Source organism: Enterobacteriaceae endosymbiont of Donacia sparganii (genome assembly GCF_012569045.1).
Classification (GTDB): domain Bacteria; phylum Pseudomonadota; class Gammaproteobacteria; order Enterobacterales; family Enterobacteriaceae.
Genome location: NZ_CP046196.1, coordinates 415,151 through 466,482 on the forward strand (window position 1 = coordinate 415,151; position 51,332 = coordinate 466,482).

The following is a 51,332-nucleotide window of genomic DNA, read 5'->3' on the forward strand; positions in this document are numbered from 1 at the left end:
TCCAAATAGGAATATTTAAATAAGATTCTGTTAAATTTATATTAAATTTTTTAAAATTAAAAGCAACAAAAGATAAAAATATAAAAATAATTAAAGGAATTAATTTACATAATGTAGTAATTATATTGATAATAGAAGCAGTTTGTGTTCCATTAATTAATAGAATATGAATTAACCATAATAAAATAGAAGCTCCTAATATAGCTTGCCATGTATTTCCATTACCTAAAATAATATTATTTGGAGTATCAATAAAAAAACTAATTGCAGAAAATACAATAACTAAATAAGTAATATTTGCAATAATAGCGCATAACCAATACCCCCAGGCAGAATAAAATCCAATTAAATTACCAAATCCATCTTTAGCATATGAAAAAATACCTCCTTTAAAATTAGGTTTTAATTGATTAAGTAATAATAATGTTGTAGCTAAAAAAATAATTCCAATTCCAGTAATACTCCATCCTATAATTAAAGCAAAAGGACTAGCAATCATAGCTATATTTTGAGGTAAGCTAAATACTCCTGCCCCTAACATAGAACTAAGTACTAATGAAGTAAGTGATATTAAATTTAATTTTTTATTCAAAATAATTCCTTTATTATATAAATTATTAATTTTAATTATTTATTTAAATATTTATTATTTAATATTTTAAAAAAAATTTACTAAAATTAATAAATAAATATTTTTTTAACAGTTTTTTTAAACTGGATTATTTATATTTATAAAATTAGTTTTTAATTTAAATTTTTTTTTTAACCAGTTTCCTAACATAATTACTCCTCCTTTTTCAGTAGCATGATGTCCTGCACTAATGAAATGAATACCATTTTCACTAGCAATATGAAGATTCATTTCTGATACTTCTCCTGTTATAAAAACATCTATATTAAAATTTATTACTTCTTCAAAAAATTTTTGTCCAGCTCCACTACACCAAGCAATTTTATAAATTTTTTTTGGAGCATTTTTACTAAAATGTAATGGTGTACGATGTAATTTATTTTTAATTTTTAAAATAAATTTTTTTATATCAATTTTTTTTTTTAAATATCCATAAAAAACAAAAGGGTTAATTTTACCTTTAATATTTATATTTAATATTTTAGCTAAATAAATGTTATTTCCTATTTCTTTATTTAGATCTAATGGAAGATGCCAACTATATAAATTAATATTATTTATTAAAATTGTAGATATTCTTTTTTTTTTATATCCTTTAATAACTAAAGATTCATTTTTCCAAAAATATCCGTGATGTACAATAATAGCATCTGTTTTGAGTTTTACAGCAATATCTAATAATTTTTGACAAGCACTTACTCCCATTATAATATTTTTTATATATTTTTTACCTTCTATTTGTAATCCATTAGGTATATAATCCTGTATATTTCTTTTATAATTTAATTTATTATTAATAATAATTTCTAATTCTTTATTTTTTATCATATTAATTTATTGAAATTTATTTTTTTATAAAAAAAATTTATATTTTTTTTAAATTTTAGGAAATTAATAATTTATTTTTTAATATAAATATATTAATTTATTAATTATTTAAAAAAATATTATTAATTAAATTAAATATAATATTTTTCTTTTTTAAAAGAAATAAAATTAATGTGAGGAATTTAAATGTTTGAAAATTTAAGTAATAAATTGTCTAAGACATTATCAAAAATTAGAAATTATGGACGTTTAACAGAACAAAATATAAAAGATACTTTAAATGAAATTTATATTAATTTATTAGAAGCTGATGTTGTTTTAGAAGTAATTAAAGATTTTATTAGTAAAATTAAAAAAGAAGTTATTGGTAAAAAAATTAATAATAATTTTACTCCAGGACAAGAATTTATAAAATTAGTACATAAAAATTTAATTAAAATAATGAATTCTTCTAATAAAAATATTAATATAGCAACTCAACCCCCAGCTGTAATATTATTTACTGGATTACAAGGAGCAGGAAAAACAACTAGTGTCGTAAAATTAGCATATTTTTTAAAAAAAAAATATAAAAAAAAAATTATTGTTGTATCAACAGATATATATCGACCAGCTGCTATAAAACAATTAAAAATTTTATCAGAAAGTGTAAAAATTAACTACTTAAATATAAGTTCAGATTTTTCTCCAATAGAAATATCTAAAAAAGCACTTCATTATGCTAAAATTAATTTTTATGATATATTAATTGTAGATACAGCAGGTAGATTACATATAGATAGTAAAATGATGAAAGAAATTAAAGATATTCATCATTTATTATGTCCTATTGAAACTTTATTTGTTATTGATGCAATGACTGGACAAGATGCTATCAATAGTGCTAAAAAATTCAATAAAATATTACCTATAACAGGAATTTTTTTAACTAAAACTGATAGTGATACTAGAGGTGGAGTATTTTTATCAGTTAAATATATAATAAAAAAACCAATAAAATTTATAGGTACTGGAGAAAAAATAAATAATATAGCAATATTTAATCCAGAAATAATTGCATCTAAAATTTTAGGTATGTCTACTGAATTAACTATTATTGAAAATATTAAAAAAAAAATTAATTTTAAAAAAAATCAAAAATTATTTAAAAAATTAAAAAATAAAAACAAATTAAGTTTACAAGATTTTTTAGAACAATTAGAACAAATTAAAAAAATAGGTAATGAAAATATTAATCATCTATTAAAAAAAATGCAAATAAATAATATTCAATCTTCTAAGCATTCTATTATGAATATAGTAAATATAGATACCTCAACTATAAATAATATTAAAACAATAATGAAATCTATGACTGATTTAGAAAAAAAAGATGTTGATATAATTAATTTTTCTAGAAAAAAAAGAATATCATTAGGATCTGGAGTTTCTATTTTAAAAATTAATGCTATACTAAAACAGTATAATCAAATGAAATTAGTTACTAAAAAAATGAAAAAAAATAATAATATGAATAAAATTATTAAATATGTAAAAAATTTTTTTAATTTAAAAAATTAGGAATAAAATATGGTTAAAATTAGATTATCTAGAAAAGGAATTAGAAAAAAACCTTTTTATCAAATAGTTGTTACAGATAGTAGAAATTCTAGAGATGGACGTTTTATAGAAAAATTAGGTTACTTTAATCCTTTTAATTTAAATAAAGATAATAAAAAATTAAAAATTAAATTTAATAGAGATAGAATAGATTTTTGGTTGTCTAAAGGAGCTATTCTTTCAAAAAGAGTACATAATTTAATAAAATAATTTTACTCATGAATATTTTAAAAGAAAAAATAATTTTAGGAAAATTTGGTAAAATTTATGGTATAAAAGGATGGATCAGATTATTTTCTTATACTCAAAATAAAAATAATATTTTTTTATATAAAAAATTATTTATCTTAAATAATATAAGAAATATTGTTTTTATAAAATTTAATCAATTTAAAGTTAAAAAAAATTATTTTATTGTTAAAATTAATAATTTAAATAAAAATGAAGATACAATTAAATTTATTAATCATCAAATTTATATATTTAAATATGAATTAATAAAATATAAAAATAAAAAAGAATATTATTGGATTGATATAATTGGATGTCATATACTAAATAAACACAAAATTTATTTAGGTAAAGTTATAAATATAATAGAAACAAAAATATATGATATTCTTATAATTAAATCTAATAATTTGTTTAAAAAAAAAATAATATTTATTCCTTTTATAGAACCTAATATAATTAGGAAAATAGATTTAATTCATAATATTATTAAAGTAAATTGGAATCTATAATTTTTTTATAAATAAAATAAAAAATCATTATGTGGATTAGTATCATTAGTTTATTTCCAGAAATGTTTAAAACAGTTATTAAATATGGAATTATTAATAAAAGTATAAAAAAAAAATTATTAAAAATAAGTTTTTGGAATCCTAGAGATTTTACTAAAAATAAAAATCGTAAAGTGGATTCAAAAATTTACGGAGGGGGGGGAGGAGTTATATTAAAAGCAGAACCATTAATAAAATCTATTTTTAAAGTAAAATTAGAGATGAAAGATAATGTTAAAGTAATTTATTTATCTCCACAAGGTAAAAAAATTAATATTTCTTATATTAAGAAATTATTATTATATGATAAAATAATATTACTTTGTGGTAGATACAAAGGTATAGATGAACGTGTTATTAATAATTATATAGATGAAGAAGTCTCAATAGGAGATTATATTCTTAGTGGTGGAGAGTTACCTGCTATGATATTAATAGATATATTAATAAGACATATTCCTGGTGTATTAAATACAATATCATCAAATAATACTGATTCTTTTTTTAATAATGGATTATTAGGTTCTCCTAATTATACCCGTCCTAGAGTATTGAAAGAATTAGGAAAAAAAAATGTTCCTTCCATCTTATTATCAGGAAATCATAAAAAAATAAAAGAATGGAGATTACAACAATCTTTAGGAATAACTTGGTTAAAAAGACCTGATTTATTTAAAAAAAAAAAATTAACAGAAAAAGAAAAAATTTTATTTAATAAATTTAAAAATTCTTATTTTAAAAATAAATAATATAATGGAGTAAAGTAATGAATAATATCATTAATTATATAGAACAAGAACAAATAAAAAATTATAAAAAATTTCCTTTATTTAGATCTGGAGATACATTAGAAATAAAAGTATGGGTAGTTGAAGGTTTAAAAAAAAGACTTCAAACTTTTGAAGGAATTGTTATTTCAATATCTAAGAAAAAAAGTTTTAATTGTTCTTTTACTATTAGAAAATTATCTAATGGAATTGGAGTAGAACGTGTTTTTCCTTTATATTCTAAAATAATTAATTCTATTATAGTAAAAAAAATAGGTCATGTAAGAAAATCAAAATTATATTATTTACGTCAATTAACTGGTAAAGCAGCACGTATTAAAGAAAGATTAGTTAATTAAGTTAAAATTTTATTAATAAATTAATTTTTTATATAATTAATAATCTTATTTTTTATATTAGAATATCTTTTAATTTTAAATTGTATTGCTTTATAAAAAATTAATTCATTACTATAAATATTTACTTTTTTTCTAGCTCTTGTAATAGCAGTATAAATTAATTCTCTAGTTAAAATAGAATAAAATTTATTTGGTAATACTAAAGAAATATTTTTAAATTCTGATCCCTGAGATTTATGTGTAGTTATTGCATAAGCTATATCATAAGACGGTAAATTTTCAATAGATATAATTTGATATTCTCCATTAGCTAATAAAAATTTAATTTTTAATTTTTTATCTTTTTTATCAAAAATAGTAATCCCAATATCTCCATTAAATAAATTTAGAAAACTATTATTTTGATTAATAATAATAGGTTTTCCTATATACCAATTATTATTTTTAATATTATTTTTTATAATTTTTTTATTAAATAATTCTTTTTCTATAATAGAATTAATTGTTTTTGTACCAAACAATCCATGTTTTATAGCACATATAATTTGGTAGTTATTAAATTTATATAAAATATTTTTGTGGTTATAATCATATTTATTTAAAAAAATAAAATATTTTTTATATTCATTAATAAATGAATTAATCATTAATTGATAATTTTTTTCATTAATAATATTAATATATGTAATATCAGAATATTTTTTTAATAAAAATAATTTTTTAATTTTTTTTATATTTCCCTGTTTAATCATTATAGCTAGTTTATTAATACCAGAATTAATTGGATATCTATAATTATGTTTTAAAACAGTAATAAAATTACGAAAAAAAAATCTTTTTTTATTATAAAAATTTTTTATTTTATTATTAGTTATAATATTTAACCATGAAAAATATTTTTCTGTAAAAAAAAATTTTTTAAAATAACACAAATCTTTAAATATATTTCCATATTCTATTGGAGGTAATTGATATTCATCACCTAATAAAATTAATTTTGTTTTTTTAGATAAAATTTTTAAAATAATAACCATTAAATTAAAATCAATCATTGATGCTTCATCTATTATTAATAAATCTATATCTAATGAATTTATGTTATTATATAAAGTCTCTTTGGTATAAATGTTCATTTTCAATAAATGATGTATAGTAGTTACTTTATTAGGAATATTTTTTTTTTCTTTTTCATTTATTAATGTTAAAGATATATTTTTAAAAAATTTATTTATAGATTGAGTTAATCTAACAGATGCTTTACCAGTAGTTGCTACTACCTTTATTTTTAAAGGTTTATTAAAAATTTTTATAAATGTAAAAATTATTTTTGATATTATATTTGTTTTACCAGTACCTGGAGATCCAGTAATAATACTAATTCTATGTGTTAATGCTGCACAAATAGCTTCTTTTTGTAAATAATTATTTTTATTAAATAAAATTTTTAATATATTTTTAATTTTATCTTGTTTTATAAAAACAAAATTATTGTTAATAAAATTTTTAATTATTATATTTTCTTCATACCATATTTTATGTAAATATAAGCAATGGTTTTCTAAAATAATTGGAGTAATTTTTTTACCATTACTAACAATATTATTATCTAAAAATAATATTTGTTCCCAATTTGTAATTTGATTTATTTCTTTTATTTTCTTAATTAAAAAAATATTTTTTTTATTTTTAATTTTTATTTTTAAAAATAACTTAGATATCGGTAAACAGGTATTACCTTTACTAATAGTATTACTAAGTAAAGTAATTGCAAATTTTAAAAAATCTTGTTTTTTAGAAGTTAAAACAGATGCGAAATATAAATCTATTAATCGAATAATACCTGTTTTACATAATTTTTTTAAAAAATAATACATATAATTTAATTTTTATATTTAAAAAAAAAATTTATTTAGTTTATTAATTAATTGAAAGGTTGGTTTTATTTCCCAAATACCATTTTCGTTTTGTTTATTATCAATACCTCTAATATATAAATATATTACTCCTCCAAAATTTTTTTCATAATTATAATTTTTTATACGATATTTTAAATATTTATGTAAAGCTAAAGAATAAATTTGATATTGTATATCATAACGATTTAAATAAATATCATTTTCAATATATTTTTTTTTATAATTTTTAAAATTACTACCTAACCAATTTGATTTATAATCTATTATATAATATTTTTTATTCCATAAAAATATTAAATCTATAATTCCTGATAAAAATCCTTGAATTGTTTTAAAATTTAATTTAGGTAATTTATTAGAAATAAAATCATATTTATTTATAATATTATTATATTTTATAGCAGAAAAAGATTTTTTTATTGATAAATAAAATTTAAATTCTGTTTTTTTATTTTTATTATTTATTTTACTTAAAATAATTTTATTATCACCTATTGGTAATTTAAGAATATTATTAAACCAATTAGTTAACATAATATGCCAATTAGAACTAATATTTTTTTTTATTAATTCTTTTTTAATAAAATTTCTAGTAATAATTTTAGTAAAATCTAATTTTTCTAAAATATTATGTATAGTAGTTCCTATATATTTACCAATAGGGAAATTATATTGTGTTTTTTTAATATTCTCTTTATTAAAATTTAAAAATTTATATTGATAATTTATATTAAAAAATTTTAAATTATTATTTTGTTGTTTTTTTATTTGAGAATAACTAGATATTATTTTTTTTTTATAAAAAAAATTTTTTATTTGAGAAGTAAATAATAATTTATTATTTTTATTTTTTAAATATTCATTATTTATTTTTATATGTTTTTTTTTTTTTATAATTTTAATAGAAATATCTTTATTTTTAAAATTATTTAAAATTTTTTTAAAATCTATATTAGAAATATTATTTTTTTTTTTAAGTAAAAAATCTAAAGCATTAAAATATGATAAATATAAATTTAATTTTTTATAATTATAATTTTTAATATTAGCAATTCCTATACTACAATGAAAAATTGATCTTGTTAAAGATACATATAATAATCTTAAATTTTCTGATAAAGTTTCCTCTAAAAATAATTTTTTACTTTCTTCATCTTTTTCAAAATCTATAATTGTTTTAAAATTTTTTCTATTATGGTAAATAATACCATTTTTATTTATAAAATCTATAATATTTGAAGAAATAAATGGCAACCAAACAATAGGAAATTGTAATCCTTTTGATTTATATATTGTCATAATTTTAATTTTATTAATATTATAATTTAATTTTATTTGTTGATTTAATAAATTTTTATTAGTATGTATAATTTGTTGTAATAACCATTCTATTATTTGTTTAAGATTAATTATATTTATACATGATATTTGTATTAATTCACCTAAATATAAAATATTTTTTATTTTTTCTTCCATAAAATTATCAATAATATTTATTTTAAAAAAAATAGAATCTTTTATAAAAATTTTTTCTAACATATTTAAAATACCATATTTTTTCCAAATTAATTTATATATAACAAACTTATTAATTATTTTTTCAATATAAATATTTTTTTTATCATTATTAAAAAATGATAAATTAATATTAAATAATGTACTTGATAAAAGATTAATAATTTTTTGTTTTTTATTTGGTTGTAAAATAGTTTTTAATAGTAAAACTAATTCTTTAGCTTCTTGTTTTTCAAAAATATGGTTGGAATTAGATAAATAAATAGAAGGTAAATTAAATTTTATAAATTCTTTTTGTAGAATAATTGCTTCAAAACGATTTCTTACTAAAATTGTTATATCAGAGATACTAATTTTTCGATTTTTATAATTTTTTTGAAGAAAAGCTTTATTTTCTCCACCTAAATTTATTAACTGACATATTTCATATGCACATGTATATGCTATTTTTTTTTTATATGAATTTATATCTATAAATTTATCAATAAACCAAAAAGTAATTCCAGGTTTTATTTTATTATTAATAATAAAATTATATTTTAATTTTTGATTTGTATATTCAATAGAATGAAAAATTATATTTTTAAATAAAAAAGGATAAGATCTATTAGAAAATAATTTATTAACACTATTTACCATAGTACTAGATGAACGCCAATTATTTTTTAATGTAAAACGATTTTTAATTTCAAAAGAAGCTTTTAAATAAGTAAAAATATCTGCTCCTCTAAAAGAATAAATAGCTTGTTTAGGATCTCCTATTAATATAACAAGATTCCTAGTTTTATTAATATATATTTTTTTAAAGATGTTATATTGTTGTATATCTGTATCTTGAAATTCATCTACTAATATTACAGGAAATAATTTTCTTATATCTTTTGCAATTTTACTACCAAATTTACTATTTAATCCTTTATTTAAAATTTTTAATAAATCATTAAAACTTATTTCATTATTTATTTTTTTCTTTTTTGTTATATATTGATTTATATATTTAATAGCTTTAATTATTATTAAAAATTTTAAATTAACTATTTTTTTTAAAAAAACATCAATATATTCAAATAATATATATTTAGGTATTTTAAGATTATTAATAGTTTTACTAATTAATACTTTTTGAGAAAATCTCATTAATTCTTTTGGATAAAAATTATCTTGAGTATCCATTAAACTCCATAAGTTAATAGTATTGATCCAATTATTTATGAATTTTTTATTATAAATATGTTTATTAATATTAGAATTATTAATAATATTAATTATATTATCTTGATATTTTATCCAATATTTTTTTATTATTTTAATATATTTTAAATTTTCATAAAATTGAATATCAAAATTTTTATTTTTAATAGGATATTTTATTTTTGGGAAGTATTGTTGAGATAAAAAAGGTAATAATGTATTTAATAAATTATCAGGAGATTTCCAATATAAAAAAATTATTTTTGCTATTTTTTTAGGTAAATTATAAAGATATTTTTTCCAAAAATTAATAGAAGCTTCTTTTTGTAAAATTAATTCATCACTAATGATTTTTTTATTAGAAAAAAAATCATAAATTTCGTAATTTTTAAAATTTAAAATTTTTTGACAAAAAGAATGTATAGTATAAATAGATGCATTATGCATATTTAATTCAGCTTTTAATAATAAATTATTAGCTGTTTCATAATCTTGAATTTCTTTTATAAAATTATCTATAATACCATATTTACTTTTTTTTTTTAAACATCCTATTCTTAATATATGAATACTTTTTTTAATTCTTTTACATAAATCTTTTATTGCAATATCTGTAAAAGTTACTACTAAAATTTGTTCTACTGTTAATGGAATTAAATTATGTTTTTTTTGATGCAATCCTAAAAGTAATCTTAAATATATTATAATAATAGTAAATGTTTTACCAGTACCTGCAGATGCTTCTATAAGATATTGACCACTTAAATTTTCTTTAAAAGGATCAAATTCTTTAAATTTTATTATTTTTTTTTTCATTTTTATTATTTTAAAATTAATTACTATAATAGAGTAAATCAATCATCCATTTTTTTATTAATTTTATAGTTTTTAACCATTTTTTTTTATTTAGATAAAAATTTAATTTTTTAAAATATGGATCATTATATTCATTTATAAATATATTATTTTTATTCCAATAATAAAAAAATTTTTTTTTTGCTTGATCTTGTATAAAAAAATCATTATTAATACATTTTTTTTCTTTATCATAACAATAATTTATCCATATCCAAGAACTTTTCATCGGTAATAATATAGGATTATTTAAACCTGAAATATATCCATTGATGTACTTTTCTAATAAAAAAATAGCTTTATTTTTTGTTAAAAATTTAAAATTATATTTTGTATTTTTAAAACCATAAATAAATAAATTTATTTTTTTATTATTAATATTATTTGCACATAAAATTAAATATTTTATCCATAGATCAATAATAGTTTTAATATCTATTATTTTGGGTTCAAATTTAATTAAATTATTTTTATAACTAAAATATTTAATATTCCCCTTTAATTTAATATTAAAAATTTTAAAATTAATTTTATATATTTTTTCTATATATGAATATTTTTGAAATTTATTATTAAAATTTTTATTTATTTTATATATTTTTTCTTCCCACCATATTTCTCCATAAGGACCATAAGGTAAAATACCATTATTTAAATAATAATTATATAAATGATTAATATTTTTATTTAAAATTAATGTATATAATATTTTTTTATTTATAATATATTCTTGTAAAGCACTAATATTAAATGAATTTTTACAAAAAATTTTTATATTATTTAAATCTTGTAAATATATTTTTAATCTTTGATTAAAAAATCCTTTTACTGGGTGTTTCCAAAAATTAATTAAATTATTGATTTTTAATTTATTAATTTTTATAGGTTTTAAACCATGAATTTTATAATTATCAATTATATTGTTATCTTTTTTAAAAAAGAAATTATATCTATTTTGATAATTTCTATAAAAATTTTTAATAAGACAATTTTTTATTAAATTATTTTTAATATAATAATTTTTAGAAATATATAAGAATAATTTATTAATTATATTAGATAAATTATTTTGAATATTATTCATTTTATTATTAGTATAACTAATAAATAACTTATTTTCTGTAGAAATTATTAATTTTAAAAATAAATTTTTATCTTCATCTAAATAATTTTTTTCTCCTTTATAAGGATAATCTTTTATTAAATTAAATATTACTGGATATTTTTTTTTTGGAAAATATTCATTACTCATTCCTATCATAAAAATTTTTTTAAATAACATATTTTGAAACATGTTAAAAGAACAAAAATTTATTTTATTTATATGAAATAAAAATTTTTGATGTTTTTGTTGAATTAAATAATTAATTTTTTGAATTATTATTTTAATAGAAATTTTTTTTTTATATTTTATATTTAAACCTTGATCTAAAAATAAAAAAAATTTTTTTAATATGAAATATATATTTTTATATATAAATTTATTTTCTGGAAAAAAATCATGATAAAGATTTAATAAATTTTTTTTCCATTTTTCTAAAAAATATTTTTTATTTAATTTTATTTTCCATTTTTCTAATTTTAATAAAAAACAAATAAATTTATCTAATAATTTTTGTGATGATACAGTAGATATATTATATGGAATTAAATTTTTCCATTTACCTGCATCTTTATATAAAGAAAAACCTAAAAATATACGATATATACCTAATTTCCATGTATACTGATCTTTAGGTAAAGAGATATCATTAAAATTTTTAATATTTAATCCATATTTTATACCTAAATCTTTTATCCAATAATGTAAATATTCCAAATTTTCTTTATTTAAAGAAAATTTATTAGATATATATTTATCATCTAATAAAAAAAATATTTCTTGTGGAATTAAATTTTTATAAGGTAAATTTAATAAGAATAAAAATTTATTTAAAATATCTAAATTTCTTATTTTATCTGGATTAGAATAAACATTAATAGGTATTATATCTTTAAATATTGAGTTAATAAAAGGAACATATATTTCTAAATTAGGACATATGACAATAATATCATGTAAAAAATAATTTTGGTTATTTTTTAAAGTAAATAATATATTATTACGTAATAATTTAATTTCTGTATAAAAATCTTCACAAATATTTATTTGAATAGATTTATCTAAATAATTAATTTTTTTTTTATTTTTAAATCTTAAATTATTTTCATGTATATATAAAATATCATTTTTTATATTATTTAATAAACTTGTTTTATCATTTTCTATAAAAGTTTCAATAATTCTAGATGGTAAATTTATTAATTTATTAAAATTATTTAAGTGATAATTACCCCAAGAAAATAATAATGTATTAAAATTAATATTTTGATTATCAAAATTTTTATATTTTAGTGTATTATCCCAATAATATTTAGAAGGACTACATACTAAAATATGTATTTCTATATATTTTTCTAATTTTTTTAATAATTTTAAATGTATTAAAGGAATATTTTGTATATCTAATATAAATATTCTTTCTGGAAGTAAATCATATTTAAATATTTTATATTTTTTATATTTTTGATAAAAATTATATAATTTACCATAATACCATAATTTTTTATTTAAAATATTTTTATAATATGTTAATAATGTTTTCCATAATTTAGCTTGCCATGTTTGATGTTTATTTTTTAATGATAAAAGAACTTTATTCTGTTCCCATAATAATAATAATTCTGGTTTATATTTTTGATAATGATTATATAAATTAGATATTTGAGTAGATAATTGAAATAAATAATTAAAATCTTTAATTTTATATGAAAAGTATTTTGTAAAATTTGTAAATTCTGTAGAATATATTAAATCAGGAATAAGTAATGATATTAACCAAGTAATATTTTCTTTATATAAAAAATCATCTTTATATATATTAGGTATTATTTTTATAAAAATATTCCAAATAAATTTATCAAGAGAGATAAAATTAATATTTCCATATATTCCTAAAATATTTGAAAAATTAATTTTTATTAATTTAGAAAAATTTTTATAATTATCATATAATATAATTTCTGATGTTAAAGGATTTTTTAAAGGAAACTTTTTAATTTGTATTTTTATTAAATTTAATAAAATATCAATTTTATTTGAATAATAAATTGTAAACATATTAAATTATATTTAATTGTATAAATTTTTTATAAAAAATAATTATTCCAATAATTATCATAGTTAATGAAAAAAATTGATTAATTGTTAAATTAATATAATTATAAAAAAAATTAAATTGAATATCAGGTTCTCTAAAATATTCTATAAAAAATCTCATTATACCATAAAAAAATAAAAATAAACTAGATTTATATCCTATAAAAATATTTTTTTTAAAAATTATATTTAAGATTAAAAATAAAATTATTCCTTCTAAAAAAAATTCATAAATTTGTGTAGGATGTCTTGGTAAATTACTATATTTTATAAATATATCTTGATATATTAAATTTTTTTGTATATAAATTATATCTTTTTCTGTTGAATTAGGAAATATAATAGCCCATGGCATATTTGTAACTTTACCCCATAATTCACTATTTATAAAATTTCCTATTCTTCCCATACCAATTCCAAATGGAATCATAGGTACTATAAAATCAGTTAATTGTAAAAAATTTTTTTTTTTTATATAAGAAAAATAAATTATTACTATAATAGTACCTATTAAACCACCAAAAAATGACATACCTCCTTCCCAAATTTTAAATAAAATAATGGGATTTTTAATAAAATCATGTATATTATAAAATAATATACATCCTATTTTTCCGCCTAATAATACACCTAAAAAACAAAAACATAATAAATTATAAATTTCTTCTTTATTTCCAATTTTATTGTTTTTATTTCTTATAATAGATATTTTTATCATATAAATAAAACTAATTAAATACATTATTCCATACCAATAAATATTAATTTTATTTATCCTAATAAAGATAGGATCTATATTTGGAAATAAAAAATATTTTTTATACATTTTTATTCTAGATTAATTTAATTAATTCTTATATTATATAATATATTTATTTATAAATAAAATTTTATATATATGAAAGAAATTTTTTCTACTATTATTCCTAATGAAAATATTTTATTTTTAAGAGCAAAATTAATAACAGGATATTCTATAATAGATATTGCTAGATGGTTAAATTATAAAATATTTAATAATTTTAAACAAGATAAAGGAATAATAGGTAAATTAATTGAATTTTATTTAATAGGAAAACAAAATAATAATCTTTCAAATCAAGATATACCATATCTTGGTATAGAAATTAAGACAATTACTATAAATAAAAAAAATAAAATAATAAATGATTGTTTTATTTGTTCTTTTCCATTAATAAATAAAAATACTTTACTATTTTATAAAAAAAAATTAGATAATAAAATATCTAAAATCTTGTGGATACCTATTATAATTAAGAATATAAATACTCCCTTACCTATGAGAAAAATAGGTAAGCCATTTTTTTGGGTTCCTTCTGTAAAAGAAAAAATAAAATTAAATTATGATTGGAATAATTTAATAAAATTATTAATAATAGGAGAAATAAAAAATATAAATTCTTATAATGGTTATATTTTATTAGTAAAAAATAAGGGAAATAAAAAACAATTAACTAAAACTATAGATAAAACTGGTAAAATTATATCTATAATTCCTAGATCTTTATATTTTAAAAAAAAATTTTTAAATTATTTATTAAAAAAAAATTTAAATAATATTTAATAAAATATTTTATTAATTTTTATATAAAAAATTTATTATTAATTTTTACATAATTCTAAATCAATTAATTCTTGTATTTTTTGACGACGTCTAATTATTTTAGGAATATTGTTTTCAATTAAAATTTCTGGTATTAAAGGTCTACTATTATAATTAGAAGACATGGATGCTCCGTATGCCCCAGTATCATGAAATATTAAATAATCTCCAATATTTACTATAGGTAACATAAAAAAAGAAATTTCACCATTATCTAATTGTGTAAATATATCTCCTGATTCACATAACGGACCGGCAATAATAGTGTTTATTTTAGGATAATTAGATAAATCTTCTCCTTTAGAAGAAATTGCTGAAATATAATGATAACTACCATACATTACTGGTCTAATTAAATCATTAAATCCTGCATCTACTAAGACAAATTTTTTTTTTTTTATATTTTTTATAGCACATACTTGACAAATTAACATACCTGATTCGGCTACTAAAAATCTTCCAGGTTCAATTTCTAATTTTATATTTTTTTTGAAAAAATTATTAAGGATTTTTCTAGTTTTATTCCATAAATTAAAATAATGATTAGTATTAACTTTTATATCATTTTCTTTATAAGGTATAGATAAACCCCCACCTGCTGATATAATATTAATTTTTGGCATATAAGGTTGTATTACATTATACAACATCGAATCACATACTTTTTGTAAATGTTTATAATTAACCCCTGATCCTATATGCATATGTATTCCTATTAAATTTAAATTATATTTTTTTATAAAATAAATAGATTTTTTTAAATCTGTATACCAAATACCGTGTTTACTTGTTTCTCCTCCTGTATTTGTTCTTTTATTATGTCCATGTCCAAAACCAGGATTTATTCTTAACCATATATTATGGCCTCTTGAGATATTACCTAATTGATGTAACATATCTATTGAACCAATATTTACAGTAATATTAAGTTTAATAATACGTTTTAATGTTTGTTTATCAAAAATATCAGATGTAAAAACAATATCATTTATATATTTTGGATTATATCCTGCAATTAATGCTCTTTCTATTTCTCCTAATGAAATAGCGTCTACTTTAACTCCTTCAGATCTCATTAATTTTAAAATATTTATATTTGAACAAGATTTTTGTGCAAATCTTATTATATCAAATTTTTTTAATTGTAAAATTTTATTTTTTATATTTTCAGCACAATATAACCAAAATGGAGTTTTATGTTTTTTTATTAAAAATAATATAGTTTTAATCGAAATATTATTTTTATTAAATTTTTTATCAAAAATTTGTATTATCATTTTTTACCTTTATTAAAAAAAATTTTATAAGAAATTTTTTTAAAAAAAATATATAAATAAAAATTATATTTAATTTTTATTTTTACATAAAATTTTAATTATTTTAATAATAAATACCAATAAAATTTTAATAAAAGCTTAAATTAATTTAGTAGCCAAGATAATTTATCTATGTTATTTATTAAATAAAATATTTTAAATATATAATAATTATATATATTATTTATTATAATAATTTATTATAATTTAATCTGTTATAAATTGAATTAATATTTATTATTTTAATTATATAAATATTTTAAATATATTAAAATTTAGGGAAAAATAATGTTACAAAAAGAAATTATTATTCATAATATTCATGGTTTTCACACTCGCCCAGCAGCAATTTTTGTAAAAGAAGCTAAAAATTTTATATCAGATATTACTATTACATCTAATGGAAAAACAGTTAATGCTAAAAGTTTATTTAAAATACAAACTTTAGGTTTAACTAAGGGAACTTTAATTACTTTAAAAACTTCTGGAATAGATGAAAAAAATGCTATAGAACATTTAACTCAAATTATTCAAAAATTATAAATTAATTTTTTAATTTTTAAAAATATCAAAATAATTTAAACAATATTTTATTAATTTAAGTAATTAATATTTTAATAAAATTATTAAAATTATAATTTTAATAATGTTTAAAATAAAAATTATTATATAATAGAGGTAAAAAATATGATTTCAGGAATTTTAGCTTCTCCTGGTATTTCTTTTGGTAGAGCATTTTTATTAAAAATAGATAATATTATTATTAATCGTAATAAAATTACTGATAATCAAATAAATATAGAAATTAATAAATTTTTAAATAGTCAAAAAAAATCTATAAAACAGTTAAAATATATAAAAACAAAATCATTAGAAAATTTTAATTCTGAAAAAGAATTAATTCTTGATGGACATATTCTTTTATTACAAGATGAAGAAATGACTAAAGAAATTATTTTTTTAATAAAAAATAATTTTTTATCAGCAGATGCTGCTGTAGATTCTGTAATAAAATCTCAAATTAAAATATTAGAAAATTTACATGATCAATATTTAAAAGAAAGAGTTATTGATATCAAAGATATAGGTGATCGTTTAATAAAAAATATTTTAAATTTAGATATTATTAATTTAAATGAAATAAATAAAAAGGTAATTTTAATAGCAAAAGACCTTACACCATCAGAAACAGCTCAATTAAATTTAAAAAAAATTTTAGGATTTATTACTGATTTAGGTAGTAGAACTTCTCATACAGCAATAATGGCTCGTTCATTAGAAATACCTGCAATTGTAGGAACTGGAAATATAACTACAAAAGTTAAAACAAATGATTATATTATTTTAGATAGTATAAATAATAATATTTATATAAATCCTTCTCTTAATATAATAAAAGAAAAAAAAATATTATTTAATAAATATATAGTAGAAAAAGAAAAATTAAAAAAAATTAGTAATTTTCCAGCTAAAACTAAAGATAATTGTAAAATTAAAATATGTGCAAATATAGGATCATTACAAGAATTAGAAAATATTAAAAAAAATGGTGCTGATGGTATTGGTTTATATAGAACAGAATTTTTATTTATGAATCGTACTTCTTTACCTACAGAAGAAGAGCAATTTTATGTTTACAAGACTTTAGCAAAAAATATGAATAATAAATCTGTTATTATTAGAACTATGGATATAGGTGGCGATAAAAAAATACCATATATGAATTTACCTAAAGAAGAAAATCCCTTTTTAGGGTATAGAGCTATTAGAATAAGTATAGATCGTAAAGATATTTTACATTCGCAATTAAGAGCTATTTTAAGAGCCTCTAATTTTGGTAAATTACATATAATGTTTCCTATGATTATTTCGGTAGAAGAAGTTTTATTTTTAAAAGAAGAATTAAATTTTTTAAAAAAACAATTACAAAATCAAAAATATGATTTTAATAAAAAAATTCCTATAGGAATAATGATAGAAACACCAGCCTCTGCTATAATAGCTAATTATTTAATAAAAGAAATTGATTTTTTTAGTATAGGTACTAATGATTTAACTCAGTATACATTAGCTGTAGATCGGGGAAATGATTTAATTTCACATTTATATAATCCTATTCATCCTGCTATATTTTTTTTAATTAAAAAAGTGATAGATGCTTCACATGAAGAAGGAAAATGGACAGGAATGTGTGGAGAATTAGCAAGTGATGAATGTTATATTCCTGTATTATTAGGTATGGGATTAAATGAATTTAGTATGAGTTCAATTTCTATTCCAAAAATTAAAGATATTATTCGTAATATAGAAATGGTTAAAGCTAAAGAATTAGCTAATAATGTTTTATTACAACCAACAATTAAAAATATTAAAAATTTATTGTTAGAATTTAATAAAAAAAATAATTTTTCTAAAAGGTAGAATCATGAATATTTTTTCTAATTTTTTTAAAAAAAAAAATAAAAAAATAAAAATTACTAAAATATTTGCTCCTATTTCAGGAAATATAATAAATATAGAAAAAGTACCTGATATTGTATTTTCAGATAAAATTGTAGGAGATGGTATTGCTATTAATCCAACTGGAAATATTATTGTTTCTCCTGTTAATGGAATAATTGGTAAAATATTTGAAACTAATCATGCTTTTTCTATAAAAACTACAAATAAAATTGAATTATTTGTTCATTTTGGTATTGATACAGTAAATTTAAAAGGTAAAGGATTTATAAGAAGATTTAATTTTGAAAAAACTAATATAGTTAAAAAAGGTGAAATAATTATTGAATTAGATTTAGATTTTTTGAAAAAAACAGCTAAATCTATATATACTCCTATAGTTATTTCTAATACTGAAGAAATTAATAAAATAAAAAAATATTCAGGAAATGTTATTGCTGGTATTGATCCTATATTAGAAGTTTATAAAGAATAATTTTTTTTAAAAAAAGCATTTTTTAATAATCAATAAATTAATTATTAAAAAATGTCATATTAACATATTTTAAATTAATAAAAAAATTTTATATATTTTTTATATTTTATAAAAAATACGACTATGTGTGATTGCAATAGCTAATGCATCAGCTGCATCTTCTTTAGGATAAGAAGGTAATTTTAATAACATAAAAACAGTATCTTGTACTTGTTTTTTTTTTGCACTACCTATACCAACTACAGTCATTTTTACCTTACTAGCTGAATATTCAAAAATAGTAAGATTATGATTTACAGCTGATACTATAGCTGCACTTCTTGCATGTCCTAATTTTAATGCAGAATCAGCATTTTTAGCCATAAAAATTTGTTCTATAGCAAAATTATCAGGTTTAAATTTTTTTATTATTTTACTTATATCATTATAAATTATTTTTAATCTTGTAGGAAAATCTTTAATTTTTAAGGTAAAAATACAACCACTATCAATATAAATTATTTTATTTTTAGACTTTTTAATTAAACCATATCCTGTAATCCTAGATCCTGGATCTATACCTAAAATTATTGTCATAATATTTAATCTTTTAAATTATAAATAAATAAAATATTTCTTTATTATATTTCGGCATCATGATATACATTTTTTATATCTTCGCATTTTTTACATAAAAATAATAAATTAATTAATTTATTTTTTGTAAAAATATTTATTTTTTTTTTTATAAATGGTTCTATAAATAATTCAATTTTTGTTGGTTTTATTTTTAATTTTTTTATTTTCTTAGTAAGAAATTGATATTTTTCTTTTAAAAACATTATTTGAATATTTTTTTTTTTAAAAAAAATATCATCTGCTTTTAATTTTTCTGCTATATTAAGAATATAATCTGAATTATTTTTATGTAAATAAGTAATTAGTATTTGTTTTTTAAATATATAATTAACTGTTCCTTTTTGTTTTAAACTACCTCCAATTTTATTTAAAATATTACGTATAAAAGATGTAGTCCTATTACTGTTATTTGTTAAACATTTAATCATCAATGCAATTTTTTCAGGACCATAACCTTCATAATAAATTTCTTTTAATTTATTATCATTTTTTTTATTTATATGTTTTTTTAAAATATTATTAATTGTTAGACGACTCATATTATGAGATAATGCTTTTTCTATAATTAAACGTAATTTAGAATTATATTGAGGATTTATTCCTTGTCCTGTATGTATAGCTGAATTTAATTCTTTAATAATCTTAGAAAAAATTTTATCTTTTTTACTATCTTGTAATTTTTTACGATGACGCATATTAGACCATTTACTATGTCCAGACATAAAAATATATTCCTTTAATTTTATTAAATAAATGATAAACCTAAATCTTTTATAAGATGATAATTAATTTTATTAGGAGCTTTAGTTAATAAACAATTTGCTGATGTTGTTTTCGGAAAAGCAATAACATCACGAATATTATTCGTATTAGTTAATAACATAACTAATCTATCTAATCCTAAAGCTATGCCTATATGTGGAGGTGTACCAAACTTTAGAGCTTCTAGAAAAAAACCAAAATTTTTTTTTTGAACAATTTTATTTATTTGAAGAATATCAAATATTTTTTTTTGTATTTTATAATTATTTATTCTAGAAGATCCACTACCTATTTCATAGCCATTAATTACTAAATCATAAGAATCAGATAATATCTGATAAGGATCTTTTTTTAAAAGATTATTCATATTATCTACAGAATAATTTTTAGGAGATGTAAATGGATGATTCATTGGAACTAAGTTACCTATTTTATCTTTTTTAAATAATGGGAAATCAATAATCCATAATGGATACCATTTATCTTTTTGAATAAGATTAAGATCTTTTCCTAATTTTTTACGTAAATATCCCATAGAAGATATATTATTATAATGTATAATTTCTGTTCCAATAAAAATAATATCATTATGATTAGATTTATTTTTATTAATAATATCTTTTATTTTTTTATGATTTAAATGTTCAATAGAAATATTTTTTATATTAAATATATTAATTAATTTATTATGATTTACTTGAAATATATTTAAATCATTTGTCCCATATTTTTTAATATAATATATATATTTAATTAAATTTTGTATTTTTTTATTACATAAATATTTATTTTTAATAGAAATAGAAATTATTCTATTTATATTTTTTTTAATAAAAAAATTACTTAAATCTATAAGTTTTAATTTATTTCTTAAATCAGGTTTATCTGTACCAAAATATTTCATTGATTGCTTAAAAGTTAAAATTTTAAATTTACTTAAAGATATGTTTTTTATATTTTTCCAGATATTAAATATCATTTTTTCTATAAAACATCGAAATAATACTGATTTTGTAAAAGACATTTCTATATCAATTTGTGTAAATTCTGGTTGACGATCTGAACGTAAATCTTCATCACGAAAACATTTCGCTATTTGATAATAACGATCTAATCCCGCAATCATTAGTAATTGTTTAAAAATTTGAGGAGATTGTGGTAAAGCATAAAAATTATGTTTATTAATTCTACTTGGTACTAAATAATCTCTTGATCCTTCTAGTGTTGAATTAGTTAATATAGGTGTTTCAATATTTAAAAATTTGTTTTTTTCTAAAAATTTTCTAATGTAACTTACTATGATAGATCTTTTTTTTAAAATTTCAGTCATTTTTCTTTGTCTTAAATCTAAATATCGATATTTTAGTCTGTTTTCTTCTGTATTAACGGAATTAATATCAATAGGTAATGCTTTAGATTTATTAAGGAGTAATATATCAAATACAATAATTTCTATTTCTCCAGTTAATAAATTTAAATTTTTATTTTTTTCTGTTCTTTCTAATATTTTACCTTTAATTTTTACGCAAAAATTATTACGCAATTGAGTAGCTATATTATAAGCTATTTTATATTGAGGTTTAAAAACTGCTTGAATAACACCTTCTCTATCTTTTAGATTAACAAAAATTAATTTTCCTAAATTTCTATAACTTTCTACCCAACCATAAATAATTATTTCTTTATTTATATATTTTTTATTAATTTCACCACAGTAAATTTTATTTTTCATTTATAAAACCTTTTTTCTAAAAAAAATATTTTATAACTTATCATAATTAAATTATTTATATATAAAATATATTTTAATTAAAAAATTTTTATGTATAATTCTATTTTTATATTTTTATTATTTTATAATTTTTGTTATTATTATATAATAAAATTATTAATGAATAATTTAATATATAAATATAATTTTATTAATATAAAAATTAATCATAATTTAAAAATTAAAAAATATAAAATTAAAAATTTTTTTAGAAGTTATTACTAGTAAATTTTTAAAGCCCCATATTTAAGAAATAAATTTTTTAGATAAAACACAATTATATTATAATTACTAATATAATTTTATTATCAAAATATTTATACTTTAAACTAAGTTAGTCATTTTAACATATTTAAATATGTTTTTTATTACAATCATTATTTATAAAATCTTTTTTTAAAATATTTTTATTTATTAAAATAAATATTTAATATTTATTTTTAAATAAAATTTTCAAAAATAAAAAATTAATTATTATTTATAATATTAAAAATTTATTTTTTAAAATATTAAATTTTATAAAAAATAAAATGTAATTATATACTTATGTTTAATAGATTATAATTAAATTTTAAAAAATTAAAATAAAAACTATCTTTATTTTTATAAAAAAAAACTAAATAGTATATGACTATTTTATAGTATTTTCTAAATTTTAAATATATTTATTTTTTATTTTATAATAATTTATTATTTTAAGAAAAAATTTATAAATAATAATTCTATTTTTTAAAATTTTACTTATAATTTTTTATATAAAAATTAAATAAAATAAAGTTTATTATTAATTAATTATTAATAAATAATAAAAAAGGAAATACATGAATATAAAAAAATTTCTTTCAAAAAAAATTCATAAATGCATGATAAAAGCTGGTATACCTAATAATTATAGTACTATATTACGTCCATGTAAAAAAAAAAAATTAGGACATTATCAAATTAATGGTATTATAGCAGCAGCTATCTATCTAAAAATAAATCCTTATCATTTAGCAAATAAAGTAGTAAAGTATTTAGATATAAAAAATATAGTATCTAAAATTACAGTATCTAAGCTAGGACATATTAATCTTTTTATTAAAAATCAATGGTTATCAAATCAAATAAATTTATTAATTACTTCTGATAGGTTAGGAATAACAGAAAAAATTATTCCTGAAAATATTGTTATTGATTATTCAAGTCCTAATGTAGCAAAAGAAATGCATGTAGGTCATTTAAGATCTACAATTATAGGAGATTCAATTGTAAGAATTTTATCTTTTGTAGGACATAATGTTATTAAATCTAATCATATAGGTGATTGGGGAATGCATTTTGGGATACTTATTGCTTATTTAAAATTAAAAAATCAAAAAATAAATATATTACTTTCTAATATAGAAAAATTATATAAAAAAGCACAAAAAAAATATATTAAAGATATTAATTTTGCAAAAAAAGCTAGATCTTATGTAGTTAAATTACAAAAAAAAGATATTTCTTGTTTAAAAATATGGAAAAAAATAGTTAATATTACTATGAAATATAATTATCAATTATATAACAAACTTAATATTAAATTAACATATAATGATACTATGGGAGAAAGTACATATAATGATATGTTATCAAATATAATTCTAGATTTAAAAAAAAAAGGGATAGCTATCAATGATAATGGAACTATTACTGTTCCTATAAAAGGAGTAAAAAATAAAAAAGGTAAATTAATGGCTGTTATTATTCAAAAAAAAGATGGAGCATATCTTTATGCAACAACAGACATTGCTTGTATTAAATATCGTTATGAAACATTTAAAGCTAATAGAATTATTTATTATGTAGATTCACGACAAAATCAATATTTAAATCAAATTTTTCAAATAGTAAAAAATGCAAAATATGTACCTTCTAATATAAAATTAGAACATCATATGTTTGGTATGATTTTAAATAAAAATAATAAACCTTTTAAAACAAGAGAAGGTAAAAATATAAAATTAAATGATTTAATTGATGAATCAATTCTTAGATCTAAAAAAATAATTATTAAAAAAAATCCTTTTATTAAAAAAAATATATTAGAAAATTTATCTCATATAATTGGAATAGGAGCAATAAAATATGCTGATCTATCGAAAAATAGAATAAATAATTATATTTTTAGTTGGGATAAAATGTTATCTTTAAATGGAAATACATCATTATATATTCAATATGCTTACGTAAGAGCTATTTCTTTATTAAAGAAAATTAATATTAATTTAAAAAATTTTTTAAATTTAGAAATGATTTTTTTAACCCATTATGAATTAGATCTTGCAATGTCATTTTTAGATTTTGAAGAAATTATTTTAAAAATTATTCAACAAGGTACACCACACATATTATGTAATTGGTTATATAAAACTACTGTATTATTTTCTCAATTTTATGAAAATTGTAATATTTTAAATATAAAAGATAAAATACTACAAATAAGTAGATTAAAAATAGTTTTTTTAACTTCTCTTTTTTTAAAGAGAGGGTTATATTTATTAGGAATAAAAACTATAAAAAAAATATAAAAAATATTAATAATAATTTTTTTTTAAAAAAAATATTATTATTTAATTTTAAATATATAAAAATTTTTAAATAATATATGTCTAAAAAAAAAGTTATAATTGCAATGTCTGGAGGAGTGGATTCTTCTCTTTCTGCTTGGTTATTGATAAAACAAAATTATCAAGTAGAAGGATTATTTATGAAAAATTGGGAAGAAGATGATATAGATAATATATGTAATATTAAAAGAGATTTATATCACACTGAAATTATTTGTGAAAAATTAAAAATTCCTCTACATAAAATTAATTTTTCATCTGAATATTGGGATTATGTTTTTAAAAAATTTCTTTCTGAATATAAGAAAGGACATACACCAAATCCTGATATTTTATGTAATAAAATTATTAAATTTAAATATTTTATGAATTTTGCTATTAAAAATTTAGGAGCTAATTTTATTAGTACTGGACATTATGCACGTTGTAAAAAAATAAAAAATAATTTTTTTTTATTAAAAGGAATTGATTCTGATAAAGATCAAAGTTATTTCTTATATACAATAAAAGAGAAACAACTAAAAAAAATTTTATTTCCTATAGGAGGATTAAAAAAAAAAGAAGTAAGATATTTTGCAAAAAAACTTAAATTTATAAATGCTAATAAAAAAGATTCAACAGGAATTTGTTTTATAGGAGAAAAAAATTTTCCTAATTTTTTAAATAAATATTTATTTTCTCAATCAGGGAAAATAGTTAATATTAATGGTAAAATTATAGGTAAACATAAAGGATTAATTCATTATACTATAGGACAAAGAAAAGGAATTGGATTAGGAGGTTCTATATTTTCTGAAAATAAACCATGGTATGTTTATAAAAAAGATATTAAAAATAATATCTTAATTACTGTACAAGATAGAAAAAATTTATATTTATATTATATTGGATTAATAGTTAAAAAAATTACTTGGGTTAATTTAATACCTCAAATTTTAAGAAATAAATGTACAATTAAAACTAGATATAGACAAAAAGATATTAAGTGTAAAATTACTTTTTTAAGTAAAAATAAAATTAAAGTATATTTATACTCTCCTATTTTTAGTATCACAAAAGGACAATCAGCAGTATTTTATTATGGATCAATCTGTTTAGGAGGAGGAATTATTGAAAAAGGAATACCTTTAATTTAACTAAATTAAATATTTTATTATTTTATTAGAAAAATAAATTTAAATATTTAAAATTTTTATTTAGTTTTATAAATAAATAATTAGATAAAAATAATATTTTATTAGAGTAATATTATGGAAAAAAAAAATTTTAAGAATGTATTAATTAATCTTATTAATATTAATAAATCTTTTTTAGGTAAAAAAATTATTTCTAATTTAAATTTAAATATAAATAATGGAGAATTTATTACTTTATTAGGTCCTTCTGGTTGTGGTAAAACAACTATTATTCGTTTAATAGCTGGTTTAGAAAAGGTTGATAGTGGTACTATTTTTCTAAATAAAAAAGATATAACAAAATATCCTGCAGAAAAAAGACAAATAAATACTGTTTTTCAAAATTATGCATTATTTCCTCATATGTCTGTATTTGATAATATAGCTTTCGGATTAAGAATGCAAAAGAAAAAATATAAAGAAATAATTACTAAAGTTGAAAAAATCTTAGATATAGTACAATTAAAAAAATTTATAAATAGAAAACCCCATGAATTATCTGGAGGACAACAACAAAGAGTTGCTATAGCTAGAGCAGTAATTAATAAACCAAAAATATTATTATTAGATGAATCATTATCAGCTTTAGATTATAGATTACGTAAAAAAATGCAAAATGAATTAAAAGCATTACAAAGAAAATTAGGTATTACATTCATATTAGTTACACATAATCAAGAAGAAGCTTTAAGTATATCTGATCGTATTATTTTATTACGTAATGGTAAAATAGAACAAGATGGCACTCCTAGAGAAATATATGAAGAACCTAAAAATTTATTTGTGGCTAAATTTATAGGTGATATTAATATATTTAATGCTGTTATTTTGAAAAAAATTGATAATAATCAAGCACAGGTTAATTTAGAAGGTTATATATGTAATATTAAAATTCCATTTCCTATTTTTATTAAAAAAAAAATACATGTTTTATTAAGACCGGAAGATTTAAAAATAAAAGAAATTAATTCAAATACTAATTTAACGACAGGTTTACTTGGTTATATAAAAGAAAAAAATTATAAAGGGATGACTTTAGAATCTACATTAGAACTTAATAATGGTAAAATAATTACTGTAAGTGAATTTTTTAATGAAAATGATCCTTATGTAGATCATTATCTTAATCAAAAAATGTTAATAAATTGGGTTAAAACATGGGAGGTTGTATTACCTTATGAAAAAAATAATGGAATATATTAAAAAAATTATAATTTTTTTAATTTTAAGTTGGTTATTATTATTTATTTTTTTACCTAATATTATTATAATTATAATTAGTTTTTTAAAAAAAGATAATTTTAATTTAATTATATTTAAATTTTCTTTTAATAATTATTTAAAATTATTAGATTTTTTATATATTAAAGTATTTATAAATACTTTACTTATTTCATTTATTACAACATTAATATGTCTTTTAATAGGTTACCCATTTGCATGGTGTTTAACAAAAATATCTCTTAAAAAGCGATCATTAATGTTATTTTTTTTATTTTTACCATTTTGGGTTAATTCTTTAATTAGAATATATTGTTTAAAAATGTTTTTAGGAATTAATGGATGGTTTAATCATATTTTACTTTATTTTAAAATTATTAATAATCCTATTTATATAATTTATACTCCTACCGCTGTTATTTTAGGATTAATATATATTTTATTACCTTTTATGATAGTACCTATATATTCTAGTTTTGAAAAACTAGATAAATTTTATATAGAAGCTGCTAAAGATTTAGGTGCTCAATATTGGAAAATTTTTTTTTACATAATTATACCATTAACTACTTCAGGAATAATTGCAGGATGTCTTTTAGTTTTTTTATCTAGTATGGGTATGTTTTATATTTCTGATTTAATGGGAGGTGCTAAAAATTTATTAATAGGAAATATTATTAAAAATCAATTTTTAAATATTAGAGATTGGCCTTTAGGAGCTGCAACTAGCACAATAATAACATTATTTACGGGTATTTTTTTAATATTATATTTTAAATTTATTAATTTTCTAAATAAAAAGGAATTTAAAAAAAATGTTTAAATATATTTGTAGAACTATTTTTATAAATTTAATTTATCTTTGGTTTTATATACCAATTATTCTTTTAATAATAAACTCTTTTAATAAATCAAGTTTTGGAATTATATGGCAAGGATTTAGTTTAAAATGGTATTATTTAATCATGCATAATTCCTCTTTATTAGAAGTTACATATCATTCTTTATGTATTGGTATTATTACTGCAACTTTTACAACTTTTATGGGATTACTAATAGCTATATCATTATATTATTATAATACACATATTAAATCTTTTATAAGTACTTTATTATTTATAGTAATAATTTCTCCTGATATTGTAATGGGTATTTCTTTATTATTATTATTTATTTTTTTAAATTTTTCTTTAGGATTTTGGTCTTTATTATTTTCACATATTACATTTTGTTTACCATATGTAGTAATTAATATTAATTCTAGATTACAAAATTTTGATAATCGTATAATAGAAGCTGCAAAAGATTTAGGAGCTAATGAAATGATTATTTTAACCAAAATCATATTTCCTATGATATTACCTTCTATTTTTTCTAGTTGGTTATTAAGTTTTGCTTTATCTCTAGATGATATAACAATATCAACATTTGTAACAGGACCTGAATATGAAACACTTCCTTTAAAAATTTATTCAATGGCAAAAATAGGTATGACTCCTGAAATTAATGTTTTAGTAACTATATTAATAATTATATCTTTATCTTTAGTAATTATAAGTAGAATTATTTTAGGAAAATATAAATCATATAATGAAATTACTTCTTTATTAGATTAATTTTTTATTAAATAAAAAATTAAATTTGACATTTATTACAAAAAAAAGTACTTCTGTTCCTCTGTATTATTTTAATAATTTTTTTTTTACATATTTTACATAATTTATTTTGTCTGCCATATACAAAAAAATATTTAGAATAAGTTCCATTATTATTATTAGGTAATTTATAATTATTTATAGTGGAACCACCACATTTTATTGACTTATATAAAATATATTTAATTTTTTTTACTAAAATTGTAATTTCTTTTAAACTTAAAGTATTTGATATGCGAATAGGTAATATTTTTGATAAAAATAAAGATTCATTAGCATATATATTACCTATACCTGTTACTATTTTATTATCCATTATTAATATTTTAATAGAAATATTTTTTTTTTTAGTAAAATTATATAAATATAAATTATTAAATTTATTTTTTAGTGGTTCAAGTCCTAATTTTTTTAAAAATATATTTTTTTCATAATTTTTTTTTTCCCATAACCAAAACCCAAATCTTCTAATATCTGTATATCGTAAAATTATATTTTTACTTATAATTAAGTCAATATGATCATGTTTATCATATGAAAAAATATTTTGATTATTTATAATTGATAATTTACCTGTCATCCCTAAATGTATAATAATAGTATTATTAAATAAAATTAATAAAATATATCTTCCTCTTCTCTTAATATTTAAGATTTTTTGATTCTTTATTGTAATAATATCATCAGGAATAATATATCTTAATTTTTTATTTCTTACTATAGAATAGTTTATTTTCTTTCCTTTTAAAAAAGGTTTTATCATATTTTTAATTACTTCTACTTCAGGTAGTTCAGGCATAAAATTTATTTACCAATACAAAATTGAGAAAAAATACTGTTTAATAAATCTTCAGAAGTAAATTTACCAGTAATAGAATCTAATTCTTTTTGTATTAAATTTAAATCTTCTGATAATAACTCTATTGATAATGTATCTAAAAAATTTTTTTTTCCCTTTATAAGATATTTATATATTAAATTTAAAGAATTTAAATATCTTTCTTTTGCTGTAAATTGATCTTCAATGTTATTAGTATATGTAATTTTTTCTTTTATAAAATTCATTAAAATTGAAATTCCCTTTTTTTTTTTTATTGATAATTTTATAATTACATAATCATTATTATATATTATTTCAGGAAGATTATTTGTTATATCTATTTTATTACGTATAATTATAATAGGAATATTTTTTATAAATTTTTTTAAATAATCATTAATAATTTTAGATAAATCTTTTTGTGAAATTTGATCTTCTACTACTAAAAATAAATAATTAGAATTTTTAATTTCTTTAAAAATTTTTTTAATACCTAAAATTTCAATTTGATTACTAGTATTTCTAATACCAGCAGTATCTATAATTTCTATTGGAACTGAATTTATATAAATATTTTCATGTAAAATATCTCTAGTTGTCCCAGGAATATTAGTTACTATAGAAATATTTTTATTAGTAATTAAATTCATTAAACTAGATTTACCAGAATTAGGAGGGCCAATTAACATTATTTTAATTCCTTCTTTAATCCTTATACCATTTTTTACATATTTGATAATATTTATTAAATATTTTGATAATTTTTCTAATTTTATTAGAATTTTTTTACAAAAAAAAGAAAAATTTAATTCATAATTAAATTCAAGAAAAGATTCTATTTGTACTCTTAATTGAATAATTATTTTTTTAAAATTATTTAATAATAATGAAAATTTACCATTCATTAAATTCATTGCTGAAAATACAGCTGCTTTTGAATTAGCTGTAATAATATCAGCAATTGCTTCAGCTTGAGTTAAGTCTATTTTTTTATTTAAAAAAGCTCTTTTAGAAAATTCTCCTGGAGAGGCAATTCTAATATCAGGTATATTAATAATATCATTTATTAATAAATCCATTAATATGGAATTTCCATGACATTGTAATTCTAAAATATCTTCTCCAGTAAATGAAAAAGGTTTAGGAAACCATAATACAATACCTTTATCTATTATTTTATTTTTATAAAAAAAAGACAAATAATTTGCATATCTTGGTTTAATATAAGTCAATTTTAATGTGTATTTGATTACATCTATTACTTTATTACCAGATATTCTTATAATTCCTATACTTCCCTTACCTAAGGGAGTTGCTCTTGCTATTATTGTATCTGTTTGTTTTTCCATAATTTTATAAATTTAATGATTAAATTAAATAATTTTAATTGTTTATTTTATAAAAAATTAGTTTTTGTTGTAAAATAGTTATTAAATTATTTACTATATAATATAAAACTAAACCAGAAGGAATCCATAAAAAAAATAAACTAAAAATAATAGGCATTATATATGCTAATTTTTTTTGTATAGGATCAATATCATAATTATTTTGAGAAATTAATTGAATTATAAACATAGTAATACTCATTATAATAGGTAAAATATAATATGGATCTTCTGAAGATAAATCTTTAATCCAAAAAACAAAAGGAGCATGTCTTAATTCTATAGAACTAGTTAATACATAATATAAAGCTAAAAAAATTGGCATTTGTATTATAAAAGGAATAAAACCAGAAAATGGATTTAAATTTTCTTTTTTATATAATAAAATCATTTCTTTACTAAAACGTTCTTTATCATTACCAAAAATTTCTTTAATTTTTTTAATTTGTGGTTGTAATAAATTTATTTTAGCAATAGTAATATATTGTTTTTTAGATAATGGATATGTTATTAACCGTATTATAATAGTAGTTATAATTATAGAAAAACCCCAATTTCCTATTAAATTAAATAATAAATTTAATAATTTAAATAATGGTTTTGATAAAAACCAAAAGAAGCCATAATCTATGGTTAGATCTAAAAAAGGTGCAATTTTAGAAATTTTTTCTTGAATTTTAGGTCCTATCCATAATTTAGATAAAAAATTATGTTTTTGTCCTGGTAAAATTAAGTAATTAGAAGATTTAAAACCAACACTTATGATATTATTAAATAATTTTTTTATATATATAGTATTTTCTTTAGGAAGATTTGGAATTATCCAAACTGAAGTAAAATATTTTTGTAATATAGCTATCCATCCTTTATTAGTGTTAATATTTATATTTTTGAAAATATTAGAAAATTTATATTTTTTAAATTTATTATTTTCTGTAGAAAAAGCTATGTTATCAAATATTTTAGAAGTAATATTACTATATTTTTTATCTAAGTATTTTTTAGGTGTATTAATAGATTTATCTATCTGTCCAAATATACCTATATTAATAGGTTTTTGAGTTTTATTAAAAATTTGATGATTAATATTTATTAAATAGCTACCTCTGACAAAAGTAAATACTTTAACATATAAAATATTATTTTTTATAAAAAATAAAGGAACTCTTAATATTTTTTTATTCTTTTTTAATTTAAAATAATTTGATTTTATAAAAAATTTAGAATTTTTGTAAAAATCCTTAATTTTTTTTATATTATCTTCTTTAATTATACCACTTTTTACTTGATATATAAAATCAGAATTTTTTCTCAATAAAATAAGAAATTTTTTAGAATTTAATTTGTCTAAATAATCTAATAATTGTACTTGTTCAATAGTACCTCCATAAGGATTAATATATAAAATAAATTTATCAGTTTTAATTACAATACGATTATTTCTAATAATATTAGAAGATTTTTGATATTTATCATCTATATTTATAATATTTTTATTGCTAATTTTATTATTATTATTTCCTATATAATTATATATTTTTTGCCAATTACTTAAAATAATAAAACTAAATAAACAAAAAATAATTAAAAGAATATTATTTTTTGAATTCATTATTTATATTCTCATTTTAATTTATTTAATAAAATAAAATTAATTATAACTTAAAATTAATAATTTAGTTTAATTTTTAATATTATTTCTAATAAAAACTATATTTTTTAAAAAAAATTATTTTTTTTTAAAAAAATTCCATATATTTTCTAAATTTTTTTTAAAATAAAAATTATTAATTTTTAATATATTTTTATTTTTTATAATAAAAATATAGTCCATAATTAAAAATGAATATTGATTTAAACGAAAATATTCACGAATAATTCTTTTAAATTTATTTCTAATATTTGTTTTATAAATTATTTTTTTAGGTATAATTATACCTACACGAGAATATTTAATTTTATTGAACTTACTTAAAATAATAAAAAATTCATTATGTAATTTTTTAGAATTACTAAATATAAGATTAAAATTTAATGAAGTTAAACGTTTTTTTTTAGAAAAATCTAAATTGTTCACTTTTTATTTAAATTTTTTATCTGATATACTTAAATAAATACGTTTTTTAGCACGGCGACGACTTATTATTTGTCTTCCATTTTTTGTTTTCATTCTATTTCTAAAACCATGAGTTCTTTTTTTTTTTAATATAGATGGTTGAAAAGTGCGTTTCATAAAATTAACACCCATACATATTCTATAATATGCTTATTATTACATAAAATAAATATTTTATATATATTTATTTATAAATTTTTAAAATAAATAATAATTATTATTAATTATTTAATTTAAATTATTAAATAATATATTATGGTATAATTATAAATAAAAATTTATATTATAATTTTTTTCTAAAAAATAAAAATTATGGAAAATAATATTATTATTAATCGTGAATTATTAATTAAACCATTACAATATGTAACAAATATTATTAATAACAGATCTATATATCCTAATATTAGTAATATTTTAGTAGAAATTTTAGATAATGGAATAATTTTTTTTAAAAGTACTAATCTAGAAATAGAAATCACTTCTTTTATTAAAAATAAAGATAATAAAAAAAAATATTCTATTATTATTCAAGGAAAAAAATTTTATAATATATGTCGTAGTTTACCTAAAAATCATGATATAAAAATATTATTTGATAAAAATAAAGCTATTATATCATCAAAAAAATGTTATTTTATAATATCTACTTTACCAGCAGATAATTTTCCTACTATAGATTTTTTAAAACATGATATAGAATTTAATTTAAAAAATAAAATAATAAAAAAATTTATACATGCTACTTATTTTTCAATAGCAGATAATGATGTAAGAAAATATTTAAATGGATTATTATTACAAATTAAAAATAATATTTTAAATATTGTATCAACTGATGGTCATAGATTATCTATTTATAATTATATTATAAATACAAAAATTATTGATTATTATGCTATAATACCTAGAAAAAGTGTATTTGAATTATTTAAATTAGTGAATAATACTGACGAATTAGTTAATATTAAAATTAATAACAATAATATTTGTTTTATTTTTAAAAATTTAAAATTTATATCTAAATTAATTAAAAGTAATTTTCCTGATTATAAAAAAATTATACCTAAATTTTTCTATAAAATTGTTAAAATTAATCGTATAAAATTTAAAAATTCTTTAAATAGAATTTCTATTCTAGTAAATGAAAGAACTAAAGGAGTAACATTATTATTTAATAATAACTATTTAAAAATATTTAGCATTAATATTAATAATGAAAAAGCTGAAGAAATATTAAAAATAGAAAAATATAATAATGAAGAAAAATACGATATCAGTATATCTTTAAATATTAATTATTTAATTGATGTAATTAATATACTAGAAAGTGACATTATTAAAATCTCTTTTATTAATAATATTTCTACTATTCGTATAGAAGATAATTATGATAAAAATAAAATTTATTTAATAATGCCCATGAAAATTTAAAAATAATACTTAATATTATATAAAAAAAATGAGAGTGAAATTTGATAAATAAATATTATGATTCATCTAGTATTCAAATTTTAAAAGGATTAGATGCAGTAAAAAAAAGACCAGGAATGTATATCGGAAATACAGATGATGGAACAGGATTACATCATATGGTATTTGAAGTTATAGATAATGCTATAGATGAATCTCTTTCTGGTTATTGTAAAAATATAAATATAATTATACATAATGATAATTCTATTTCCATTATTGATGATGGAAGAGGTATACCTACAGATATACATAAAGAAGCTAAAATATCTGCAGCAGAAGTAATTATGACTATATTACATTCAGGAGGAAAATTTAATAATGAATCATATAAATTATCTGGAGGATTACATGGTGTAGGAATTTCTGTAGTAAATGCTTTATCAAAAAAATTAGAATTAATTATTAAAAGAAATGGAAAATTATATAAACAATTATACCATTATGGAATACCTCAAGATAAATTAAAAATTATTGGTATTAGTAATAGTACAGGTACTAATATTAGATTTTGGCCTAATTATGATATTTTTACTAGAATTAAATACTTTAATTATAAAATTTTATCTCAAAGATTAAGAGAATTATCATTTTTAAATTCTGGATTATTTATTTCAATTACCGATAATAAAAATAATAAATATGATTGTTTTAAATATAAAGGGGGGATAAAAGAATTTATTAAATACTTAAATAAAAATGATAATCTTATTCATAAAAATATTTTTTATTGTTTTACTAAAAATAATAATATTAATATAGAAATAGCTATGTTATGGAATAATTCTTTTAAAGAAAAAATATACTGTTTTACTAATAATATACCTCAATCAAACGGAGGAACACATTTATCTGGATTAAAATCAGCTATAACACGTACATTTAATTTATATATAGAAAAAGAAAAATATAATAAAAAAAAAAATATAAGTGTAACAGGAGAAGATACTAGAGAAGGACTAACAGCACTGATATCTATTAAAATTTTAAATCCAAAATTTTCTTCTCAAACTAAAGAAAAATTAATATCATCAGAAGTAAAATCATTAGTAGAATGTTATGTTAATCAACAATTAATGTTTTTTTTATTAGAAAATCCGAATGATGCCAAAAATATAATAAATAAAATTATACATGCGGCAAAAGCAAGAGATATGATAAAAAAGACAAAAGAAATTATTAAAAATCAAAATATTTTCAATATATCTAGATTACCGGGAAAATTATCTGATTGTCAAGAAAATAATCCTGCATTATCTGAAATTTATTTAGTAGAAGGAGATTCTGCTGGAGGATCAGCAAAACAAGGTAGAAATAGAAAAAACCAAGCTATCTTACCATTAAAAGGGAAAATTCTTAATGTTGAAAAAGCTGGATTTAATAAAATTATCTCTTCTCAAGAGATAATTACCTTAATTACAGCTTTAGGTTGTAATATTAATTCCGGAAAATGTAATTTAGATACATTAAGATATCATAATATTATTATTATGACAGATGCAGATGTAGATGGAGCTCATATACGTACTTTATTATTAACATTTTTTTATCGTCAAATGCCGAAAATTATTGAAAAAGGACATATATATATAGCACAACCGCCATTATATAGAATAAAAAAAGGTAATCAAAAATTATATATTAAAAATAATGAAGAAATGGAATTATTTATATTAAATATAGCTTTAAATAAAGCTATATTTTTTTTCAAAAATTCAAAAGAAAAATTATTAGATAAAAAATTATGGATATTAGTGAATGAATATAATTTTATTAAAAAAATTATACAATCTTCTTCAAAATATTTTTTTCCTAAAAAAATATTATATGGATTATTATATAATCTAAAATTAGATAAATTACATGATTATAACAATGTTAATTTATGGTTAAATAATTTATTATTATATTTGAATAAAAAATCTATAAATATTAATTACTCAGGAAATATAAATAAAAATATAGAAAAAAATATTTTTGAACCAATAATTTATGAAAATAAATATGGTAATAAAAATAAATATTTATTAAATTATAATTTTTTCTTTAGTAAAGAATATAAAAAAATATGTTTATTAGGAAATAAATTACTTTCTTTAAAAGAAAAGAAAATTTCTCATGTAACAAAAGGTGAAAAATATAAAAATATTTCCTCTTTTGAGGAAGGTATAGACTGGTTATTAAAAGAATCAAAGAAAAGTTTTACTATACAAAGATATAAAGGTTTAGGAGAAATGAATCCAAACCAATTATGGGAAACAACTATGAATCCTTTAACTCGTAATATGTTAAAAGTAACAATTAAAGATGCAATAATAGCTGATAAATTATTTTCAACCCTTATGGGTGATGAAGTAGAACCTAGAAGACTATTTATAAAAAATAATGCATTAAAAGTAACTAATATTGATATTTAAAAAAATTATGTAAAATGTTTAATTTAAATAATTAAAATTTTTTTAAAAAAAAATATAAAATAATTTAACTAATAAATTTAATAATTATTTAGATTCATTAATTTAAATTTTTTATCTATATTTTTTTCATAACTATTTATAATTTTTTTATTTATTAAACCTTGTTCAATTTCTCTTAATGCTAAAATAGTTGTTTTGTCATTTTTTTCAGATAATAAAGGAATTTTACCTCTAATTTGTATTTGTCGTGCTCTTTTTGCAGCTATTATAACTAAATCAAATCTATTACCTATTTTTTGTACAGCTTTTTCTACTGTAACTCTAGCCATAAATATATTATCTCTTTTATAAAAAAATTTATTATAAAATTTTATTTAAATAATTTTTTTATTATATATAAAAAATATAATATCATATATTTTAAAGATATAAAAATATATATTATCTATAATCAATTAATATAATAATTTTTTAAAAAAAAATACTGAAATTTTAATGTAATTAAAGGATAATTTTATATGAATTTTAATAATATTCCTGCTGGGAAAAATATTCCTAGTGATATTAATGTAGTTATTGAAATATCTTCTAATTCTAATCCAATAAAATATGAAGTGAATAAAAAATATGGAATGTTATTTGTAGATCGTTTTATTACTACACCTATGTTTTATCCATGTAATTATGGATATATAAATAATACCCTATCTTTAGATAAAGATCCTTTAGATGCAGTTGTAATAACTAAATATCCTATTATTCCAGGATCTGTGATTAGATGTCGTCCTATAGGTTTATTAAAAATGATAGATGAATCTGGAGATGATAAAAAAATTATTGCAGTACCACATGATAAAATTTCTCAAGAATATACTTTTATTAAAAATATAAAAGATTTATCTATTTTATTACAAAAACAAATTATATATTTTTTTCAACATTATAAAGATTTAGAATCAAAAAAATGGTGTAAAATTAATAATTGGGGAAATCTTTTTCAAGCTCATAAAGAAATTTTATCTTCTATTGAAAGATTCCAAAAAAAAGATAAAAATAATTAATCTTTTTTATTTAAAATAAATATTAATTTAATATTTAAATAAATTTATAGTATTATATTTTTTTAATTTTATTAATGAAATTATTTTTTAATAATTTATTATTAATAAAATTTATAAATTATTTTTTTAAAAAAAAAATTATATTATTTAATAATATATAATTAATTTTAATTTAATAAAATAAAAAATATAAAATTTTTAATTTATTATTTTTTAAAAATATTTTAATAATATTATTATATATTTTATTAATTTAATAAGGAAATAAAATGTCTAAAATAAAAAAAATCATAGGTAGAGAAATTATTGATTCTAGGGGTAATCCTACTATTGAAGCAGAAGTTCATTTAAATAATGATATAGTTGGAATAGCTTCTGTTCCTTCAGGAGCTTCAACAGGATCTAAAGAAGCAATAGAATTACGTGATAAAGATAAAAAAAGATTTTTAGGTAAAGGAGTCTTAAAATCTATTAAAATAATTAATACTGTTATTAATAAATATTTAATTAATCAAAACTCATTAAATCAATCATATATTGATAATATCATGATTAATTTAGATAATACTGAAAATAAATCAAATTTTGGAGCTAATACTATTTTAGCTGTCTCATTAGCTAATGCTAGAGCTTCTGCGTTATTTAATAAAATACCATTATATAAATATATTAGTCATATTAATGGTATATCAAAAAAGTTTTTTATGCCATTACCAATGATTAATATTATTAATGGAGGTAAACATGCTGATAATAATTTAGATATACAAGAATTTATGATTCAACCTATTGGTGCAAAAAATATAAAAGAAGCTATACGTTATGGTGTAGAAATTTTTCATCATTTATCTTTTGTACTTAAAAAAAATAAATTAATTACTTCAGTAGGAGATGAAGGTGGATATGCTCCTAATTTAAATAATAATAGTGAAGCATTTGAAATGATATCAAAAGCTATTAATAATGCTGGTTTTATTCTTGGTAAAGATGTTACCTTTGCTATTGATTGCGCTGCTTCTGAATTATTTTATGATAATAAATATCATTTAAATAGTGAAAAAATTAGTCTTTCTTCAAAAGAATTTACAAATTTTCTATTTAATTTAATAAAAAAATATCCTATTACTTCTATTGAAGATGGTCTAGATGAATCAGATTGGGATGGTTTTATATATCAAACAAAAAAATTAGGTGATAAAATTCAATTAGTGGGAGATGACTTATTTGTTACTAATATTAAATATTTAAAAAAAGGTATTGAAAAAAAAATAGCTAATGCTATTTTAATAAAACCAAACCAAATTGGTTCTCTAACAGAAACATTATCTACCATAAAAATGGCTAAAAAAGCAGGATATAAAATTATTATTTCTCATAGATCTGGAGAAACAGAAGATACATTTATCGCAGATTTAGCTGTAGGAGTAAATGCTGATCAAATTAAAACAGGTTCTATGAGTCGTTCTGATAGAAATGCAAAATATAATCAATTAATTAGAATTGAAGAAGAATTATAAATTTTTTTTTATAAACTATGTTGTGTATGTATCCAACATAGTAAAATATTATTTTTAATATATTCATTTAACATGAAAATATATACAGAAAAAGAAATAATTTTTTGGTTAAAAAAGCAAAGTTTTTTTACTAAAAATTTGTTAAAAATATCTTATTTATTAAATTTTATTAATATATGTATAATAATAATACAAAATTGGATTTTAGCACAACAAGTACAAAATTTCTTTTTAAAAGAAATTAAAAATAAAATTTTTTATTATTATATAATAATATTATTTTTATGTTTTATTATAAAAGGATTTATAACTATTATAGTAGGTAAAATTAATTTTCATTATAGTCAGTTAATAAAATTTTCTATTAGAAAAAAAATTTTAAATAAATTAACATTTAATTATTATGAAAAATTAAAAAATCAAACATCAGGATCTGATTTATCATTAATTATAGATCAAGTAGAAAATTTACAAGATTATTATAATAAATATATACCTCAATATTTTACTGTAAAAATATCATCATTAATAATTTTATTTACTATTTTTTTTATTAGTTGGATGTTAGGAACAATACTTATAATAATAAGTATATTAATAATTTTTTTTATAATAATAATTGGAGAAAAAACTGTAAAAAAAAATAAAAAAAATTTTAAAATATTATCTATTTTAAATGGATTATTTTTAGATAGATTAAAAGGTATAGAAACTATTAGATTATTTAATTTTCAAAAAATAGAAATAAAAAAAATTTCATTATATATTGAACAATTTAGAAAAAAAAATATTGAAATATTAAAAATTATTTTTTTAACTTCATCAATTTTAGAATTTTTTTCTTCTATTTCTTTAGCATTTATTACTATGTATTTTAGTTTTATATATTTACATATAATAAATTTTGGTTTTTATAACCAAAATATTAAAATATTACATAGTTTTTTTATATTAATATTAATTTCCGAATATTTTCAAAATTTTAATAATTTAGGATTACTTTATCATATTAAATTAAAAGCAATTGCAGCTGCAAATGATATCATAAAGTTATTAAATAATAAAAAATATATTAATTTAAATCATGAAAAAAAATATTTTTTAAAAAAAATTAATAAATTAGAAATAAAAGCTAAAAATTTAATAGTTAAAAATAAAAAAGGTAATATATTAATAGGTCCTATTTCTTTTAAAATAACTTCTGGACAAAATATAATTATTAATGGTCCTAATGGATGTGGGAAAACAACATTATTTAATATTTTTCTAGGTCTTTATCCATATGATGGTTCTTTAAAAATTAATAATATTGAATTTAAAGATATAAATTTATATAGTTGGTATAAACAAATCTCATTTGTTAGACAAAATCCTAAATTACCTTCTATAACAATTAGAAAAAACTTATTTTTTCATAAAAAATTAAATAAAAAAAAAATAAAAAAAATTATAGAAGAAATTGGCATAATAAATTTTTTAAAAAAATTACCTAATGGATTAGATACTATTTTATATAAAGAAAATACTTATTTATCAGTAGGACAGATACAAAGAATAGCTATTGCTAGAGCTTTAATTAAAAATTATATATTCTTATTATTAGATGAACCTATATCTAATATAGATATAAAAAGTCAACATGATATTATTCAAACAATACAAAAAAATACTTCATTATCAAAAATAAGTATAACAATTACACATAAAATATATAAAATAGATTATTATAATGAAATTTGGTATATGAAAAATGGTAAAATTATTAAAAAAATATATTCTAAAATTTAATAAAATAAATAATTTTTTATTTAAAAAAGGAAATTTTTAAAAATGTTTAATTTATTATTTTTTTTAAAATATTATCAAAAATATATCAAAAAAATTTTTTACGGGATTTTATTATCTATAATTAATAATTTAATGAATATATTATTATCTATAATATCAGGATATTTATTAACTTCTACTTTTTTATTAGGTATTAAAAATTATTATATAGATTATAATTATCTTATACCTGCCACTATTATTAGAATTATTTCAATAATAAAAATCATTACAAAATATTTTGAAAAAATAATTCAACATAATAATACTTTATTTTTATTAAAAAATTTAAGAATTTTAATTTTAAAAAAAATATTTCCACTATATCCATCTAATTTAATTACAATTAATAATATTGAAATTTTAAATATATTAATTTCAGATATTGAAACATTAGATTTTTTATATATGAAAATTATTTCTCCTATTTTTATTATAAGTATAATAACTTTAATAATTTTAATAAATTTAAGTTTTTTTGATATAATTTTTTCTTTAATTTTATTTATAACTACTATATATTTAGTATTATTCTATATTTTTTATTTTTATAATAAAGGTAAAATTATAGGAAAAAAAAATATAAATATAAAAAAAAAATACTATTATTTTATCAATAATATATTATCATTTTATACAGAATATAAAATATTTGAAGATATAAAACATATTTTTAATAAAATTAAAATTTTAGAATTAAAATGGCAAACAATACAATCAATACAAAATAATTATAATATTCAATCACAATTACTAATTACTTCCATAATTGATATTAATATTTTATTACTATTAATATATAGTCATATCTATAATATAAAATTACAACATAAATTTATATTATTTTTATTATTTTTAATTACATTTTCAAAAATATTATTTCCTTTAAGTAATATTTTTCAAAATATTAATGAAATATTTTTATCAGCTAAAAAAATTTTTAATATTATAGAACAAAAACCTATTATTTGTTTTATAAATAAAAATTTTAATAATAATAATTCTTCTTTGAAATTATATATTGATAATTTATCATTCTATTATAATAGAAAATATCCATATATTTTAAAAAATATATCTTTATATATAAAGAAAAAACAAAAAATAGCTATTACTGGTCATAATGGTTGTGGAAAATCAACATTATTAATGTTATTAACTAGAGGATGGGATCCTGTAAAAGGTAATATTTATTTAAACGAATATAATTTAAAAAAATGGAGTTTATCTTCATTAAGAAAAAATATAAGTGTTATGACTCAAAAAATATATTTATTTAGTGATACACTAAAAAACAATATTTTATTAAATAATCAAAATAATATCAATATTAATAATGATTATTTAATAGAAATTTTAAAATTAGTTGGTTTAGAAAAATTATTAGATAATAATACAAATTTAAATGAATGGATGGGAGAAGGAGGAAGAATCCTTTCAGGAGGAGAATTAAAAAAATTAGGTATAGCAAGGACTATATTACATAATGGAAATTTAATATTATTAGATGAACCAACAGAAGGATTAGATATAATTTCATCTAAAAAAATAATTAATTTAATTTTATCAATTTTTCAAAAAAAAACAATTATATTTATTACTCATAATATTAATATAATGAAAAAAATGGATTATATTTATTTTATGGATAATGGTTATTTGATTGAACAAGGTAAATATAATAACTTAATAAATAAAAAAGGTTATTATTGGGATTATTTAAAAAATAATATATGATAGTATATCTAACCTTAACTTATAATGAAAGGAGTAATAATGTCTAAAGAAGATAATATAGAAATGCAAGGAGTAGTATTAAATACATTACCTAATACTATTTTTCATGTAAAATTAGAAAATGGTCATGTAATAACAGCTCATATTTCTGGTAAAATGAGAAAAAATTATATTCGTATATTAACAGGAGATAAAGTGACTGTAGAATTAACTCCATATGATTTAGAAAAAGGTAGAATTATTTTTCGTAGTCGTTAGTTAATAAAATTATTCACTTTATTATATATAATTATTTAATAATTTAAAAATAATAAAAGAATATTTCTTTTTATAAAAAAAATACATATTTACATCTTATTTAAAAATTTTTGTACATCCAGTGCAGCCATACATCCTGTAGCTGCTGAAGTGATTGCTTGTCTATAATTATTATCTATAACATCACCAGCAGCAAAAATTCCTGGTATACTTGTTTGTGTAAAATTCAAACTATTTAATTTATCATTATTTATTAAAATATAACCATTTTTATCCATTTTTAATATATTTTTAAATAAACTACTATTAGGAATAGTACCTATTAAAATAAATAATCCATAGATTGGTATTATTTTAATATTTTTATCATATATAGAATATATTTTAATACCTGTAATTCCAGTATTATTTCCTAAAATTTCCTTTACAATATAAGGAGTATGTAAAATTATTTTCTTATTTTTTAGTATTAATTTTAATTTTTTAAGTAATATTTTTTCTGCATTGAAAGTATTTTTTCGATGAATTAAATGTACTTTAGAAGTAATTGTTGATAAATATAAAGCTTCTTCTACAGCAGAATTACCTCCTCCTATAACAGCAACTGTTTTATTACGATAAAGAAATCCATCACAAACAGCACAGGAAGATAATCCTTTTCCTATAAATTTTTTTTCAGAATCTAAACCTAAAAATTTAGGATAAGATCCAGTAGCAATAATTATACTATTACATATATATGTAAATAAATTACCTTCTACAATAAAAGGAGATTTTTTAAAATTAATAATTTTTATTATTGTATCACTAATAATATTAGTGCTAAAATATTTAGCATGGTTATGTAATTGATCCATTAATTTTTGTCCAGTTATATTTGGAAAATTTCCTGGCCAATTTTCTATATTAAATGTTTGTGTTAATTGTCCTCCAATGTTATTTCCTGTTACTAAAATAGGATTTAAATTAGCTCTTGTTGCATATATAGCTGCTGTATAACCAGCAGGTCCAGATCCTAATATAAGAAGTTTTGTTTTTTTATTGGGTTTCATATAAATTTATATATTTTTAATATTTTAAATATTATATATAGAATATATAATATTTAAATAAAATATTTTTAAAAATTATAATATTTAAAATAAATTTATGTTAATAAACATATAAATTTATTTATTTAAAATAGGAAATATTATGTTAGATATAAATTTATTACGTAATAATATTAATTATGTATATAAAATTTTGAAAAAAAGAAATTTTTATTTAGATATTAATCTTATTAATAAATTAGAAAAAGAACGTAAAAATTTTCAAATAAAAATAGAAAAATTACAAATAAAAAAAAATAAAATATCTAAAATTTTAGCTAAAAAAAATATTAATAATATATCTGAATTAAAAATAATAGTAATTAATATTAATAATCAGATATCAAAATATAAAATTTTATTAAATAATATTAAAGACAAAATAAATAATATTTATATTACAATACCAAATCTTCCTTTAGAAGATGTACCTATAGGAAATAATTATAATGAAAATAAAGAAATAAAAAAATGGGGTAAAATAATTAAATATGATTTTCCTATAAAAGACCATGTAGAATTAGGTATTTTAAATAAAGGTATTGATATAGAAGCAGGTGTTAATTTAAGTGGATCAAAATTTATTGTATTAAAAGGATTAATAGCATATTTACATAGAATACTTATTCAATTTATGTTAGATATTCATATAAATCAACATCATTATAAAGAGGTTTATGTTCCTTATATAGTTAAAAAAAAAACTTTATATGGAACAGGACAGTTACCAAAATTTAGTAAAGATCTTTTTCATATAAAAAATTTTAAAAATTCTAATACATGTGAATATTTTTTAATTCCTACAGCGGAAGTACCTTTAACAAATTTAGTATATAACCAAATTATTGAAGAAAAAAAATTACCAATTAAATATGTTGCTCATAGTCCTTGTTTTAGATCTGAAGTTGGTTCATATGGGCAATATAATAAAGGTTTAATACGTACACATCAATTTGATAAAGTAGAATTAGTACAATTAGTAAAACCTCAAGATTCCATCCAATCTTTAGAACAAATTACTGATCATGCAGAAAAAATATTACAATTATTAAATTTACCGTATAGAAGAGTATTGTTATGTACAGGAGATATGAGTTTTTCATCAAGTAAAACTTATGATTTAGAAGTATGGTTCCCTTCAAAAAATAAGTATTATGAAATTTCTTCCTGTTCTAATATGTTAGATTTTCAATCTAGAAGAATAAAAGCTAGATATAGAGAAATAAAAAATAAAAAAATGACTTTTATACATACTTTAAATGGTTCAGGACTAGCAGTAGGAAGAACATTAGCAGCAATTATAGAAAATTATCAGCTTAAAAATGGATCTATTAAAATACCTAAAATTTTGCAACCATATATGCAAGGGCTAACGCATATAAAATAAAAAAATTTAATAACTAAATAATTTTTTATATTATAATTTTTGTTAAAAAAAATTTTGTATAGAATTATATAGATTAATAGTTTTAAATAAACGAGTAGTTACTATAAAAATAGTATTATCTCCAGCAATTGTACCCGTACCCCTAGTACGCTTTCAGATTTATCTAAAGAATCTAATAAATAAACTATTAATTAAGCTTAAGCTACTCCAGGAGTTAATATGAATAATAATTAGAATATCATTATAATCAATATCTATTACTAAATCTTTTAATGACTAGTTATAGTGCACCTAATCTTCCTATAGGAAGACAGTATATCATTTCCATTTTAGTATTTCTAATTCTTAATACTCCAAATTTTGTTAACATTCTAAATACTTTAGATTGATTAATAATATGAAATTTCTCTTTTTAAACACGTACAATTTCTGTTTTATTACCAAATTTTTCTTTTTTATTAAATTTTTAAATATTTTAATTAAATTAGCTTTTTTTATATAAATTATACTCATAAAATTAATCATAAAAATAAAAGAAAAATATCATTTATTTTAAAAAAAATAATTATTATTATTTTGAATAATAATTTTATTAAAATAATTTTTATTATTTAAAATAAAAATAATTTCTAGATACTACTAAAGTATACAGTACTCAAACAAAAAGACTAATTGCATTTATAATATAACTATATTATCATACTTTAATAAAAATTTATATTTTTTTATTAAAAATTTAAAAATAAATAAATTATATAACTTTATTAATTACTTATATTTTGGATATATATATAAAATGAGTATTTTATTAAAAAATAATTTTAATCGTCAGTGGCATCTTATAAATGCAAAAAATAAAATTTTAGGAAGATTATCTACTATAATAGCCCATTATTTAATGGGAAAGCATAAAATTTTATATGCACCTCATATTGATATAGGTGACTATATTATAGTTATAAATGCGAATAAAATTAAAATAACAGGTAATAAAAAAAAAAATAAATTTTATTTTAGTCATAGTGGTTATTCTGGAGGATTAAAAAAAATATCATTTGACAAATTAATTATTAAAAATCCTTGTAAAATAATTAAACATTCCGTAAAAGGTATGTTACCTAAAAACAAAATAAGAATATTAATGTTAAATAGATTAAAAATCTATACTGGTATAAAACATAATCATGTAGCTCAAAAACAAAATATTTTAAATATTTAATTATATTATTAAGGATATAAATTCTATGAAAAAAATTAATTATAAATATACTGCAACAGGAAGAAGAAAGAGTTCTTCTTCTAGAGTTTTTATCAAAAAAGGTAACGGAGATATTAATATTAATAAAAAAAATATAAATATTTTTTTTTCTAGAAATACACATCGTATAATGATAATGAAACCTCTAGAATTAATTAAAATGCATGATAAATTAGATTTATATATTACTGTTAAAGGTGGAGGAATTTCAGGACAAGCTGGAGCAATTAGGCATGGAATTACAAGAGCTTTAATAAAATATGATATTCTTTTTAGAAAAGATTTAAAAAAAGCAGGTTTTATAACACGTGATGCTCGTAAAGTAGAACGTAAAAAAGTAGGTTTTAAAAAAGCTAGACGTAGTCCTCAATTTTCTAAACGTTAAAATTATAGTTTTATTAATTTTATAAATTATTTTTTTATAAAATACAGCAAAACTTTTTATTTATCTCAATAAATTTATTAAATATTATAATCTATATTTATTTTATTTATTTTAATATTTTAATTAATATTTTCAGAGAAAAAAATGGATAAATTTAGAATAAAAGGTCCAGTACAATTAAAAGGAGTTGTTAATATTTCTGGTTCTAAAAATGCAGCTTTACCAATTTTATTTGCATCACTTTTAATAGATGAATTAGTAGAAATTAAAAATATTCCTAAGCTAAAAGATATAAATATAACAATTAAATTACTTTTAGAATTAGGAGTAAAAATAAAAAATGGTAAATCATTAAAAATAAATGCAAGTCATTTATATAAAAATTATAATTTACCAAAAAATTTAATACAATCCATTAGAGCTTCAATTTGGTTAGTAAGTCCTTTATTAGTACGTTTTAAAAAAATAAATTTATTTTTACCTGGTGGTTGTTCGATTGGTAAAAGACCTATTGATTTACATATTAAAAATTTAAAAAAATTAGGTGCAAATATTAATATTAAAAATAATTATATTATCGCATCTATAGATAAAAATTTTAAGGGTTCCCATATTATAATGGAAAAAAATAGTGTAGGAGCTACAATTAATATTATTTTAGCTGCAATTTATGCATATAATATAACTACTATTGATAACGCTTCAAAAGAACCTGAAATAAAAGATTTAATTAATTTTTTAAATACTATGGGTGCTAATATAAAAGGAGCAGGAACAAATAAAATAATAATTAAGGGTGTTTTAAAATTAAAAGGAGGTATTTATACTATAATGGATGATAGAATAGAAACAGGAACTTTTTTAATAGCTGCAGCTATATCTAAAGGAAATATTTTATGTAAAAATACTAATCCTAAAAATTTAGGTATAGTTTTAAAAAAATTAAAATCTGCTGGAGCAGAAATAAAAACAGGTAAAGATTGGTGTAGTATTAATATGACTTATAGAAAACTTAAAGCAGTTAATATTATTACAGGACCATATCCTAATTTTCCTACTGATATGCAACCTCAATTTACTTTATTAAATTGTATTGCTTTAGGTAAAAGTATAGTAACAGAAACTGTTTTTGAAAATCGTTTTTTACATATACATGAATTAATTAAAATGGGTGCAAATATTTTTAAAAAAAATAATAAAATATTTTGTAAAGGAGTTAAATCACTTTATAGTGCAAAAATTAAAGCTACAGATTTAAGAGCATCAGTAAGTTTAGTCTTAGCAGGATGTATTGCAACAGGAATAACTATTATTAATAATATAAATTATATTGATCGGGGATATGAAGATATAGAAAATAAATTAATTTCTTTAGGTGCTAACATTACAAGAATAAAAAATAATAAAATTTAATTTAAATTAAATATTTTTTATAAATTTATTATATTTTATTTTATCAATAATTTTATTTTAAATTATTTTATAAGGATTAAAATCAATGTATGCTGTTTTTGATAGTTGTGGTAAACAATATAAAGTTATTCAAGGACAAATCATAAAACTAGAAAAAATTATAGGGAAAATTGGAGATAAAATTGAATTTAAAAATATTTTAATGATATATGATCAAAATAAATTAAATTTAGGAAAACCTATTATTCCAGGAGCAAAAATAATAGCACAATTAATATTACATGGAAAGAATAAAAAAATTAAAATAGTTAAATTTCGTAGAAGAAAACATTTTCGTAAAATACAAGGTCATCGTCAATTATTTACTAATATAAAAATTCTTAAAATTAAATATTTAATATAAGAGAGTATTTTATGGCACATAAAAAAGCTGGAGGATCTTCTAGAAATGGTAGAGATTCACATTCTAAAAGATTAGGTATTAAATGTTTTGGAGGAGAAAGAGTAAAACCAGGTTTTATTCTTATAAGACAAAGAGGTAATAAATTTCATGCTGGAAATAATGTAGGATGTGGTAAAGATCATACTTTATTTGCTAAAATAAATGGGATTGTTAAATTTACTAATAAAGGAATTAAGAAAAAAAAATATATTAATATTATTAATATATAATAATTATATTTAATTTTTAATTTTAATTAAATAATGAATTATTATTAGATATAAAATATATATTTTTAAAAAGTGGAGTTATAATGAAATTTCTTGATGAAGTAATTATATATATTAAAGCAGGTAAAGGAGGAGATGGATGTATTAGTTTTTATCGTGCAAAATTTATTCCTAAAGGAGGTCCTGATGGAGGAAATGGAGGAAATGGAGGAAATATATATTTTATATCTAATAATAATATTAATAATTTAAATAATTTTCATTATAAAAATAATTATATATCTGAGAATGGATTTCGAGGACAAAGTTATCAACGTACAGGAAAAAATGGTAAAGATTTTATTATTAAAGTTCCTATAGGTACTAAAATTATTGATGTTAAAAAAAATTTAGTTCTTATAAATTTAAAAAAAAATAAACAAATTTTTTTAATTGCAAAAGGAGGAGAAGGTGGATTAGGAAATATTAATTTTAAATCTTCTATAAATAGAACTCCATTTAAAAGAACTAAAGGTAGTTTAGGACAAAAAAAAAAAATAAAATTAGAATTTATTTTAAAGGCAGATATAAGTGTTTTAGGATTACCTAATTCAGGTAAATCAACATTTATTAAAAAAATATCTTCTGCTAATACTAAAATTGGTAATTATTATTTTACAACAACAAAACCTATTTTAGGAGTTATTAAAAATAAATTACATAATTCTTTTATTTCAATATTAGATGTACCTAGTATTATTAAAAAATCTTCAGTTGGTAAAGGATTTGGATTAAATTTTATTAAACATTTTAAATATTGTAATTTATTATTACATTTTATAGATTTATCATTTATTAAAAATAAATATTATATCTATAATGCTATAGATATTATTAAATTTGAAATGATAAAATATAACAAAAAAATTCTTTTAAAAGAACAATGGTTAATTTTTAGTAAAATTGATTTATTAAGTACTAAGGATGATTTAATATTTGATATTAATAAAATTTTAATAAAATATAAATTTATAAAAAAAATTTATTTAATTTCATCTAAAAAAAATATTGGTATAAATACATTATATGTAGATATTTTAAAATATTTTAAAAAATAAAAAATTATTTTCTCTAATAATTACATAAAATATTTATATAGTTTAATTATATTTTTTTATTAAATAATTATATTAATTTTAATTTTATTTAATTTGGATTATAAA

At 17.3% G+C, this 51,332-nt stretch carries 45 protein-coding genes and 1 pseudogene (1 of these 46 cut by a window edge); 28 read left to right on the top strand and 18 right to left on the bottom strand.

Annotation, left to right across the window (positions count from 1 at the left end; translation table 11 throughout):
- Both GJT98_RS02025 and GJT98_RS02030 read right to left on the bottom strand, forming a co-directional pair.
- Nucleotides 1-592 carry the start of a basic amino acid/polyamine antiporter gene (locus tag GJT98_RS02025; protein ID WP_168821332.1) on the bottom strand. Its footprint begins 800 nt before the window's first position, so 592 of the gene's 1,392 nt are visible here — the first part of the coding sequence; it begins with the start codon at nt 590-592; the stop codon falls past the left edge of the window.
- Between the two features lie 117 nt (nt 593-709).
- Nucleotides 710-1,456, bottom strand: a complete 747-nt coding sequence (locus GJT98_RS02030) for a Nif3-like dinuclear metal center hexameric protein (protein ID WP_168821451.1) — start codon at nt 1,454-1,456, stop codon at nt 710-712.
- 189 nt (nt 1,457-1,645) lie between these two features.
- Between GJT98_RS02030 and ffh the strand changes: the two genes are divergently transcribed.
- From ffh to rplS, 5 genes are read left to right on the top strand one after another with little or no spacing between them, the layout of a single operon-like run.
- Nucleotides 1,646-3,019 (top strand): signal recognition particle protein, encoded by a 1,374-nt coding sequence (gene ffh, locus GJT98_RS02035; RefSeq protein WP_168821334.1) that lies wholly within the window; start codon nt 1,646-1,648, stop codon nt 3,017-3,019.
- Between the two features lie 9 nt (nt 3,020-3,028).
- The gene (gene rpsP, locus GJT98_RS02040) at nt 3,029-3,268 is read left to right on the top strand and encodes a 30S ribosomal protein S16 (RefSeq protein ID WP_168821336.1); all 240 of its coding nucleotides are present in this window, start codon (nt 3,029-3,031) and stop codon (nt 3,266-3,268) included.
- An 8-nt stretch (nt 3,269-3,276) separates the two neighbouring features.
- Nucleotides 3,277-3,801 carry a ribosome maturation factor RimM gene (rimM, locus tag GJT98_RS02045; RefSeq protein WP_168821338.1) on the top strand — a complete coding sequence of 175 codons (525 nt, stop codon included), beginning with the start codon at nt 3,277-3,279 and terminating at the stop codon, nt 3,799-3,801.
- Between the two features lie 29 nt (nt 3,802-3,830).
- Nucleotides 3,831-4,589: a tRNA (guanosine(37)-N1)-methyltransferase TrmD gene (gene trmD, locus GJT98_RS02050; protein WP_168821340.1), complete on the top strand. Its 759-nt coding sequence runs from the start codon at nt 3,831-3,833 to the stop codon at nt 4,587-4,589.
- Nucleotides 4,590-4,606: 17 nt separating this feature from the next.
- Nucleotides 4,607-4,966 carry a 50S ribosomal protein L19 gene (gene rplS, locus GJT98_RS02055; RefSeq protein ID WP_168821342.1) on the top strand — a complete coding sequence of 120 codons (360 nt, stop codon included), beginning with the start codon at nt 4,607-4,609 and terminating at the stop codon, nt 4,964-4,966.
- A 20-nt stretch (nt 4,967-4,986) separates the two neighbouring features.
- Here the strand turns inward: rplS and recD are convergent, their stop codons facing one another.
- From recD to lgt, 4 genes are read right to left on the bottom strand one after another with little or no spacing between them, the layout of a single operon-like run.
- Nucleotides 4,987-6,840 carry an exodeoxyribonuclease V subunit alpha gene (gene recD / locus GJT98_RS02060; protein ID WP_168821344.1) on the bottom strand — a complete coding sequence of 618 codons (1,854 nt, stop codon included), beginning with the start codon at nt 6,838-6,840 and terminating at the stop codon, nt 4,987-4,989.
- 18 nt (nt 6,841-6,858) lie between these two features.
- A complete protein-coding gene (gene recB, locus GJT98_RS02065) occupies nt 6,859-10,404 on the bottom strand; it encodes an exodeoxyribonuclease V subunit beta (protein WP_168821345.1) in 3,546 nt (1,181 codons plus the stop codon).
- 16 nt (nt 10,405-10,420) lie between these two features.
- Nucleotides 10,421-13,603 (bottom strand): exodeoxyribonuclease V subunit gamma, encoded by a 3,183-nt coding sequence (locus GJT98_RS02070; protein ID WP_168821347.1) that lies wholly within the window; start codon nt 13,601-13,603, stop codon nt 10,421-10,423.
- A 1-nt stretch (nt 13,604) separates the two neighbouring features.
- Nucleotides 13,605-14,468 (bottom strand): prolipoprotein diacylglyceryl transferase, encoded by an 864-nt coding sequence (gene lgt / locus GJT98_RS02075; RefSeq protein WP_168821349.1) that lies wholly within the window; start codon nt 14,466-14,468, stop codon nt 13,605-13,607.
- A gap of 72 nt (nt 14,469-14,540) precedes the next feature.
- On the opposite strand from lgt, the gene GJT98_RS02080 reads away from it, so the two are divergent.
- On the top strand, nt 14,541-15,227 hold the full coding sequence (locus tag GJT98_RS02080) for a MutH/Sau3AI family endonuclease (RefSeq protein ID WP_168821350.1): 687 nt from the start codon (nt 14,541-14,543) through the stop codon (nt 15,225-15,227).
- Between the two features lie 38 nt (nt 15,228-15,265).
- Here the strand turns inward: GJT98_RS02080 and lysA are convergent, their stop codons facing one another.
- Nucleotides 15,266-16,543, bottom strand: coding sequence for a diaminopimelate decarboxylase (lysA, locus tag GJT98_RS02085; RefSeq protein ID WP_168821352.1), 1,278 nt, complete (start codon nt 16,541-16,543; stop codon nt 15,266-15,268).
- A gap of 327 nt (nt 16,544-16,870) precedes the next feature.
- Between lysA and GJT98_RS02090 the strand changes: the two genes are divergently transcribed.
- The 3 genes from GJT98_RS02090 (at nt 16,871) to crr (ending at nt 19,517) form a co-directional block, all read left to right on the top strand.
- Nucleotides 16,871-17,125 (top strand): HPr family phosphocarrier protein, encoded by a 255-nt coding sequence (locus GJT98_RS02090; RefSeq protein ID WP_168821354.1) that lies wholly within the window; start codon nt 16,871-16,873, stop codon nt 17,123-17,125.
- 144 nt (nt 17,126-17,269) lie between these two features.
- On the top strand, nt 17,270-19,003 hold the full coding sequence (ptsI, locus tag GJT98_RS02095) for a phosphoenolpyruvate-protein phosphotransferase PtsI (protein ID WP_168821356.1): 1,734 nt from the start codon (nt 17,270-17,272) through the stop codon (nt 19,001-19,003).
- 4 nt (nt 19,004-19,007) lie between these two features.
- On the top strand, nt 19,008-19,517 hold the full coding sequence (crr, locus tag GJT98_RS02100; protein WP_168821358.1) for a PTS glucose transporter subunit IIA: 510 nt from the start codon (nt 19,008-19,010) through the stop codon (nt 19,515-19,517).
- Nucleotides 19,518-19,616: 99 nt separating this feature from the next.
- Here the strand turns inward: crr and ruvC are convergent, their stop codons facing one another.
- From ruvC to aspS, 3 genes are read right to left on the bottom strand one after another with little or no spacing between them, the layout of a single operon-like run.
- Nucleotides 19,617-20,093, bottom strand: a complete 477-nt coding sequence (ruvC, locus tag GJT98_RS02105) for a crossover junction endodeoxyribonuclease RuvC (RefSeq protein ID WP_168821360.1) — start codon at nt 20,091-20,093, stop codon at nt 19,617-19,619.
- A 44-nt stretch (nt 20,094-20,137) separates the two neighbouring features.
- Nucleotides 20,138-20,857, bottom strand: a complete 720-nt coding sequence (locus tag GJT98_RS02110) for a YebC/PmpR family DNA-binding transcriptional regulator (protein WP_168821362.1) — start codon at nt 20,855-20,857, stop codon at nt 20,138-20,140.
- A gap of 23 nt (nt 20,858-20,880) precedes the next feature.
- The gene (aspS, locus tag GJT98_RS02115) at nt 20,881-22,629 is read right to left on the bottom strand and encodes an aspartate--tRNA ligase (protein ID WP_168821364.1); all 1,749 of its coding nucleotides are present in this window, start codon (nt 22,627-22,629) and stop codon (nt 20,881-20,883) included.
- An 860-nt stretch (nt 22,630-23,489) separates the two neighbouring features.
- On the opposite strand from aspS, the gene argS reads away from it, so the two are divergent.
- The 5 genes from argS to potC all read left to right on the top strand — a co-directional run bounded on the left by argS (nt 23,490) and on the right by potC (nt 29,271).
- The gene (gene argS, locus GJT98_RS02120) at nt 23,490-25,220 is read left to right on the top strand and encodes an arginine--tRNA ligase (RefSeq protein WP_168821366.1); all 1,731 of its coding nucleotides are present in this window, start codon (nt 23,490-23,492) and stop codon (nt 25,218-25,220) included.
- Between the two features lie 77 nt (nt 25,221-25,297).
- The gene (gene mnmA, locus GJT98_RS02125) at nt 25,298-26,395 is read left to right on the top strand and encodes a tRNA 2-thiouridine(34) synthase MnmA (protein ID WP_168821368.1); all 1,098 of its coding nucleotides are present in this window, start codon (nt 25,298-25,300) and stop codon (nt 26,393-26,395) included.
- A 114-nt stretch (nt 26,396-26,509) separates the two neighbouring features.
- On the top strand, nt 26,510-27,637 hold the full coding sequence (gene potA / locus GJT98_RS02130) for a spermidine/putrescine ABC transporter ATP-binding protein PotA (RefSeq protein WP_168821370.1): 1,128 nt from the start codon (nt 26,510-26,512) through the stop codon (nt 27,635-27,637).
- Nucleotides 27,612-28,478, top strand: a complete 867-nt coding sequence (potB, locus tag GJT98_RS02135) for a spermidine/putrescine ABC transporter permease PotB (protein ID WP_168821372.1) — start codon at nt 27,612-27,614, stop codon at nt 28,476-28,478. The genes potA and potB overlap by 26 nt, the downstream gene beginning before the upstream one ends.
- Entirely contained in the window at nt 28,471-29,271 is an 801-nt protein-coding gene (gene potC / locus GJT98_RS02140; RefSeq protein ID WP_168821374.1) for a spermidine/putrescine ABC transporter permease PotC, read from the top strand. The genes potB and potC overlap by 8 nt, the downstream gene beginning before the upstream one ends.
- 19 nt (nt 29,272-29,290) lie before the next feature.
- Here potC and mutM read toward each other — a convergent pair whose 3' ends face one another.
- The 5 genes from mutM to rpmH form a co-directional block, all read right to left on the bottom strand.
- Nucleotides 29,291-30,109 carry a bifunctional DNA-formamidopyrimidine glycosylase/DNA-(apurinic or apyrimidinic site) lyase gene (gene mutM / locus GJT98_RS02145; protein ID WP_168821376.1) on the bottom strand — a complete coding sequence of 273 codons (819 nt, stop codon included), beginning with the start codon at nt 30,107-30,109 and terminating at the stop codon, nt 29,291-29,293.
- A gap of 5 nt (nt 30,110-30,114) precedes the next feature.
- The gene (gene mnmE / locus GJT98_RS02150; RefSeq protein WP_168821377.1) at nt 30,115-31,479 is read right to left on the bottom strand and encodes a tRNA uridine-5-carboxymethylaminomethyl(34) synthesis GTPase MnmE; all 1,365 of its coding nucleotides are present in this window, start codon (nt 31,477-31,479) and stop codon (nt 30,115-30,117) included.
- A gap of 34 nt (nt 31,480-31,513) precedes the next feature.
- Nucleotides 31,514-33,130, bottom strand: coding sequence for a membrane protein insertase YidC (yidC, locus tag GJT98_RS02155; protein WP_168821380.1), 1,617 nt, complete (start codon nt 33,128-33,130; stop codon nt 31,514-31,516).
- A gap of 117 nt (nt 33,131-33,247) precedes the next feature.
- On the bottom strand, nt 33,248-33,595 hold the full coding sequence (gene rnpA, locus GJT98_RS02160) for a ribonuclease P protein component (RefSeq protein WP_168821382.1): 348 nt from the start codon (nt 33,593-33,595) through the stop codon (nt 33,248-33,250).
- 3 nt (nt 33,596-33,598) lie between these two features.
- Nucleotides 33,599-33,751, bottom strand: coding sequence for a 50S ribosomal protein L34 (gene rpmH, locus GJT98_RS02165; RefSeq protein ID WP_168821384.1), 153 nt, complete (start codon nt 33,749-33,751; stop codon nt 33,599-33,601).
- A gap of 195 nt (nt 33,752-33,946) precedes the next feature.
- On the opposite strand from rpmH, the gene dnaN reads away from it, so the two are divergent.
- Nucleotides 33,947-35,068 (top strand): DNA polymerase III subunit beta, encoded by a 1,122-nt coding sequence (gene dnaN / locus GJT98_RS02170; RefSeq protein WP_168821386.1) that lies wholly within the window; start codon nt 33,947-33,949, stop codon nt 35,066-35,068.
- Nucleotides 35,069-35,112: 44 nt separating this feature from the next.
- Nucleotides 35,113-37,524, top strand: coding sequence for a DNA topoisomerase (ATP-hydrolyzing) subunit B (gene gyrB / locus GJT98_RS02175; RefSeq protein ID WP_168821453.1), 2,412 nt, complete (start codon nt 35,113-35,115; stop codon nt 37,522-37,524).
- Between the two features lie 77 nt (nt 37,525-37,601).
- Here the strand turns inward: gyrB and rpoZ are convergent, their stop codons facing one another.
- Nucleotides 37,602-37,853: a DNA-directed RNA polymerase subunit omega gene (rpoZ, locus tag GJT98_RS02180; RefSeq protein ID WP_168821388.1), complete on the bottom strand. Its 252-nt coding sequence runs from the start codon at nt 37,851-37,853 to the stop codon at nt 37,602-37,604.
- 189 nt (nt 37,854-38,042) lie between these two features.
- Between rpoZ and ppa the strand changes: the two genes are divergently transcribed.
- The 5 genes from ppa (at nt 38,043) to infA (ending at nt 43,924) form a co-directional block, all read left to right on the top strand.
- Nucleotides 38,043-38,585, top strand: coding sequence for an inorganic diphosphatase (gene ppa / locus GJT98_RS02185; protein WP_168821390.1), 543 nt, complete (start codon nt 38,043-38,045; stop codon nt 38,583-38,585).
- Between the two features lie 269 nt (nt 38,586-38,854).
- Nucleotides 38,855-40,102 carry a phosphopyruvate hydratase gene (gene eno / locus GJT98_RS02190; RefSeq protein ID WP_168821392.1) on the top strand — a complete coding sequence of 416 codons (1,248 nt, stop codon included), beginning with the start codon at nt 38,855-38,857 and terminating at the stop codon, nt 40,100-40,102.
- A gap of 72 nt (nt 40,103-40,174) precedes the next feature.
- Nucleotides 40,175-41,890 carry an ATP-binding cassette domain-containing protein gene (locus tag GJT98_RS02195; protein WP_168821394.1) on the top strand — a complete coding sequence of 572 codons (1,716 nt, stop codon included), beginning with the start codon at nt 40,175-40,177 and terminating at the stop codon, nt 41,888-41,890.
- 42 nt (nt 41,891-41,932) lie between these two features.
- A complete protein-coding gene (locus GJT98_RS02200) occupies nt 41,933-43,666 on the top strand; it encodes an ATP-binding cassette domain-containing protein (protein WP_168821396.1) in 1,734 nt (577 codons plus the stop codon).
- Nucleotides 43,667-43,705: 39 nt separating this feature from the next.
- The gene (infA, locus tag GJT98_RS02205; RefSeq protein ID WP_168821455.1) at nt 43,706-43,924 is read left to right on the top strand and encodes a translation initiation factor IF-1; all 219 of its coding nucleotides are present in this window, start codon (nt 43,706-43,708) and stop codon (nt 43,922-43,924) included.
- Between the two features lie 89 nt (nt 43,925-44,013).
- Here infA and trxB read toward each other — a convergent pair whose 3' ends face one another.
- Nucleotides 44,014-44,976, bottom strand: a complete 963-nt coding sequence (gene trxB, locus GJT98_RS02210; protein ID WP_168821398.1) for a thioredoxin-disulfide reductase — start codon at nt 44,974-44,976, stop codon at nt 44,014-44,016.
- Nucleotides 44,977-45,118: 142 nt separating this feature from the next.
- On the opposite strand from trxB, the gene serS reads away from it, so the two are divergent.
- Entirely contained in the window at nt 45,119-46,402 is a 1,284-nt protein-coding gene (gene serS / locus GJT98_RS02215; RefSeq protein WP_168821400.1) for a serine--tRNA ligase, read from the top strand.
- A gap of 42 nt (nt 46,403-46,444) precedes the next feature.
- On the opposite strand, the pseudogene GJT98_RS02220 reads toward serS, so the two are convergent.
- Nucleotides 46,445-46,915 (bottom strand): annotated as a pseudogene (locus GJT98_RS02220) (arginine repressor).
- A gap of 283 nt (nt 46,916-47,198) precedes the next feature.
- On the opposite strand from GJT98_RS02220, the gene rplM reads away from it, so the two are divergent.
- The 6 genes from rplM (at nt 47,199) to cgtA (ending at nt 51,227) form a co-directional block, all read left to right on the top strand.
- On the top strand, nt 47,199-47,621 hold the full coding sequence (rplM, locus tag GJT98_RS02225; protein WP_168821402.1) for a 50S ribosomal protein L13: 423 nt from the start codon (nt 47,199-47,201) through the stop codon (nt 47,619-47,621).
- 25 nt (nt 47,622-47,646) lie between these two features.
- Complete coding sequence (gene rpsI / locus GJT98_RS02230) at nt 47,647-48,045, top strand: 30S ribosomal protein S9 (RefSeq protein ID WP_168821404.1); 399 nt, start codon at nt 47,647-47,649, stop codon at nt 48,043-48,045.
- Between the two features lie 144 nt (nt 48,046-48,189).
- Entirely contained in the window at nt 48,190-49,458 is a 1,269-nt protein-coding gene (murA, locus tag GJT98_RS02235) for a UDP-N-acetylglucosamine 1-carboxyvinyltransferase (RefSeq protein ID WP_168821407.1), read from the top strand.
- 85 nt (nt 49,459-49,543) lie between these two features.
- On the top strand, nt 49,544-49,861 hold the full coding sequence (gene rplU / locus GJT98_RS02240) for a 50S ribosomal protein L21 (protein ID WP_168821409.1): 318 nt from the start codon (nt 49,544-49,546) through the stop codon (nt 49,859-49,861).
- A gap of 11 nt (nt 49,862-49,872) precedes the next feature.
- Nucleotides 49,873-50,130 (top strand): 50S ribosomal protein L27, encoded by a 258-nt coding sequence (gene rpmA, locus GJT98_RS02245; RefSeq protein ID WP_168821411.1) that lies wholly within the window; start codon nt 49,873-49,875, stop codon nt 50,128-50,130.
- Between the two features lie 83 nt (nt 50,131-50,213).
- Complete coding sequence (gene cgtA, locus GJT98_RS02250) at nt 50,214-51,227, top strand: Obg family GTPase CgtA (RefSeq protein ID WP_168821413.1); 1,014 nt, start codon at nt 50,214-50,216, stop codon at nt 51,225-51,227.
- The last annotated feature ends 105 nt before the right edge of the window (nt 51,228-51,332 follow it).

Bases quoted from the DNA above. Each gene is read 5' to 3' on its own strand.
- ffh (WP_168821334.1), top strand. From the start codon at position 1,646: ATGTTTGAAAATTTAAGTAATAAATTGTCTAAGACATTATCAAAAATT.
- rpsP (WP_168821336.1), top strand. From the start codon at position 3,029: ATGGTTAAAATTAGATTATCTAGAAAAGGAATTAGAAAAAAACCTTTT.
- rimM (WP_168821338.1), top strand. From the start codon at position 3,277: ATGAATATTTTAAAAGAAAAAATAATTTTAGGAAAATTTGGTAAAATT.
- trmD (WP_168821340.1), top strand. From the start codon at position 3,831: ATGTGGATTAGTATCATTAGTTTATTTCCAGAAATGTTTAAAACAGTT.
- rplS (WP_168821342.1), top strand. From the start codon at position 4,607: ATGAATAATATCATTAATTATATAGAACAAGAACAAATAAAAAATTAT.
- recD (WP_168821344.1), bottom strand. From the start codon at position 6,840: ATGTATTATTTTTTAAAAAAATTATGTAAAACAGGTATTATTCGATTA.
- recB (WP_168821345.1), bottom strand. From the start codon at position 10,404: ATGAAAAAAAAAATAATAAAATTTAAAGAATTTGATCCTTTTAAAGAA.
- GJT98_RS02070 (WP_168821347.1), bottom strand. From the start codon at position 13,603: ATGTTTACAATTTATTATTCAAATAAAATTGATATTTTATTAAATTTA.
- lgt (WP_168821349.1), bottom strand. From the start codon at position 14,468: ATGTATAAAAAATATTTTTTATTTCCAAATATAGATCCTATCTTTATT.
- GJT98_RS02080 (WP_168821350.1), top strand. From the start codon at position 14,541: ATGAAAGAAATTTTTTCTACTATTATTCCTAATGAAAATATTTTATTT.
- lysA (WP_168821352.1), bottom strand. From the start codon at position 16,543: ATGATAATACAAATTTTTGATAAAAAATTTAATAAAAATAATATTTCG.
- GJT98_RS02090 (WP_168821354.1), top strand. From the start codon at position 16,871: ATGTTACAAAAAGAAATTATTATTCATAATATTCATGGTTTTCACACT.
- ptsI (WP_168821356.1), top strand. From the start codon at position 17,270: ATGATTTCAGGAATTTTAGCTTCTCCTGGTATTTCTTTTGGTAGAGCA.
- crr (WP_168821358.1), top strand. From the start codon at position 19,008: ATGAATATTTTTTCTAATTTTTTTAAAAAAAAAAATAAAAAAATAAAA.
- ruvC (WP_168821360.1), bottom strand. From the start codon at position 20,093: ATGACAATAATTTTAGGTATAGATCCAGGATCTAGGATTACAGGATAT.
- GJT98_RS02110 (WP_168821362.1), bottom strand. From the start codon at position 20,857: ATGTCTGGACATAGTAAATGGTCTAATATGCGTCATCGTAAAAAATTA.
- aspS (WP_168821364.1), bottom strand. From the start codon at position 22,629: ATGAAAAATAAAATTTACTGTGGTGAAATTAATAAAAAATATATAAAT.
- argS (WP_168821366.1), top strand. From the start codon at position 23,490: ATGAATATAAAAAAATTTCTTTCAAAAAAAATTCATAAATGCATGATA.
- mnmA (WP_168821368.1), top strand. From the start codon at position 25,298: ATGTCTAAAAAAAAAGTTATAATTGCAATGTCTGGAGGAGTGGATTCT.
- potA (WP_168821370.1), top strand. From the start codon at position 26,510: ATGGAAAAAAAAAATTTTAAGAATGTATTAATTAATCTTATTAATATT.
- potB (WP_168821372.1), top strand. From the start codon at position 27,612: ATGAAAAAAATAATGGAATATATTAAAAAAATTATAATTTTTTTAATT.
- potC (WP_168821374.1), top strand. From the start codon at position 28,471: ATGTTTAAATATATTTGTAGAACTATTTTTATAAATTTAATTTATCTT.
- mutM (WP_168821376.1), bottom strand. From the start codon at position 30,109: ATGCCTGAACTACCTGAAGTAGAAGTAATTAAAAATATGATAAAACCT.
- mnmE (WP_168821377.1), bottom strand. From the start codon at position 31,479: ATGGAAAAACAAACAGATACAATAATAGCAAGAGCAACTCCCTTAGGT.
- yidC (WP_168821380.1), bottom strand. From the start codon at position 33,130: ATGAATTCAAAAAATAATATTCTTTTAATTATTTTTTGTTTATTTAGT.
- rpmH (WP_168821384.1), bottom strand. From the start codon at position 33,751: ATGAAACGCACTTTTCAACCATCTATATTAAAAAAAAAAAGAACTCAT.
- dnaN (WP_168821386.1), top strand. From the start codon at position 33,947: ATGGAAAATAATATTATTATTAATCGTGAATTATTAATTAAACCATTA.
- rpoZ (WP_168821388.1), bottom strand. From the start codon at position 37,853: ATGGCTAGAGTTACAGTAGAAAAAGCTGTACAAAAAATAGGTAATAGA.
- ppa (WP_168821390.1), top strand. From the start codon at position 38,043: ATGAATTTTAATAATATTCCTGCTGGGAAAAATATTCCTAGTGATATT.
- eno (WP_168821392.1), top strand. From the start codon at position 38,855: ATGTCTAAAATAAAAAAAATCATAGGTAGAGAAATTATTGATTCTAGG.
- GJT98_RS02195 (WP_168821394.1), top strand. From the start codon at position 40,175: ATGAAAATATATACAGAAAAAGAAATAATTTTTTGGTTAAAAAAGCAA.
- GJT98_RS02200 (WP_168821396.1), top strand. From the start codon at position 41,933: ATGTTTAATTTATTATTTTTTTTAAAATATTATCAAAAATATATCAAA.
- infA (WP_168821455.1), top strand. From the start codon at position 43,706: ATGTCTAAAGAAGATAATATAGAAATGCAAGGAGTAGTATTAAATACA.
- trxB (WP_168821398.1), bottom strand. From the start codon at position 44,976: ATGAAACCCAATAAAAAAACAAAACTTCTTATATTAGGATCTGGACCT.
- serS (WP_168821400.1), top strand. From the start codon at position 45,119: ATGTTAGATATAAATTTATTACGTAATAATATTAATTATGTATATAAA.
- rplM (WP_168821402.1), top strand. From the start codon at position 47,199: ATGAGTATTTTATTAAAAAATAATTTTAATCGTCAGTGGCATCTTATA.
- rpsI (WP_168821404.1), top strand. From the start codon at position 47,647: ATGAAAAAAATTAATTATAAATATACTGCAACAGGAAGAAGAAAGAGT.
- murA (WP_168821407.1), top strand. From the start codon at position 48,190: ATGGATAAATTTAGAATAAAAGGTCCAGTACAATTAAAAGGAGTTGTT.
- rplU (WP_168821409.1), top strand. From the start codon at position 49,544: ATGTATGCTGTTTTTGATAGTTGTGGTAAACAATATAAAGTTATTCAA.
- rpmA (WP_168821411.1), top strand. From the start codon at position 49,873: ATGGCACATAAAAAAGCTGGAGGATCTTCTAGAAATGGTAGAGATTCA.
- cgtA (WP_168821413.1), top strand. From the start codon at position 50,214: ATGAAATTTCTTGATGAAGTAATTATATATATTAAAGCAGGTAAAGGA.